Here is a 54,064-nt window from a genome sequence, read left to right as displayed (position 1 = left end):
AATCAGACGCCGCCGATGCAGAGATATTTCATTTCCAGATAGTCGTCGGCGCCGTGCCGCGAGCCTTCGCGGCCGAGGCCGGATTGCTTGATACCGCCGAAGGGCGCCGTCTCGGATGACATCAAGCCGGTATTGATGCCGATCATGCCGTATTCCAGCGCTTCCGCCACCCGCCAGACCTTCTTCAGATCGCCGGCGTAGAAATAGGCGGCGAGGCCGAACTCCGTGTCGTTGGCTTGGTTGATGACATCCTCGACCGTGTCGAAGCAAAAGAGCGGCGCCACCGGCCCGAAGGTCTCCTCGCGCGCCACCTTCATGCCGCGCGCAACGCCTGTCAGCACCGTCGGTGTGAAGAAGGTGCCGGCGCCGTCGATGCGCTTGCCGCCGGTCAGCACCTTGGCGCCCTTGGCAAGCGCATCGCTGACATGGTCTTCCACCTTGGCAAGGCCCTGTTCATCGATCAGCGGCCCGATCACGACACCCGGCTTGAAGCCGTCGCCGACCGACATCTCGGCGACCTTGGCAGCAAGCTTGGCGGCAAAGGCGTCATAGACGTTCGACTGGACGTAGAGGCGGTTGGCGCAGACGCAGGTCTGGCCGGCATTGCGGTATTTGGAGGCGATCGCGCCTTCGACGGCAGCGTCGAGATCGGCATCGTCGAAGACGATGAAGGGCGCGTTGCCGCCGAGCTCCAGGCTCACCTTCTTGATCTGGTCGGCGCACTGCCGCATCAGGATGCGGCCGACCTCCGTCGAGCCGGTGAAGCTGATCTTGCGCACCTTTTCATTGCCGCAGAGCTCGCGGCCGATTGCCGGACCATCCACCCCGACGATGACGTTGAAGACGCCGGCCGGAATGCCGGCCTGCTCGGCGAGCACGGCAAGCGCGATCGCCGTCAGTGGCGTCTGTTCGGCGGGCTTCGAGACCACGGTGCAGCCAACGGCAAGCGCCGGGGCGATCTTGCGGGTGATCATCGCCGCCGGGAAATTCCACGGCGTGATCGTGCCGACGACGCCGACCGGCTGCCGGATGACGATCATCCGCTTGTCGTCGGAAGGCGCGGGGATTGTCTCGCCGTAGATGCGCTTGGCTTCTTCCGCATACCATTCGATATAGGCCGCTGCATAAAGGATTTCGCCGCGCGCTTCCGGGAACGGCTTGCCCATTTCGGCAGTCAGGACCGCGGCGAGTTCGTCGGCATTGGCGACCATCAGATCGAACCATTTGCGCAGGATCGCGCTGCGTTCCTTGGCTGGGCGGGCCGCCCAGCCCGGCTGGGCGGCATGGGCCGCATCGATCGCCTTCCGTGTCTCGGCCGCACCCATATCGGGCAGCGAGGCGAGCAGCTCGCCGGTTGCCGGGTTGAGCACGTCGAAAGTCTTTGTGGCATCGCCTGATGTCCAGACGCCGTCGATATAGCCGGCATCGCGCAGCAAGGGCGAGGAGAAGGGAACGTGCTTGGTCAGTGCGCTGGTGAAAGCCATGTCATATCCTCCTTGGGAGTGCGGCTGCCGGTTGCCGGCAGCCATTGAAATCCGGCTAGAGCAATTCCAGGAAAAGTGCGCAGCGGTTTTCCGTCCGGAATTGCGTAAAACAAAAAGTTAGAGCGGTTCTGCGCTTCCTTGAAAAGCTGAACCGCTCTAGGGTGCGCCTAACGGCCCGCGCTTGCTTCGAGCATCGAAGCTTCGAGAATATCGAGGGCTTCGCCGAGGATCTCGTCCTGGATGGTGATCGGTGCAAGAAAGCGGATGACGTTTCCATGGACGCCGCAGGTGAGCAGGATCAGGCCCTTGTCGAGCGCGATCAGCCGCACCCGGTTGGCGAATTCCGCGCTCGGCAGTCCCGTCGTCCGGTCATTGAATTCGACGGCGTTCATGAAGCCCGGCCCGCGGATATCGACGATCTCGGGCACCGTCTCACGCAGCGATTCCAGCCGCTGCTTCAGCCGTCCGCCAAGCTGGTTGGCGCGGTTGCAGAGATCTTCGTCGGCAATGACGTCGAGCACGGCGTGGGCGGCCGCGATCCCGAGCGGATTGCCGCCATAGGTGCCGCCGAGCCCGCCCGGTCCCGGCGCATCCATGATCGCGGCGCGGCCGGTGACGGCGGCGAGCGGAAAGCCGCCGGCTAGGCTCTTTGCCATCGTCGTCAGGTCGGGCGCCACCTCGTGATGATCCATCGCGAACATCCTGCCGGTGCGGGCAAAACCGGTCTGCACCTCGTCGGCGATCAGCAGGATGCCGTGCTGGTCGCAGAGCTCGCGCAGCGCCTTCATGAAGGCGGCGGGTGCGGAGTAGAAGCCGCCTTCGCCCTGTACCGGCTCGATGATGATGGCCGCGACGCGCTGCGGATCGACATCGGCGGCGAAGAGCTTCTTCAGCGCCGCCAGCGACTGGTCGGCGGTAACGCCGTGCAGCTCGACCGGGAAGGGAATATGAAACACGTCGCCCGGCATGGCGCCGAAGCCGACCTTGTAGGGCACGACCTTGCCGGTCAGCGCCATGCCCATGAAGGTGCGGCCATGGAAGCCGCCGCCAAAGGCGATGACGGCCGAGCGGCCGGTTGCCGCACGCGCGATCTTGACGGCGTTCTCGACCGCTTCGGCGCCTGTCGTGACGAAGATCGTCTTCTTCTCGAAATCACCAGGCAGCAGCGCGTTCAGCCGTTCGGCAAGGTGCACGTAGCTTTCATAGGGCACCACCTGATGGCAGGTATGGGTGAAGCGGTCGAGCTGATCCTTGACCGCTGCGATGACCCGGGGATGGCGGTGGCCGGTGTTGAGAACGGCGATGCCGGCGGCGAAGTCGATGTAACGCTGGCCTTCCTTGTCCCAGATCTCCGCATTCTCTGCGCGATCGGCATAGATCTGGGTGGTCATTCCGACGCCGCGTGAAATAGCGGCGTTCTTCCGGTCGGTAAGGCTTGTCGCGGTCATCGATGGCTCCTGCGCTGAGAGGGGTGGAAAGCTATCTTGTATAATTTCTGCAAGATGTTTATAAAACTCCTACATTTTTCCTGCAAGAAAACAAGCGGCATTTTTCGCTTCAAACATCAGGCTTTTTGATGGAGGTTCTGGGGCGATTGGAATCGGGGATATTGACGGATGAACGATAATGGGCCTGTACGCTACAAGGTGGCGGAAGCCGCGCGGCTGGCGGGCGTTTCGGCCTCGACGCTACGCCTCTGGGAAAGCCAGGGTCTGGTGGTTCCCGGTCGTTCCGAAACCGGCCATCGGCAATACAGCGCCGACGATGTGGCGCGGCTGAAGCGCATCTCCTGGTATCGTGTCGAGCGCGGCCTCAATCCCGCAGCGATCCGCGAGGCGTTGGAAAGCGAGGAACCTTCCGCCGATGGCGCCGAGGCAAGCCAGGATACCGGCCTCGGCCGCAAGCTGCGCAGCCTGCGCCATGCGAGCGGCAAGACGCTCGATCAGGTGGCCGGCGACATCGGCGTCACCTCGTCGACGCTCTCGACACTGGAGCGCACCTCGCAGGGCGTCAGCTTCAAGACGCTGCACGATCTGGCAGAGTATTACGGCACCACCGTCTCGCGCCTCTCCGGTGAGGAAAGCGGGGAGGTGCCGGCGCTGGTGCGCGCCGGTGAATGTCGCGCCTGGCCGGAAACGACGCCGGGTGTCACCGTACAGCTCCTCGCCGAAGGCCGCCGGATGATGGATTGCCATCGTTTCGTGTTGGCGCCCGGTGCTGCCAGCGAGGGCGCCTATCGCCACGAGGGCGAGGAATTCATGCATGTTCTGTCCGGCCGGCTCGAACTGGTGCTCGACGGCGATCAGTTCTTCAATCTCGGCCCCGGCGATTCACTTTATTTCGAAAGCCGCCGCGATCATTCCTGGCGCAACCGCCACGATGGCGAAACCGTGCTTCTTTGGATCAACACGCCGCCGACATTCTGAACTGCAGCGCATCGGCCCGAAAATCGGAATAGATTTCCTGAAAGCGCGATGCGGAGATTAAAAAAGGTAGAGCGTCCTTGTGCATCCAGAGGACACATGGCGCTCTACCGCAGCAAAGCGGTTTCGCACTCTGCGCCTTTGCGCTATAGCCCAAAGAGATGCATTCGTACGAAAGACAGTCTCATGGCGGCCACCATACGTTACCACGAAGGCGATATTTCCGCGGCCGATGCCGCTCGCTACACCGGCGCGATTGCGATCGACACCGAAACGCTCGGCCTGGTGCCGCGCCGCGATCGGCTCTGCGTCGTCCAGCTTTCCCCGGGTAACGGCACCGCCGATATCATCCGTATCGCCGCCGGTCAGAAAGAGGCGCCCAATCTCGTCGCCCTGCTTGAAGACCCCACCCATCAGAAGATCTTTCACTACGGCCGCTTCGATATTGCCGTGCTCTTCCACACCTTCGGCGTCACGACGACCCCGGTCTTCTGCACCAAGATCGCCTCGCGCCTGATCCGGACCTATACGGATCGCCACGGCCTCAAGGACAATCTCAAGGAGATGCTCGACGTCGATGTCTCCAAGGCGCAGCAATCCTCCGATTGGGCAGCCGAGACGCTGTCTCCGGCCCAGCTCGAATATGCCGCCTCCGACGTGCTTTATCTGCATGCGTTGCGCGACAAGCTGACGGAGCGGCTGATCCGCGACGGCCGTTACGATCATGCGACGGCCTGCTTCGAATTCCTGCCGACCCGCGCCAAGCTCGATCTGCTCGGCTGGGAAGAGGCGGATATCTTCGCCCATAGCTGAGCGAATTGCCTTCATTCTGCGTTTGCCAATAGCCGTACGGCAGGCTTGCCGGCGGCCGTTAGCGATTCATTAACGCCTGTTCATTAATATTCCTGTTAATTTTTATGCATTTCGATGACGCCGGAACTGCGTCATGCGGACAGGAGGATCTGCTGGGATGCAAGGGGACCGGATGAGCGCGGTCCTTTTCTAGAGCCTGCTTTCATCGTCACTTTACGAAAGGAGCATGCCATGTTGACTCCCGTTCGTGCAGCGTCCAATGCAAGCTTTTCGTCCCAGGGTCAGACAGCGGCGATCGTCGCCAGCGGTCTCGGCCAATCGGTGATTGCCCCCGCGCCTGTCAACGCCGTCGAAGCCGCAGACCTCAATTCCGCCATTGCCGGCAAGCTCAATATTCTGCTCCTTGCGGCGCGCGAGCGCATGGTCGAAGCCCTTCTCGATGTCATCGATGCGGCAGGCCGCTCGATTTCGCTCGATCGTGGAGATGATGAGAGCAATCTTGCCTTCGCCTCCCGGCTTGCCGATGCGATCCGGCGGCTGCCGGCCGCGAGAATCGACGAGGTCGAGCGCCAGCTGACCGCGCAAGGCCACGGTCTGCCGCTGCGGACCATTGCCGAAGCTCTGAAAAACCCGACAGGCACGGAAGCCGCCCGCATCGTCGCCTATCTGGAAATCGTCCGCTACAAGGATCGCGATCTCGCAGCCCGCGCCGTTATGCGCTCCTATCGCCAGAACGACGCTTCGCCGATGCGCGCCGAAGCCCGCCCCGAAATCCAGCTGCATGAGGACAACAGGCCGACTGCCGCGACGCGCCAGCTGGCGGAAAAGGTGCCGATACTGGTCGCTCCGCTGACCGAGGCTGCAGCGCTCGTGACTGCCGAAGAGCCGCTTATCGCCGAAACTGTCGAGGCCGCCGATCCGGAAACGCCACAGCCTGAAGAAGCCCCGGCCCAGCTTGCCCCGGTGGCGGCAGCGGAAGTCGCCGCGGAAGAATCCCTGCCGCAGGAGATCGAAGCCCAGCAATTATTGTCAACGGATCTGGACAAAATCGAGGATACGCAGGAAGCGGTGGAGCAATCGGCCGTTCAGCCCCGCATAGTGTCCGACAAGGCCGATCCCGTCATTCCCAGGAACTGGGCAGGGATCGTCGCCTCCATGACCGAAGAAGCCTCGGAGATGATCGCCACCCTCATCCGCGAGCAGGACATCGAAACCGTGCTGGAGGATGTTCCCGTCGAGGCGGCGGTGGAAATCGATACGATCCTCGATGAGGCCGTCATCAGCGAGGCGACCGGGAGCTTGACCAAGCAGCCGGTGGAACTTGCCGCGCCGGACGTCCGCCAGATCACAGCGCTCCGCCCGTCGCAGCCGGATATCCCGCCCTTGGTTGTCGAGACCCGCCAGCCGAGGGAAGTCTCCGCCCAAGCGGAAATGATACCGGTCCCGGAGACGATCGAATCCCCCTATGTGCCGCTGGCGGCAAGAATGCCGGAGGGACTTGCCTACACCCAGCTGCCCTATCAGTTCGCCAAGGATATCCTGTCGAACGAAAAGGCAGGCGAAACCCACCACCAGCACCAGCACCATCGCGACGGCGCCCCACAGGATCAGAATCAGGACGAGCAGCAGGCGCAGTCCGGCGGCGAGGATGCCGAGCCCGACGGCGAAGAGACCGACGCAGCACCCGCGCGGAGGACCCCGAGGATGATCGATACCGAACCGGTGGCTCATCAGCCGGCAGGCGCGGCCGCCGATCCGGTCTATGCTCTCTATCAGCGCATGGTCGGCTGGGAATAAAGCAATTCCAGGAAAAGTGTGAAGCGGTTTTCCGTCCGGAATTGCGGAGAAACAAAAGGATAGAGCGGTTCTGCGCTCCATGAAAAGCAGAACTGCTCTTTTTTAAGCCTGAAAATGAAGAACCCGCCGGATCGCTCCGGCGGGTTCTTCAATTCAAAGGCGGATGCGAGGCTTATTCGCCGCCGCGGTTTTTCAGAGCTGCGCCGAGAATGTCGCCGAGCGAAGCGCCGCTGTCGGACGAACCGAACTGGGCGACGGCTTCCTTCTCTTCCGCAATCTCCAGAGCCTTGATGGACAGCATGATCTTGCGGTCCTTCTTGGAGAAGTTGGTGACGCGGGCGTCGAACACCTGACCGACCGAGAAGCGCTCAGGGCGCTGCTCGTCGCGATCGCGGGCGAGGTCGGCGCGACGGATGAAGGAAGTGATGTCCTCGTGGTTGACGAGCTTCACTTCGACACCGCCGTCGTTGACCGCGATGACTTCGCAGGAGACGACTGCATTCTTGCGCAGGTCGCCAGAAGCAGCGGCATCGCCGACTGCATCCTTGCCGAGCTGCTTGATGCCGAGCGAGATGCGTTCCTTCTCGACATCGACGTCGAGAACGACGGCCTTGACGACGTCACCCTTGTTGAACTCCTCGATGACCTGTTCGCCTGGACGGTTCCAGTCGAGGTCGGAGAGGTGCACCATGCCGTCGACATCGCCGTCGAGGCCGATGAACAGGCCGAATTCGGTCTTGTTCTTGACTTCGCCTTCGACTTCAGTGCCGGCCGGATGGCTGCGGGCGAATGCTGCCCACGGATTTTCCAGCGTCTGCTTGAGGCCGAGCGAGATACGACGCTTGGACGGATCGACTTCGAGAACGACGACTTCGACTTCCTGGCTTGTGGACAGGATCTTGCCGGGGTGAACGTTCTTCTTGGTCCAGGACATTTCCGAGATGTGGATCAGGCCTTCGATGCCCGGCTCCAGCTCGACGAATGCACCGTAATCGGTGATATTCGTGACAGTACCGGAAATCTTCTTGCCTTCCGGATACTTGGCCTGGATGCCATCCCACGGATCGGACTCGAGCTGCTTCATGCCGAGCGAGATACGGTGGGTTTCCTGGTTGATGCGGATGATCTGAACCTTGACCTGCTGGCCGATGTTCAGGATTTCCGACGGATGGTTCACACGGCGCCATGCCATGTCGGTGACGTGCAGCAGGCCGTCGATGCCGCCGAGGTCAACGAACGCACCGTAATCGGTGATGTTCTTGACGACGCCGTCAACAACCTGGCCTTCTTCGAGGTTCTGAACGATTTCAGAACGCTGCTCGGCACGGGATTCTTCCAGAACCGTACGGCGCGAAACCACGATGTTGCCGCGGCGCTTGTCCATCTTGAGGATTTCGAAGGGCTGCGGGTTGTGCATCAGCGGGGTCACGTCGCGGATCGGACGAATATCGACCTGAGAACGCGGCAGGAAGGCGATCGCACCGTCGAGGTCGACCGTGAAGCCGCCCTTGACCTGGTTGAAGATCACGCCTTCGACGCGCTCGCCAGCTTCGAACTTGGCTTCGAGCTTGACCCAGCTTTCTTCGCGGCGAGCCTTCTCGCGCGACAGAACGGCTTCGCCAAGCGCGTTTTCGATGCGCTCGACGTAAACTTCGACTTCGTCGCCGACCTTCAACAGGCCGTCCTTGGCGCGCGCGCCGAATTCCTTGAGCGCGATGCGGCCTTCAACCTTCAGACCGACGTCGACAACGGCGACGTCCTTCTCGATGCCCGTGACGATGCCCTTGGTGACATAGCCTTCGGCCAGGTCGTTCTTGGCAAAGGACTCTTCGAGAAGAGCCGCGAAATCCTCGCGGGAGGGGGTAGCTACTGACATAAAATCTCCTGCGTGTCCTGAAACGGAGCGGACACGTACGCGCCGGTTGGTTTGCGTTGAACGGGCCTGAACCCAGTCCGCCTTCTCTTACGAAGGCAATCCGGCGCTTGGACGGAATTTCAGGCTTGCTGTATTAGAAGCGATCCATGCTCAGAGCACGCAAAATCGCTTGAATTTAGGCATTTCGGCTCAAGACCGCATCGATGATCGATTGAGCAGCTTGAAACGCGGCCTCTATACTCATTTCCGACGTATCAAGCAAGTGCGCATCATCAGCTGGTTTCAAAGGGCTGTCGGCCCGTCCCATGTCGCGTTCGTCGCGCCGCTTGACGTCCTCGAGGATCGCATCGAAATCCGCGGTCAGGCCTTTGCCGAGGATCTCGTCATAACGGCGTCTTGCGCGGACTTCCGGCGACGCCGTTACATAGAATTTCACCGCCGCATTCGGACAGACAACCGTGCCGATATCGCGTCCATCGAGCACCGTTCCCGGCGCTTTCGTCGAAAACCGCCGCTGCGCCTCGACCAGCGCCCGGCGCACTGCCGGCATGACGGCAATCTTCGATGCGGCTTCGCCGATCTCATGTTTGGAAAGTATATCGCGATCCAATCCGGCGAGTTCAACCTCTCTTGCGATCTTTTCCGCTACCGCCTCGTCGTCGAGCGGCAGGCCGGCATCGAGCAGCGCCTTGGCCGTGGCGCGATAGGTCAGGCCGGTATCCAGATGATAGAAGCCGTAGTGCTCTGCGATGAGGCGCGAGAGCGTGCCCTTGCCCGCTGCTGCCGGGCCATCGATGGCGATGGTGAAGGTCTCGTTCGTCATGCGATCAATCCTGCGGCAGCGAGCCGAAACGGTAAATGAGTTTGGCTTCGCGGAATGGTGGCTGGCACATCATTCCGGCACCGCCTCGATCTTTGCTCCAAGGCCGGTCATCAGCTGCATGAATTCCGGAAAGCTGGTCGCGATCATCGCCGCGTCGTCGATCGTCACAGCATGCTCAGAGGCAAGCCCCATGACAAGGAAGCTCATGGCGATGCGATGGTCGAGATGTGTGCTGACCCTGCCGCCGGCAGCATTGCCGAGCCCCTTGCCGTCTGGCCGGCCGCGCACGACGAGAAAATCCTCGCCCTCGTCGCAGTCGATGCCATTGAGTTTCAGGCCATCGGCGACGGCGGAAAGGCGGTCGGACTCCTTGACGCGCAGTTCCTCCAGCCCCTTCATGATAGTCGCGCCCTCGGCGAAACAGGCGGCGACGGCGAGGATAGGATATTCGTCGATCATTGACGGCGCACGCTCTTCGGGAACGGTGACGCCCTTGAGCTCGGAATGGCGCACACGCAGATCCGCCACGTCCTCGCCGCCGGCAAGACGCGTGTTCAGCACCTCGATATTGGCCCCCATCTCCTGCAGCGTCAGGATCAGCCCGGTGCGGGTCGGGTTCATCAGCACGTTGACGATGGTGATGTCGGAGCCGGGGACAAGCAGCGCCGCAACCAGCGGGAAAGCGGTGGAGGAGGGATCGCCTGGAATGTCGATCACCTGGCCTTTGAGCTTACCGCGGCCTTCGAGCCGGATCGTGCGGACGCCATCCCCGTCCGTCTCGACGGAAAGGGCGGCGCCAAAACCCTGCAGCATCTTTTCGGTATGGTCGCGCGTCATCACGGGCTCGATGACCGTGGTGACACCCGGCGTATTGAGGCCGGCAAGCAGCACGGCCGATTTCACCTGGGCGGATGCCATCGGCACGCGATAACGGATCGGGCTCGGCGTTCCCGGGCCTCTGAGCGTCACCGGCAGCCTGTCGCCCTCGGAGGCGCTGACCTGCACGCCCATTTCGCGCAGCGGATTGAGCACCCGGCCCATCGGCCGTTTCGAAAGCGAGGCGTCGCCTGTGAAGGTGGAGCGAAAATCGTAGGTGCCGACAAGGCCCATGGTCAGCCGCACGCCGGTGCCGGCATTGCCGAAGTCGAGCGGCGCGTCGGGCGCAAGCAGCGCGCCGTTGCCGGTGCCGTCGATCACCCATTGCGCGCCATCCTTGCGAATTCGGGCGCCCATCGCCTGCATCGCCCGGCCGGTATTGATCACGTCCTCGCCTTCGAGCAGGCCGGTGATCCGCGTTTCGCCAGAGGCGAGCCCGCCGAACATGAAGGAACGATGCGAGATCGACTTGTCGCCCGGAATACGGACGCTGCCCGCAAGACCGGCGGATTTGCGGGCGGTGGCGGGTCTGGGCGCAGAGCCGTGCAGCATGTGTAATCCTTTGCAAACGCAGTCTATTTTTGCCGCAAGACAGGCTTGGCCGGTCGCAATTCCCGTCCGCTTCCGCAGCTGTTGCGGCTCGTTAACATAAACGCGCCGGGCGGTCATCCGTCGGCTTGCCAAAAACCCGGCGCCCGGATCGCAAAGTTTGGCTTTGACATGGGAAGCCACAGCGATTAAGGGGACCGGCTTATAAATTCCGATGGAACGCCGGCTTGAACGGCATCTGCCGAATCTCATATTCGGCTATTCACACGAGGCTTATAGTGGCGAAAGCGGAACTTGGAACCAAGCGTACCGATCCGGAAACCGGCAAGAAGTTTTATGATCTGAACCGGGATCCGATCGTCTCTCCTTATACCGGCAAGTCCTACCCTCTGTCCTTCTTCGAAGAAACCTCGGCGATCGCCGAAGTTGCCGAGGAAGAGGAGGTCGCGGAAGTCGATACTGAAAACACCGAAGTCGAATTGGTTTCGCTGGAAGATGCCGATGACGCCGCCAGCGGTGACGACATCCCCGATATCGGCGATGACGATGTCGAAATCGAAGGCGACGACGACGACGATACCTTCCTTACACCCGACGAAGATGACGATGATGACGACATGAGCGATATCATCGGCGTGACCGGCGACGACGACGAAGTCTGAGACCGCATTTCGGCCCGGCGAGGAAAAAATTCTCCGGGCCAGATTTTTTAGGCTTGCTATCTCCGGAATCCGGAAGTAATAAGCCGCCACTCCGAAGGCGCCAGCCTTAAGGAGCATCCCAGGACCGGCCTTAAGCCGGACCACCTTGATGGGGCTATAGCTCAGCTGGGAGAGCGCTTGCATGGCATGCAAGAGGTCAGCGGTTCGATCCCGCTTAGCTCCACCAGCCTACGCTCTTCGAGCTTCGGCTCGGCAGGCCGGCAGGCTTGACGGGACGAGGGCGAGAAGGAAGCGGAGGCTGCCGCGCCGAAGTTGCGAAGCAACGTAGGCGGGCTATGATCCTTCATGAAGTACGTCTACATTCTCCATAGCACTGAATTTCCGGATCGCTATTATGTTGGCGTGACGAGTGACCTGAAGTCGCGCTTGGCAAAACACAACGCCGGCGAGGTTTCTCACACCTCGAAATATCTTCCTTGGTCTCTCAAGACCTATCTCGCTTTCTCCGATGAAGCGCAGGCCTTCGCTTTCGAGAAATATCTGAAGTCGGCTTCAGGCAGAGCATTCGCAAAGAAAAGACTGTAGCCGTCTCGCGTCAAATCGAGCAGGCCGCTTGCGCCCCCCCACATGGCGACGATGGCCGCAGTTCAATCGCGCTTCATCATCGACGGTGCCCTCGCTAGGCTTTTTGCCGTGTCCGTTCCGGGCCGATTTGTCCACAGGCGCCTCAGCCTCTCCGGTCGAACGGAACAAACCGCCGGTCTTCGTAGACGCGCAGATAATCCGAGTGAACGGGCTTAGCGAGCTGCCGCGATTTCATGTATGCCAGCGCTGTGCGTATTGGCCCGCCGGCGACCGGTTCCACGTCTATCGCCACGCGCAGATTGCCGGGGATGCCGAGGGATTCCAGCTGGTCCAGCCTTGCTATCGTATCGTCGCCGGACTCATAAAGTTCACCGACGACGTGATAGCCGTTGCCCGGTTCGTTGAACATCATCGGGGCGAACCAGGGACCGGCAATAAGCATCGGATAACATTCCAGAGTCCTGAAAATTCCGAGAAACCTTGCGCGGGACAGTCCCCGCTCATGCAGAGCGAAACCTCTCTTCAGCGTTCCAAAAACGAATACGTCCTGTGTCATCGCGCTCAGCCTTACGCGTTATCGGCTACCATTACGCGGTGTTCGATTCGACGGACGACGACGGTCGTGGTCAATCGCGCTTCATCGCCGGTGGTGCCGTCGCCAGGCTTTTTGCCGCGTCTGTTTCGGGCAATCCTTCTACCCTTTGATTGTCCGCTTGGCCGCGGCGCGTCGCCGGTGATCCCTTCGGGCGACCGCCGGCTTGCGCTTTGCCGCGCTTGCCGGCAGCGTCACCCGGGTCTTCACCTTCTGGCGGGATGGGCTCGAGCTCCATCTCCGGTGGGCGCAGCTTATGTCGGTCTTCGATAGGATCGTTGGATTCCTTCTGCATGATCGGACCTTTCCTCAATGCCGGCGATAATCCCAAGGCGCCAGTGGTTAGCTTTATGGCGCCAATCCTGCTTGCCTTGACCGCAGTCGACTTCTCTACGGCTTGAGAACAACCTTGATGCAGCCGTCCTTCTTGTCGCGGAAAGTCTTGTAGAGATCGGGGCCTTCTTCGAGGGGCGCGCGATGGGTGATGACGAAGGACGGATCAATCTCGTCCTTCTGGATGCGTTCCATCAGCAGCGGCAGGTAATGCTGCACCGGCGTCTGCGCCATTCGGAAGGTCAGGCCGCGGTTGATCGCCGAACCCATCGGGATCTTGTCGAGGAAACCGCCATAGACGCCGACGATCGAAACCGTGCCGAAGTTGCGGCAACAATGGATTGCCTGGCGAAGGACGTGCGGTCGGTCGGTTCCCATGAAGGTGGCGACCTTGATGCGGTCAAGCCGTGAGTCCCAGCTCGCCGAAGGATCGGCTTCGGTGCCGACCGCATCGATGCAAGCGTCGGCGCCGCGCCCATTGGTCAGCTCCATCAGCTTGTCGTAGATATCGTCGTCCATGAAATCGAGCGTGATTGCTCCCGACGCCTCGGCAAGAGCAAGCCGCTCGGGCACGGTATCGATTGCAATGACACGCTCGGCGCCGAGGATGAAGGCCGACTTGATCGCCATTTGTCCGACCGGACCGCAGCCCCAGATCGCGATCGTGTCGCCGGGCTGGATATTGCAGAAATCTGCGGCCATGTACCCCGTCGGAAAGATGTCGGAGAGAAAGAGCACCTGCTCATCCGTCAGTCCGTCCGGCACCTTTATCGGTCCGACATCCGCAAAGGGCACGCGCAGGTACTCCGCCTGGCCTCCACTGTAACCGCCGAGAAGATGCGTGTAGCCGAATAGGCCTGCAGGCGAATTTCCCCACATCTTCTTGACCTTCGACGGATCGGGATTGCTGCGTTCGCATCCGGAATAAAAGCCGCGCTGGCAGAAGAAGCATTCGCCGCAGGAGATGGTAAAGGGCACGACGACGCGGTCGCCGACCTTGAGCTTTTTATTGTCCTTGCCGACTTCGACGACCTCTCCCATGGTCTCATGGCCCATGATGTCGCCGCTATGCATGTCCGGCATCACACCGTTGAAGAGATGAAGATCCGACCCGCAGATCGCGCACGCCGTCACCTTGATGATGGCATCGCGGCCTTCCTGGATTTGAGGATCGGGAACGCTCTCGCATCGGATGTCGTGTTTGCCGTACCAGGTGAGTGCCTTCATGTCTTCGCCTGCCTTTTTGAACTAACCCGCAATGCCGACGCGTTGCCCCTGCAGCTCTTCGGGTTTGGAACATGCGGTGCACGAAAACGATCTTCATCGTTTCGGCCTCCCGAGAAGACGACCAAACCATGATCCGCGAAAGTTGTTCCATCGGAAACGAGCAGATCCATAGTCGCCGGAACAAACCTTCCTCAGCGCTCGCGCCATCACCCGGTGATTTGCCAGGGTCCCAGACGGCGGCGCGGCGCCGTAGGGGCAACGCCGATAGCAGTAAGCCCCGGCGCCGATCGTGGCCTTTCGCATATCCGCTTGACACACAGATCTTTTGGTATTCGCACCACGGGCTAGACGAAAATTTATCCGCGCGCGGGAACAGTTTCGCGCTTTCAAAGTTCTGACGCCTCCAACCAGGAGATCAGAAACCATGAAGAAGATCATCATCGCCTCTCTTGCCGTTTCGCTTGCCGGACCTGTGATGGCTCAGTCCGCCGCCGAAAAGACCGGTGTCAATTCGCTGATGGGAACCGCACCGAAGACCGAGGATTTCGTGCTGGAGGCTGCCACCAGCGACATGTTCGAGATCGAATCCAGCAAGTTGGCACTCCAGCGCGGTGATGCTGCAACCAAGACCTTTGCGCAGCAGATGGTGACGGACCATCAAAAGACCAGCAGCGAACTCAAGGCGTTGATCTCCGCCGGCAAGGTGCAGGCGCAGCTGCCGAGCGCCATGACCAGCGCGCAGCAGGACATGCTCGACAAGCTGAAGGGCCTTCAAGGCGATGATTTCCTCAAGCAATATCATTCCGATCAGGAGGCCGCGCACGAGGATGCGGTCGATCTCTTCAAACGCTATGGCGAAGGCGGCGACAATGCTGAGCTGAAAGCTTGGGCGGCAAGCACGAGGCCTGCGCTTGAACACCATCTGCAGATGGCAGAGGAGCTTAACAAATAGCCGTCTGCGGTTGCGCCGAAGTTGTAACAAAGAGATGGAGCATTTCCGTGATCTGGAGAGAACGGAAATGCTCCAGGAACATTCCGCCCTCCTCAGGGTTAGGCGGCCGGACATTGGGAGCCTCTGCGGATGAATTACCTCTGGCTGTTTGCAGTGGCAGGAGGAGCGGCCCTTCTCGGCATTGCTCTTGCTTTCGGAATGATCAAGCAGGACGGACAGCGGTCCGTCCTCGCCATATCGGGTGCATTTGTCGTTGCCATCGGCGCGCTGGTGCTGGGCCTCTATGTCGCCAGTGCGCCGACGGCTCCGATGCGGGCGTCGGACAGGGAAGGGTCGCAGCAAAAGCTTCCGGCGGCTGCGACGACCGAGAAGGACCTGCCAGGGCAATGACGCCTAAGAAATCGCTGATCGGTAGGCCAAAACGCAGCCATCGGCAGGAGGTGCATCGTGACGGATTTTGCGGATGTCTCGGAGCGTGAGTTCGCCTCGGCTCTGGAGTCGATGACGGATGAAGAGCTTTTCGAACTGATGGCTGATCTGGAGATGCGCAGCGAAGCGTTGAATCGATCCTCGACAGACGAGGTCTTCGCAAAAATCCTTCTCACCGAGAGCGCGATCGAAAGACGGTTTCCCGGCCAGCTGCTGCAGCCGTACAAGGAATGGAAGAACAGGCCCGACCGGTTGACGCCGCAATAGCGCCCGCGTCTTGCAGAAGGCTACTGGACCGCAACCAGTGAGAGCTGACCGAGGTCGGGCCAGCTGCGGCCCGATACTCCCGGAGCATCGTAGGCATCAGCCGCAAACGCTTCCAGGGATGTGCGATTGCGAACGATGACAAGTCCCCGGTGAGAATAGATGAAGTGCTCGCCTTCGAGGATGTGCAGCGCTTCGGTAACGCTGGAGCGGCGCACGCCGAGCATGGTCGCCATATATTCATGCGTCAGCGCGATCTCCTCGCCATCTATACGATCGTGACACATCAATATCCACTTTGCCAATCGAACGTCGATCTTGTGAACGGCATTGGAAAGCGCGGTGTTGGCGACCTGCGCGAAAAAGCCATGCAGAAAGCGCGCAAGCAGTTGGCGGACGGCGGGCTGGTCGGACAGAAACCCTGCCAAAGCCCGTGCTTCCACACGACGTCCCGCGCCGCCGACCTGCATCATTACGTCAAAGGAAAATTTCTCCGCCTCCATCGTTAGAACCGGCGGCGATATGCCATCTCTGCCGACCAAGCCGATTTCGGCTTTCTTGCCTTCAGGCGAAGTCGCCACCATGGAGGCGATGCCGCTTTCCAGGAAGTAATAGTGGCTGACGGGGAGGCCGATGGAGGCGAGTTCGAAATCGCGCGGCAGAGCAAGCGGCTCGAGAATTCTCTCGAAGACCAAAATCTGCGGCGTCGTCAGATGGAGCAGGAAGAGATTTTTGCTTTCGAAAGGACGCATCACCTTGCCCTCTTGTGTGGCAAGAGCGGATCGTCTCCCAGCCGTCGGCGCCAAAAATTCAGCCAACGATGGTCGAATTATGGGCCGCAACAGACCCCATTGCAAGCCGTTTGTCGGTGGTCGTGCACCCCGAACGGGGTATCGGTCGCTCTGTCGCGCTTGCATCGGTTCCTTCACGTCGCGGCGATGTTCGATCGTGACTTTGTACGCAAACGCACTCGCGGAGAAATCGCCGTCGGAGGTGCTAATGTAAGACGATGCTAATCTTGAGGAGCCCATTGGCGTGGATCAATATGCCTTTCCGGGTGAAAATGCTGACGTCTATCGGCATATCGTCGAGAGCGCCTTGGACTATGCTATTTTCACCATGGACATCGACGGCACGGTCGCCACTTGGAGCACGGGTGCGAAAAATCTCTTCGGCTATTCCCCATATGAGATGATCGGCCAGAACAGCGAGTTGATCTTCTCCTTCGAGGATCAACTCGCTGGCGTGCCGCTTAAGGAGAGGCGGGTGGCGCTCGCCGAAGGCCATGCCGACGACAATCGGTGGCACGTTAGAAAAGACGGCAGCATGTTTTGGGCTTCCGGGCTGATGATGCCGCTTCGCAACGACGCCGGCGGGGTCTATGGCCTCATGAAGGTCGTTCGCGACCGTACACGAACGCTTCAGCAGGACGAAACGTTGCGTTCGAGCCAGGAGCGCCTGCAGCTCATTCTCCAAAGCGCCACCGACTATGCGATCTTCACCTTTGATCGCGACGGACTGATCATCAGCTGGAACACCGGGGCCTGCCGCATTTTCGGTTATGAGGAACGGGATATCCTCGATCGCGACGCACGTATCCTGTTCCTGCCGGGGGACCGCAAAGAGGGTGCTTTGGAACGCGAAATGAGAACGGCTTTCGAATGCGGTCGTGCCGAGAACGAACGGTTTCACCTGCGCAAGGACGGCACGACGTTCTGGGGCAGCGGCTTGACCATGCCGCTCCGCGCCCATCACGATAGAGCGGGCTACCTGAAGGTGCTGCGCGACGACACAGAACGTCATTTTGCCGATGAGCATCAGCAAGTCATGATGCGCGAGATCAGCCATCGCGTCAAAAACAGCCTAATGTTGGTAGCAGGCATGCTGGCAATGCAGGCTCGCCTGGCGCAGCAGCCGGAAGTCGGCCGGGCGCTCAGCGATGCCGAGGCGCGCGTCGGCACCATTGCCCAGGCGCATGATCAATTGTGGCGCCAGCCGCATATCGAAACGGTGGATCTCGCGGATTTCCTGTCGAGCCTGTGCCAACGCCTGCAGCAATCGGCCGCGCAGCACAACGTCTCAGTCGACGTAGAGCCATGCACCGTCGATGCCGACCGGGCGATCCAGATCGCCCTCCTCGTCAACGAGCTGGTGACGAATGCCTTCAAACACGCTTATCCTGATGTCTCCGGCACAGTCACTGTCAGGGCGCAAAATACCGAAGACGCGATCCTCCTTGAAATCGCCGATGGCGGAAAAGGTCTTCCGCCGGAATTTTCATCCTTTGAAAACGACGGTAAAAGCCTGGGAATGAGGGTCGTCCGTGGTCTCGTGCAGCAGCTGAAGGCCGAGCTTCAGATCGAGGATCAACGGCCAGGCGCGCGATTTTTAATCCGTCTGCCTCAAAACCCGTAACCATTTATTCCCAGTGATAAATCGGCTCCTGTACCTGTCGCCGGAATTGTCAAAAACGCACAAAGTCCTTTGCGAATATGGCTATGACTGCCTTTTTGACGCACAAGCTGATCATTGCCACCATCGCAACGGCTGCTGGTATGAGCGCGGGCTCCCTCCCGAAGGAGACGTGCATGCCCGCACCCGATCAGCGTAATGTTCGCAACCTGCTGCTGAAGGCTTTGCCCACCGATGTCTTCGACTTGCTCATGGCCGATGCCGAAATGGTCCAGCTGCCGGCTAAACATGTCTTGGTCGAATCCGATCAGCCGAACGAACACGTCTGTTTCATGGAGGAGGGTCTGGCGTCGATGGTGGCGACCAGCGCCGAAGACGAAGCTGTCGAGGTCGGACATGTCGGATATGAGGGCCTGGTGGGAGCCCATGTCGTCCTGAAGACGGATACGACGCCGAATCGGACTTTCCTTCAGGTTAGCGGCTCCGGTCTGCTGGTCTCCGTCACCACCTTCAGGCGGATATTGGCGGAGTTTCCGGCGGTCAACGACATGTTCCTCAACTACGTGCATTGTTGTGACATACAGCTTGCCCAATCGGCGCTCGCCAACGGGCGCTACAATATGCACGAGCGGCTCGCGCGCTGGCTGCTGATGTGCCATGACCGTCTGATTGGCAACGATCTGCCGCTCACCCATGAATTCCTGTCGCTTATGCTTGGCGTGCGCCGCTCCGGCGTCACCAACGAGCTGCATGTCATCGAGGGAATGAGGATCATCAAGGCCACCCGCGGCAATGTCAGGGTCATCGATAGAGCGAAGCTGGAAGAGATCGCCGGCGGAAGTTACGGCATACCCGAGCGGGAATATGAACGACTGATCGGCCTGCCGGTTCGGCGATCGGTCAGTCGAAAGGCCTGATCGTTTCGGTGAAAGGCACGATCAGGAGAATGCCGCCCTGTTCGTCGCAAATATGAACTCTTCTGGCGGAAATATCTTTTCCCGAAAGGACCGCCTGGCTCATCAGCGCTCTCGCGTCGCGTATGGCCTCGCGCCTGGCGTCCTCGAGCGTCGCCAGCTCGGTCCCTTCGAAGTCGGCGATCGTCCCTGCAGCGGAAACGATGTTGAAGTAAAATCTTGGCATCGCCCGCCCCATCGTTGCGGAATCAATGCCTTAAATTGCGGGTTAGTTCCTCAGAAAAATGTCGACGGTCGGCTAAGCTCGAAATAACCGGCGGCGATGAAGGAGGTCCTGCATCACGATTTTCTCGGGCATCAGTGGGAGATCCTGGTGCCCTGACTCGCCCTGAGATCAACCATCGTCGTGCGAAGCTGGAGAAGCTCGTCTATGATACCTTCCCAGCAACTGTCGTCGGCTTTGGCGATAGATATGATGGAGGCGCGGATCGTTTGGAGCAGACGATTGAGCGCCGGGTACCGGTCGATGCCGCCGCTTCCAGCCTCCCTATCGCAGATCTCTTGAAGCTCATCGACGATCTGCCTGACCACAATCTGCCGATCGACGGCATTGAGAGCGGTCGGGTCCGCGGTGACCCATTTGAAATAACCGAGCCTGTCCATCATAGCACATTGGTTTCGCTGATATTGGCGGCCGATCGCACGGACTCCCGACGCGGCGCTTCCGTGGAAACCGGCAAACTTTTGAAATCGAAGTGCATATATCGCATCAGATCGCTGAGTTTACGCTGATCTCGAATGCCGCACTCAAACCAGGAGACAAGTTCCCTGGCAACATGTTGCGCCGCCGGACTGGCAATCCCGCATGATTTTTCCTGGCACCATCCCCGCAAGACAGCCTGCAACATAGCGACGTCAGCAGGCTGCAAAGCCGGCTTCGTAATTCCCGAATGCTGTGTCATCGTGTTCCTCCCCAGGAATGTAAGACGATCCTAAAATTCCGGATTTTTGATTTCAACCGCTCGTGCGGAACCGTACGAATTCGGTTTCCCGCTGGCCTCGCCGCCGGCCGGGGAACCAACACAAGGCGATGCGGTTTGGTGAACCAAATGAAGGTCGCATGGCAGGCATGAATATGCTACGCACGGCGCAGACAGTGACGGCCTGAGGTGCCATCCAAGGGCACAATCGCAGTCAGAACAACCATTGCAGGCGTCCGCTATGAAATCGCTCAGTCCGGTCGCCGGCAAGACGATCGTCATCATCGGGGAGCCAGGCTTCCTGTCGGACGGCGCCAGGGAGGCATTGGTCGCGCATCAAGCCGTGGTCGTCGATCGGCGCGTCGATGCGATTGCGATGCATTGCTTGGATGAAAGCCTGGTATGCGATGCGGCGATAATCGATGTCACCATTTCCGACGAGGCGATGCTTGCAATAAACGATTGGCTGGAGACGCGACGGATACCCTTCGTCTTCGCTCAGGACCATCGGTCCGAAGCGCGCTCAGCCGGCTTTGTCCTCAGCCATCGTCCCGCCGACATCAACGCGATCGTCGCGGCGTTGTTCGGGCCTGATGCCGGTTACTATCATTAGATCAGTGCGCTTGCGTACGGTTTTCAAAGGGGCGTTGCGCTGACCGTGTCTGCGCTCCATTATGGGTATCTGCATAATCCGAAGCCTTCGTATCGGGAAAGGCGCTATGCTCGATTCCCAGTCTGCTCATTTGAAAGCGCTCGATTCAGCTGACCTCAGTCAGCTGCAGGCGATTTTGAATGCCATCTGTTGCGAGACGGGCAGACCGTTGCGAGCGCCGGAGACTGAGGAGATCGCAGCGTTGCTGATCAGCCTTTATCGTCATGGAGTGGCAGACCAGGACAAATTGCTGTCGGTGGGTCGCTTGGCATCGACACGGAAGCGCCGCCTGTCACCGCAGGTCACTGCCAACTCTGATTGAAAAGATTGTTCAACGCGCAAGATGGCTGCCGATCAGCCGTCGATATTCCTCCTCCGCCGCCCCGTAGGAGCCGTGCGCCTCTTCGATCAATCCGCGCCGGTTGAGGATGACGATCTGCCTTCGGGTGGACCGGATCAGACCTTTGCCTTCGAGCAGATGCAGCGCAACCGTCACGCCGGCGCGGCGGACACCGAGCATCACCGCGAGAAATTCATGGGTCAGCGATATCGTCATGCCGTCCGTCCGGTCATGGACCATCAGCAGCCACCGCGCGAGCCGCTCCTCGAGTTTGGCATGACCATTAGCAAGCACGGTCGATGTCGTCTGCGCCAGCAGCGCCTGGACATAGGCCAGAAGCAGACTGCGCAAGGCGCGGCTCTCCTCCATGGCGGCAGAAAGAATGGCTGCTGGCAATTTGAACCCATGGCCTGAGATCTGCATGAATGTCCGGTTGGCGGATTGATCACCGCCAAGGATCACGGCGGCGCCGGTCATGCCCTCCCTGCCGACGATGCCCACTTCGATGTCGCGCCCGCCTGGAAACCGCGCGACGATCGATGCTAGTCCCGATTCGAGAATATACACATCGCCGACCGGCGTATCTTCCATCTCGAGGATCAAAGGCACGTCAAGATCGACAGGCACCAGATGAGGCACAAGAAGTTCACGCTCCTGCGGCGCCATGGCGCGCAGAAGTTCATTTCGAAAATTCAATTGTTCATCGTCCATGGCTTGATCCGTGCATCGATCGTCGATCGCTGCTGCAGCGAACCTAACCATATAGAATCGTTGAGCAATAGTTTGTGCACTAACGTACAGACCGCAGTGCTTCGCCTTTCTGGTTTTGAAAATCGCCCGGACTGAAAAAGACAATGGCCTGGCCGGCGACAAAGCGCCTGCAGGCGCGGCCGCACGGCAGGAATGGTGCTGTTATAGCAAGCGTGAGCTTTTTCGCGCGTCACGGCCGCGAACCAGGCTCAGAGCTTGCCGCCGGCCTCGCCGCCGCCAGTATCCTCCGCGAGCATGGCGATGACAGCACGACCATCTCGCGCGGCGAATATCATCCGGTCATTTACGGCTGACGAATTTGTTGAATCGGCTTGTCCCATCCTCGGTCTTGTCCTGATAAAGAAAGGCAAGTTCGTTTTCATCGAAAATGGCGAAGAATTCGTCCCAGGAGATCTTTTCCAGGTTCTCTTCCGGCTCTCCGAAGTCTATCCGCAATATGCCTCCTTGCTTGGCACCCTTGACGCGGGAGGGTTGCCCTTTACGGGCTTCCACCCATTTGCGAATGGCAGAATGATCGGTCGTCGTATTTGCGGTCGTCATGGAAACCTCCGTTCGATGTCGGCCCCACACACTCTCTCGGGCCACCGCCGAACCGATCGCGCGGGGGAAAGTTCCAGCCGATAGCGCGCTCGATCAATGACACGGAGGGTAGCGGCGTGGCCGTCGTGACAGACATGCCGGAGCAAAGAAACGCGCTCGTAACAGGACCGTGCGATAGCGCACGATCCCTGCATTTTGGCCGGAAAGGTCTATGATATCAGTTCTGCGTTTTAGGGGTTGGGCCATGAACGTTGCAAAGACGACATCCATTCTTCTGATGGAGGATGAGATTATCATCGCAATGGACGTGGAGGACACGCTTCATCGCGCCGGCTTCCACCAGATAGAGACAGTCTCGTCTTGCCGGGCAGCTGAAGAGTGGCTGACGGCCAACGATCCCGATCTGGTGGTGATGGATGTCGAACTGAAAGACGGGATCGCCGGAGCGATCGCCAGATCTTTGCGCGACCGCCATATCCCATTTATCGTTTACACCGGCGCCCAGCAGAAGGTGCACCCGGATGCTGCAGCATTTTCCGAGGGTGTGTGGTTGGAAAAACCATGCGAGCCGGCGGCATTGTTGACGGAAATCAGGCGCTGCATACGTCAGGGGCCGACATCGATCGTGGTCGATGGCTGCACGCAAGGCAGAAATACGCGGTAAGATCATCTGCCGGGAACATTGGACTTGCCCCGCGGTTTGAGGAGCAGGGAAGGGGCGGATGAACCAGAAGACGGACCGTCGAGCTTCGTAATCTACATCGTAGCCGTGATGTTGGTCGGGCTTTTGATCGTTTTCGGTGCAATCATCTCATTTGAGGCAGGCAGCGAGGTGATGAGCCGGCGCCGGTCTCGACGGAAGCGAGGTCCTGATGGACAAGCCAGAAAAAGATCCGATTCAGGCAACCCGCCCCACTGCCAAACAGCAGCGAAACAGCCTGAAAGGCGGGCGGATCGCCGTCATCCTGATCGTGACCGTGGCCGCCATCGCCTTCCTGCTTTACGTCACCATCCTCGTCTACGGCCTGGCGCATAGGATTTGAACGCAGCCGAGCCTGCGATATAGGCTTGCTGCCGTGTCAGCTCCAAGGATTGAGCTCGGAACCTTTGATAGCGACGCAGGTTTGCGGTCTTTGACAAGCAAAGGACGAGTTCGATGCTCAATGCCGCCGACATATTGATTGACACGCTGATTGAATGGGACGTCAAGTTCGTCTTCGGCCTTCCCGGAGATGGAATCAACGGTGTCATGGAAGCGCTGCGCATGCGCCAGGACCGGATCCGGTTCATCCAGGTTCGGCATGAGGAATCGGCCGCCTTCATGGCGTGTGCCTATGCCAAGTTCACCGGAAAGCTCGGCGTCTGTCTCGCAACGTCCGGACCCGGCGGCACGCATCTGCTGACGGGCCTCTACGATGCCAAGCTCGACCAGATGCCGGTGCTTGCCATCACCGGAACGCAGTATCACGACCTGATCGAGACCTTTACCCAGCAGGACGTCGACCTGACCCGCGTGTTCGACAATGTCGCGATCTATAATGCGCATGTCAGTGACGCATCGCACATGGAAAACGTCGCCAGCCTTGCCTGCCGCTCGGCGCTCTCACGCCGCGGCGTGGCACATCTCTCCATCGCCAATGACGTTCAGGAGATGGACGCGAAATCGCGCTCGAAACGAAACCGTCCCAAACACGTGCCGAACCGCTATTTCCGGGGCCGCCAGATCCCCGAGGAAATCGAGCTCGATCGTGCGGCCCAGATACTCAATGATGCCCGCAAGGTGGCGATCCTCGCCGGCCGGGGCGCCGTCGGCGCCCAGGTGGAATTACGCGAGATTGCCGACCTCCTCGCGGCGCCGGTGGCCAAAGCCCTGCTCGGCAAGACCGCTCTCGCCGACGACGATCCCTTGACGACCGGCGGCATCGGAATTCTCGGCACCAGCCCGTCGCAGCAGATCATGGAGCAATGCGACGCGGTGCTGATCGTCGGTTCCTCCTTTCCCTATATCGAATATTACCCGCGGCCCGAAGGCGCCCGCGGCGTGCAGATCGACAGCGATCCTCAGCGAATTGGCCTGCGCTTCCCCGTCGATGCCGGTCTGGTGGGCGACGCACGGGAAACGTTACGGCTCCTTGGGCCCAGGCTGATCAAGAAAACGGATCGGTCATTTCTGGAGCAGGCGCAAACGGCGATGTCCGACTGGCGCCGAATGATGGAGATGATGGAGACGGACCTGAGCGCTCCCTTGAAGCCACAGGCCGTGGTGCGAGCCTTCGGCAGGCGTATCGCGGCCGACGGCGTGTTGGTGGCCGATTCCGGCCAAAACACCGAACTCGCAGCGCGCCACATCGACCTCGGCCCGGCAAACCAGTTCGCCGTCTCCGGCGCGCTCGCTTCGATGGCCTCCGGCCTGCCTTATGCGATAGCGGCGGGCGCTGCCGATCCGAAACGGCCAATCTATGCGGTCATCGGCGATGGCGGATTCGGCATGCAGCTCGGTGAGTTCTCGACCGCCGTTCGGATGGCTCTGCCGTTGAAAATTCTGGTGATCTGCAACGGCATGCTCAACCAGATTGCCTGGGAGCAGATGATGTTCCTCGGCAACCCGCAATTTGCCTGCGAGCTGGCGCCGATCGATTTTGCCAAGGCGGCAGAGGCAATGGGAGGCCACGGCTTCACGATCAGCGGCTTCGATCAGATCGAGCCGACTTTGGAGGAAGCTTTTTCCATGGCCGGTCCTGTGGTCATTCAAGCCCTGGTGGATCAATACGAGCCGATGATGCCGCCGAAGATGCCGAAAAACTACGCCAAAAATTTCCGCGAGGCGCTTGCCGATACGCCGGGTCATGAGGCGATCGAGGCAAATGTGTCGCGTTCGCCGCTGCGCGAAATGATGGCCGCCGGAGAGCAGGAAAAGGAGCTATCCGAAAACTCGACCGATTTGCCGGGCACTCCTTGAACGATCGAAGGAGGTGCGACGAACAGCTTGTCTTCAGCCGGTGGCGACTTTCGCGCCGCAGCTCATTGCCTGCGCCGGTTCTTATCGTCCGCTCCAGTAGGTCCGGTCTCGCTCTCGCCTCGGCATCGGGCATGTTCAGGCCGCCGAATATCTCGCGGGATCCCGTCGACGGCATCCGGAACATGGTCGGTCGCCGAGCTCGCTAATGCTTCGAAAAAAGCGCGGTTTGCCCGTTGTTCGTCATCTTCCATATAGTTGCCTTGGCGAGGTTTTCGCACGATTCCACTAAATGCGTTTTTGCCGATTGAGTCCAGGTTCCGCGACTGGGCCGCTTTACGCCAGCGGCGTGTTGGTTCCCCGACGTCGCATTTTCTGTTCGATTTCGTCCAGTACCTCTTCCGGAGTCACCTGCTCTTTCAGTTCCTCGAGCTCCTCCCTCGTCTCGATTTCGACGCCGAGTTTCTCGGCGATGGCCGAAACCAGTGTCAACACCTCCGTCGCCTCATGCTCTGCCAGAAGACAGATCTGCAAGTTGAGATCGGCGCGCTTGTCGTCGGCCTCCGCCATACGGTTTTGGCTGATCAGCACGAATGTCGAGATGAAAATCGCTTCGACGGACGCGACCATCGCCAGAATGACGAATGACGGGTCGAAGGCGGGTATCAGCGGAAGCAGGCCGGTATTGACGACGATCCAGAGCGTGACGACCAGCAGGTGCAGGTAGACGAACATCATCGATCCCGCAAAACGGGTAATGGCATCGGCCGCCCGCTCCTGCCGGCTCGATTGCCGCGCCTCTTGCTCCCGCCGCTTCAGCAGAGCCTCGATGTTGCGGTCGAGACGTCTGGATATCGTGCTCTGCTGCTGCTCGGATCTCGGTGCCGACATTGAATGCTTCCATGTTTAAGCAAATCCAACCTCTGTGAAGGCGGAGAGTTTCGCGTTTGACCAGCGCCGCTCATTTCATCGACGAACAGGCAATCCCCGAGCCTGGCTCCCGCCGCTTTCGCGGGCGCTCTGAAATGATCGGATCAGTTCGATCGCCCGCTTGCCGATGCCGGGAAGCGCCAGCAGTTCGTCGTCGGTCATCGAAGACAATTTACTGACACGCTTTATGCCGCTGGACAGAAGCGCCTTGACGATCCAGACAGGGATTTTGCTGCGGGCGAGCATATCGCTCGAGGCTGCCCGCGGCTTCGACGTCTTCCCTGCTGGTCGAGAGGCCATGTCCATCCCGCAGATGATTTGCGACCGCCAAAACCGGCGAGAGGCTCGGCGGTTCCAGCCGATTCACCGATGACTGCAAAGATTTTGTCCGGCCGGGCCGACGCCGCCGCTTCATGCGTGCCGATAGATGTCGTCGATAATTGCAGCGACCTCGACAAGCCGTTCGCAGGACGGATCATAAGCCTGACCACTGGCGAGCCGGGCCGCCCAGTCCGCCGCCGCCCGGCCGCCCCAGTCGTCGGGAGGCCGAACAAGTTCTTCGGTCGATGTCCCGCGGAAGCGATAGGCCGCAAAGTCATAGAACGACCCGCCGACATTCCTGAAAGATGCACCCCCGGATGTTCCGAAAAAGTCGGCGCCGATGACCGCATCGCATCCTGCCTGCAGCCGCCAGGAGCAGGCGAGACGGATAACCGCGCCATTTGCCAACGTCAGAGTGGCGATGGCGAAATCTTCGACATCCCCCGCTGCGCTGATCGGCTCGCCGCCTTTCATTAGTGTACTCGTGACGTCGGTGACCTGCGGAAAGTCGAGGCACCAGAGCGCCATGTCGATGAGGTGGACGCCGAGGTCGATGACGCATCCTCCACCCGACAGCGACTTGTCGTAAAACCAGGATTTGTCGGGGCCAAACGCATTGTGGAAGACCAGATCGGCGGCGAAGACAGTGCCGAGCTCGCCATTTCTGATCAGATCGCGAATGCGCTGCATGCCTTGCGTATAACGATAGGAGAGATCGACGCCCAACAGCCTGTCGGCTAATCTGGCGGCGGCCACGACCGCTTCCGCCTCCGCCGCGGATCGGCCGAGCGGTTTCTGGCAAAATACGGCAACACCGGCCTGCAGCGCCCGGATCGACTGCTCGGCGTGCAGAGCACTCGGCGTGGCGATGACGACGCCGTCGAGGTCGAGCGACAGGAGCGCATCGAGACCGCCGACGATTTCCGCATCGGGCGCAAGGCGCAGGGCTTCTGTTATCATTTCCTCGCAGGGATCGGCGATGGCAACGGCTTCGGCCATCCGCGTGCGAAGAATTGCCTCCATTCGGTTCCTGCCGATCCAGCCGATACCGAGGAAGCCGAGTCTCACGGGCTTGACCCGCGTCTGCAGGGAGCGATCTACCATCCTGTTCATCAGCACGTCACCATCGCCTTGAGGAAACCATCTGGCCTGTCCCGGGTGGCGTCGAGCGCTTCGCCCAGGCCTTCCAGCGGATAGACATGGGTATAGAGCGATGACGGATCGAGCCTGCCGGAAACGACCGCTTCGATCGCCTCGCGCATGCCACTGATATAAATCAGGGGATCGCGTTCGTGAGCATTGATGACGTCGAGGCCACGCCAGTTCCAGAGCTGCATATTGACTTGCCTCGGACCGTCCTGATGGTATCCGGCCACCACCAGCCGGCCGCGCTCGGCAGTCAGTTCGCCGGCCAGGTCGAGCGGCCACTGCTTGCCGACCGCCTCTATGACGCGGTGGCAGAAAGCACCGTCGGTCGACTCTCTTACAGCTTCGATGATCCGCCAGTGGTCGTCCATCGCCAGCGTCTCGGCGGCGCCCATGCGCTTGGCGATTTCGAGGGAAAACGGACGGCGCGAGACGGCGATGACGCGCGCGCCGGCGCCGCTAACAAGCTGCGTCAGCAAGGCGCCGAGAAATCCGATCCCGATGATGGCGACGGTCTGGCCCGCCTCGATGCGGCTGCGCCGGAATATGTTCATCGCGCAGCCGAGCGGCTCGCCAGGGAAAGGCTGGCCGTCGAGCGCCGGCGGCAGCGGCACGACCATGTCGGCATCCGCGATGTCGTGGGTGGAGTAGGCATGATATGAGAGCGCAGCGACCCGGTCTCCCGGATTGAGGCCAGACACCCCGTCGCCCAGCGCATCGATCCTGCCCCAGCCCTCGTGACCGAGACCGCCCGGCTCAGTCGGAAAGGTCATCCATTCCGGGCCGGCCCAAGGGCCAAGATTGGAAGCGCACACGCCCGAGCCTTCGAGCCTGATCCTGACCTGGCCCGGTCCCGGCTGGGGAAGAGGTCTCTCTTCGACGGACACTTCTCCGGGGCCGGTGATGATCGCCGCCCGGATTGCTCCCTCGGCCGCTCTTGCCAACATGTTCATGAATTGCTCCTTCGTTTGGCATGGCCGGTCTGCTTGCCGGCAGACGCCGGTGGCCGCTTCTCAATCTTCGAGGAATATTTCGCTCATGGATTGGCCGCCGAACCAGCGACGCCGCCAGATGTTCCGGATGATGTCAAAGAACATGTCAAAGAAGATGACATTGAAGCCGGAACAATCTTCGCCGCGCTTGGTTCGGCAGGTCATCTTCAACTTGAGCGGACGGAAATCAGATGGCGATGATCCTTGTAACCGGCGGCTGCGGCTTCATCGGAAGGCATGTCGTCGAGGAACTTCTCGACAACGGCTATGAGGTGCGGGTCCTCGATGCGTTGATCGATCAGGTTCACGGCGATGCTGAAACGGCGCTGCCCGAGGCTGCCGAAATAATGCGCGGCGACGTCAGGGATAAGACTGCGGTCGAACGGGCTTTGTTGGGTGCCGATGGCGTCATCCATCTCGCTGCGGAGGTCGGCGTCGGACAGTCGATGTACGAGATCGCCCGATATGTCGGCGGCAATGATCTCGGCACGGCGGTCCTTCTGGAGGCGATGATCGGTCGCCGGCCCAAACGCGTTGTCGTCGCCTCGTCCATGAGTGTCTATGGCGAGGGCCGCTATGAAACCGCCGACGGTGCGCAGCTCGATCTGGTCAGGCGACGCGGCGACCAGATCAAGGCCGGCCAATGGAACCTGCGCGGCGCTGACGGCAAAGTCCTGAGGCCGGTTGCAACGGATGAAGAAAAGCCCGTCGATCTCGCCTCGATCTATGCGCTTACCAAATATGCGCAGGAAAAACAGGTCCTGATTTTTGGCGAAGCCTATGGCGTCGAGGCGGTGGCGCTCCGTCTCTTCAACGTATTCGGCGCCGGCCAGGCCTTGTCCAACCCCTATACCGGCGTCTTGGCAAACTTCGCCTCCAGGCTCGCCAATGGCCAGCCGCCGATGATCTTCGAAGATGGCGAGCAGCGGCGGGATTTCGTGCATGTGCGCGACGTGGCGCGCGCCTTCCGCCTGGCGCTCGAAAAACCCAATGCGCCGGGACATGTCATCAATATCGGCAGCGGCCAGGCCTATACGATCGCTGAGGTCGCAACGCTTCTCGCCGACGCTATGGGCGTGCCGGAAATACGGCCCGAGATCATGAACAAGGCGCGCTCCGGCGATATCCGCAACTGCTTTGCCGACATCGCAAAGGCGCGCGAACTGCTCGGCTTCGAGCCGCGCTTCAAGCTGGAAAACGCGCTCGGGCCTTTCGCCGATTGGGTGAGACATACCGGAGCGATCGATCGCGGCGCAGAGATGAAACGGCAGTTGGAGGAAAGAGGGCTGGTATCATGACCATATCCGCATTGTCCGCCGGAACCGGCGCGTCCTCGAGATCCTATGGCTTCGTCGAGTGGTTTCGCCCGGGCGAATACGAGCGGACGTCGCAGACGATCGCAGATGTCGGTATAAGCGGCGCCAGCTATTTGCGCACGCATCTGTCATGGGCCGAATACCTCGCTCCGGGTGGCGAAGCGTGGTTTGATTGGCTGATCCCGAAGCTTGGGCGCGAGATCGATCTTCTGCCGTGCATTCACTACACGCCGCCGTCCTTATCCCGGACAGGACGGTCTTCCGGCGCACCGGCCGATCTCAAATCCTATGCCGACTTCGTCGACCACGTGCTCACCCGATACGGTCGGTATTTCAGTCACATCGAATTGTGGAACGAGCCCAACAATCTGCTCGACTGGGACTGGCGCGAAGACAAGGACTTTCTGCTGTTTTGCGAGATGGTCGGCGCCGCCGCCTATTGGGCCAAACATCGCGGCTGGCAGCCGGTGCTCGGCGGGCCATGCCCCTTTGATCCCTATTGGCTCAACCTGATGGGCGAGCGCGGCGTGCTCGGCGTCGTCGATGCCGTCGGCTTCCACGGCTTCCCCGGCACGTGGGACAGTGAGGAAGGCACCTGGGGCGGCTGGGACATGCATCTCGGCGAGATGCGAAAAATTATCGGCCGCTTCAACGACAGGGCCGAGATCTGGATCACCGAAACCGGTTATTCGACCTGGCGCAACGACGAGATGGAACAGGCACGGCGTTTCGTGAAGGCTCTGACCGTGCCGGCCGACCGGATGTATTGGTATTCCTGGCGGGATGTGCCGCCGGATGTGCCGGTGCAGGAAGGCCTCTGGTTCGACCCCCGGCACTACCATCTCGGTGCCGTCACCCATGAGAACCAGCCGAAGCTGCTCGCGCGCCTGCTGATGGAAGGCGGCGTCGAACGGCTCGAGCAGGTCGCCCGGCTCGCCACCCCCAACGTCGCCAAGGGAGCCGCCCCGATCGTCATCACCGGAGGCTGCGGCTTCATCGGCTCCAACCTTGCCGACAGCTACCTTCAGGACGGTGAAGACGTTGTCGTGCTCGACAATCTCGGCCGGCCGGGCGTCGATCAGAATCTCGGCTGGCTGACCGAAAGACATGGCTCAAACGTACATCCGGTGCTTGCCGACGTGCGCGACGCGAGAAGCATCGAAGCAGCCTTTGCCGACGCTAAGGCGGTCTTTCATTTCGCCGCCCAGACAGCGGTCACGACGAGCCTCATCCATCCGATCGACGACTTCGAGGCCAATGCGCGCGGCACGATCAACGTGCTGGAATCGGTGCGCAAGGCCGGCCGCCAGGCTCCGGTGATCTTTGCCAGCACCAACAAAGTCTATGGCGGGCTCGATGACATTGCCATGCGTGAGGCCGAGGATCGCTACCTGCCGGTCGACGCGACCATCCGGTCATACGGAATCGGCGAAGACAGGCCGCTCGATTTCTGCACCCCCTATGGCTGCTCGAAAGGCGTGGCCGACCAATATGTGCTGGATTATGCGAAATCCTTCGGCATCCCGACGGCCGTGCTGCGCATGAGCTGCATCTATGGCCCACGCCAGTTCGGCACCGAGGACCAGGGCTGGGTGGCGCATTTCCTGATCCGGGCGCTCGCCGGAGAGCCCGTGTCGATCTACGGCGACGGCAAGCAGGTCCGGGATGTTCTGCACGTCGCGGATGCGATTGCCGCCTATCGCAGCGTCCTCGATGGCATTGACGGGATCAAGGGCCGCGTCTTCAACCTCGGAGGCGGTCCGGCGAATGCCGTCAGCGTGCTCGCAGTCCTGCGCGAGATCGGCAAGCTGATTGGGCGCCCGGTCGAGACCTCCTTCGACGACTGGCGAGCCGGCGACCAGTATTTCTTCGTCGCAGACACCCGCGCGCTCCAGCACACGCTTGGCTGGAGCGCGCGTGTCGGCTGGGAAAGCGGACTGCAGCATCTGGCCGAGTGGCTCATCGAAAACCGTTTCGGCGGCCGGCCGATCCCGCGCCGCGATCGAAAGGTCTCGGCATGATTCGTCGACGAAACCGGATATTGATGACCCTCGATGCGGTTGGCGGCGTCTGGCGTTATGCGATGGATCTCGCCGCCGGGTTTCGGTACCAGGGGATGGAAATCGTCTTTGCAGGCCTCGGACCCGCACCGTCGGCAACGCAGACCGCAGAGGCGAAAGCGCTGGGACAGCTGGTGTGGCTCGATGCCCCTCTCGACTGGATGGCGGCGAGCAGCGCCGAAATATCAGCCGCGCCCGCCGAAATCTCCCGGATCGCCAGAGACTATCGCGTCGATCTGCTGCATCTCAACCTGCCGTCCCACGCCGCCGGCATCGATACGCCGCTGCCCGTTGTCGCGGTTTCCCATTCCTGCGTCGTCACGTGGTTTGCCGCGGTGCGCGGGACGCCGGTGCCGCCGGACTGGGTCTGGCAGCGCGAGGCAAACCGTGAGGGCTTCGACCGCGCCGATGCGGTACTATCGCCGAGCCTGAGCCATGCGGATGCACTGCAAGCCGCCTACGGTCCACTCTCCGGACTGAAGGTGGTCCACAACGCCAGCCGCGTCGGATCCGATCCGCGTCCGAAGAAGATTTTCGTCTTCGCGGCCGGGCGCTGGTGGGACGAGGGCAAAAACGGCGCGGTGCTCGACAGGGCGGCAGCGGCGATGCCTCTGCCCGTCGTCATGGCAGGTTCTTGCGCAGGTCCCAACGGACAGCGACTGCAGCTCAATGACGCCGACGATCGCGGACCGCTGTCCTATCCGAAGACCATCGCCCTGATGCAGCGCGCGCAAATCGTCGTATCGCCATCCGTTTACGAGCCTTTCGGCCTGACCGCCCTGGAGGCGGCGCGATGCGGCGCGGCTCTGGTGCTGTCCGATATCCCGACCTATCGCGAGTTATGGGACGGATGCGCGCTGTTCTTCGATCCGCATGATCCCCAGTCCCTGGCAGCAGTGTGCATGCGCCTCAGCGAAGACGAGCAATTGCGCGGCGAACTCGTGGTGCGATCGCTGGAGCGCTCGCGAGCCTTCAGTTTGGAACGGCAGGCGGCAGCGGTGCTCGAAACCTATGCGCAGCTGCTGAACGACAAATTTACCCCGGTAGCGGCGGAGCAATCATGAAATTCCTATTTTACACCCATTCGCTGGTTTCCGACTGGAACCATGGCAACGCCCACTTCCTGCGCGGCATCATGCGCGAGCTGACCCGCCGCCATCACGAGGCGCTGGCGCTCGAACCCGAGGAATCCTGGAGCCGCAGCAACCTGCTCAGCGATCAAGGGCCGAGGGCGGTCGAGAAATTTCACGACCTGTTCCCGCAGCTCCGTTCGCAAATTTACGGACCGCATTTCGATCACGAAGCGGCGATCGCCGAGGCCGACGTCGTTGTCGTCCACGAATGGACGGAACCGGCGCTGGTGGAACGGATCGGCCGAGCCCGGCGCAGCGGCGCCGATTTCACCCTGTTGTTCCACGACACACATCACCGGGCCGTGTCGGCAAAAGGCGATATCGCCGGACTGACGCTTGAAGATTATGACGGCGTGCTCGCCTTCGGCGAGACGCTACGGCAGCGCTATCTGCAGGCCGGTTGGGGCAGATCGGTCTTTACCTGGCATGAGGCGGCCGACGACGCGCTGTTTTATCCGAGGCCGGAGATCGAAAAGACCGGCGATCTCATCTGGATCGGCAATTGGGGTGACGACGAGCGCTCCACCGAGCTGATGGAATTCCTCGTCCGCCCCGCGCGTGAGCTCCGGTTGAAGACGACCGTTCGCGGTGTGCGTTACCCTCAACAGGCGCTCGATGCTCTCGAAGATGCAGACATCGTCTATGGCGGCTGGATCGCCAATGCAGAGGCGCCGCTCGCTTTCGCAGGCCACAAAGCGACCGTGCATATCCCGCGGCGCCCCTATGTCGAAAACCTACCCGGCATTCCGACGATCCGTGTCTTCGAAGCGTTGGCCTGCGGCATCCCGCTGATCTCAGCACCCTGGCACGATGCCGAGGCGCTTTTCAGGCCGGGCAAGGATTATCTCGTCGCCGAGAATGGCCGGGAGATGACGCGCCTGCTGCGCGAGGTGATGACGGACGATGCTCTCGCGGCTGCGCTGATCAAATCGGGTCTCGAGACGATCCGCGCGCGGCATACCTGCCGGCATCGCGTCGATGAACTCTTCTCGATTCTGGAGCAATGCGGCACGGCGGGCGTCGTCGGGCAGCTGCCAGCCAAGGAGGCTGCCGAATGAAAATCGCCTTTTACGGATCAAGCCTGGTTTCCGCCTATTGGAACGGTGCCGCTACTTATTATCGCGGCCTGCTGCGCGCTCTGGCGCAGAAGGGCTATGACATCACCTTCTACGAGCCCGACGTCTACGACCGGCAGAAGAACCGCGATATCGATCCGCCGGAATGGTGCAAGGTCGTCGTCTACCAAGGCACAATCGAGGCGCTGAAGGAGGTGACGGCGGCTGCGGCCGAGGCCGATATCGTCGTCAAAGCCAGCGGCGTCGGTTTCGAGGACGATCTCCTGCTGCAGGAAGTTCTTCGCCACGCCAGACAACGGGCTCTGAAAATCTTTTGGGATGTGGATGCGCCGGCAACGCTCTCAGAGCTGCGGCAGAGCCCTGAGCACCCGCTTCGCAAATCCTTGAGCCGGATAGACCTCATCCTCACCTATGGCGGCGGCAATCCCGTGGTCGACGCCTATCGCAGCCTCGGTGCAGCCGACTGTGTGCCGATCTATAACGCGCTCGATCCTGAAACCCATCATCCGGTGCAGGAAGAGGCGCGGTTCACCGCAGATCTTGCCTTTCTCGGCAACCGTCTGCCCGATCGTGAAGCGCGGGTCGAGCAATTTTTCCTCGAACCGGCTGCACGCCTGCCGCAGCAAAAGTTTCTGCTCGGCGGGTCCGGCTGGAGTGACAAAGCGTTGTCGTCGAACATCGTTCACATCGGGCATGTCCCGACCCGCGACCACAACGCTTTCAACGCGACGCCGAAAGCGGTGCTCAATATCTCGCGTGCAAGCATGGCGGAAAATGGCTTTTCGCCGGCAACCCGCGTTTTCGAAGCGGCCGGCGCAGGCGCCTGCCTGATCACCGACTATTGGCAGGGCATCGACCTGTTTCTCAAGCCCGGCGACGAAATCCTGGTGGCGCGCGACGGCCAGGATGTCGCCGATCTTTTGGCCGGTCTGACATGGCAGCAGGCCAGGGCGATCGGACAGCGGGCGCTGAGACGCGTGCTTGCCGAACATACCTATAGCAATCGCGCCGAGACCGCCAATGCCATCTTCCGCGCCCGGGCCACGCGAGCGGAGGCTGCCGAATGACCAGTCCGCTCGATATCGTCATCCTCGGCCTCTCCTTGTCGTCGTCCTGGGGCAATGGTCACGCAACGACCTATCGCGCCCTCATCGGCGGCTTGCAAGCTGAGGGGCACCGGGTGCTGTTCCTGGAGCGCGACGTGCCCTGGTATGCAGCGCATCGAGATCTTCCGGATCCCGAATTCTGCCAGCTCGTCCACTACAGCGACATCGATGAGATGATCGAAAACCATGCCGATCGGATCAAGGCGGCGGACGCCGTGATCATAGGGTCATATGTCCCATCCGGCGTCACCGTTATCGACAGGATCGCCGCCCTTAAGCCACGACGGCTGTGCTTTTACGACATCGACACCCCGGTCACACTGGCGAAACTCGACCGTGGCGACGAGGAATATCTGGCGCGCCGACAGCTTGCGACCTTCGACGCCTGCTTCTCGTTTTCGGGCGGAGAGGTGTTGGCGCGGCTCGAACGTCGATACGGCGCGCGCAAGGCGATCGCTCTCTACTGCTCCGTCGATGCGAGCCGATATCAGGCAACGGGCGAGCCGTTCCGCTGGGATTTCGGCTATCTCGGCACCTACAGTTCCGACCGGCAGCCAACGCTGGAGCGGCTGCTGGTCGAGCCTGCCAGGCAGCTGCCGCATCTGAGCTTCGTAGTTGCCGGTCCTCAATATCCCGGGGATATCGACTGGCCGGCAAATGTCGAGCGGATCGAGCACCTGCCACCTGCCGATCATCCGAGCTTCTACAGCCGGCAGCGTTTTACGCTCAACGTCACGCGAAGCGACATGATTGCCGCGGGCTGGTCACCGAGCGTGCGGCTGTTCGAGGCCGCTGCCTGCGGCACGCCGATCATCAGCGACGACTGGCGCGGGCTGGAAGAACTCTTTGCCGACGGTCAGGCGATCATCATCGCCAAAGGATCGGATCATGTGATCGACGCCCTGACGAAAATCTCTCCCGAGGGGCGTCGCGCGCTGGCATCGGCCGCCAGGGCGACGGTGCTTGAGCGCCATACCGGCGAGGTGCGGGCTCGTGAACTCGCCGCCGCCTTGCGAGAACTGCCAGAAGATGGGGTGAACGACAGTCGCCCCCAGCCTCAATCCATTTCAGCCTAGGAGACGCATGATGCTGCAGAGGACGCGAAACGGAAGAGTGAAGACTGTGCTTGTCGCCGGAGGAGCCGGTTTCGTCGGTTCGCATTTATGCGATGCGCTGCTGGCCCGCGGCGACCGGGTGATCTGTGTCGACAGCTATATCACCGGATCGGAGGACAATGTCCGGCCGTTGATCAACCATCCGAAGTTCCGTTTGATCGAAAAGGACATCTGCCATCTCTTCAGCCTCGAAGAGCCTTTGGACCAGATCTACAACCTCGCCTGTGCGGCATCTCCCCCACAATATCAGGCAGACCCGGTGCATACGATGATGACCTGCGTTGCCGGCACCGGCAATCTGCTTTCGTTGGCCGAACAGCATCGCGCCTCGCTCCTGCAGGCGTCGACGAGCGAGGTCTATGGCGATCCGGTCGAGCATCCGCAGACGGAGGACTACCGTGGCAATGTCAGCTGCACAGGTCCGCGCGCCTGTTACGACGAAGGCAAGCGGGCGGCGGAAGCGCTTTGCTTCGATATGCTGCGGGCCGGCAAGGTGGACGCACGTGTTGCCCGCATCTTCAACACCTATGGGCCGCGTATGCAGCCGAGCGACGGGCGGATCATCTCCAATCTGCTGGTGCAAGCCATATCAGGCGCGCCGCTGACGATTTTTGGAAGCGGCGACCAGACGCGTTCCTTCTGCTTCGTCAGCGACCTCGTCGCAGGATTGATAGCGCTGATGGATGTCGATCCCAATCCGGGCGTCCCGGTCAATCTCGGCAATCCCGGCGAATTCACGATCAACCAGCTGGTCGACATGGTGCTGGCCATGATGCCGTCGACATCGGTCGTCGTCCACAGGCCGCTGCCGCAAGACGACCCGCAGCGCAGACGGCCCGACATTTCGCGGGCAAAAGACCTTCTCGGCTGGCAGCCGACGATCCCGCTTGCCGAAGGTCTGCGCCTGACCGCCGATTGGTTCATCGCCGCGGCCCGTCCTGACGGCGGCTTCGACGGCGCGAAGGTCACGCGGCGCTCGAACTGGAGGCAAGGTGCAAAAGCCGGACGCACTGCGATCGGCGTCTGACATGTGAGCGATGAACGACGAAGGAGAGCCAGATGGATGCAGCACAGCCGACAAGGGATCAGGACCTGCAAAAGCGGATTCAGGAACTCGGGCCGTGGTTTCAGAATTTGAACATCGGCGGCCACATGACAGCGGCCGATCATTTCCTCGGAGACTATCCCACCTTCAAGTGGAAAGGGTTTCAGCATGTGCTGCCGGCCGATCTCAGCGGCCTCAGCGTGCTCGACGTCGGCTGCAACGCCGGCTTCTATGCCCTTGAGATGAAACGCCGCAACGCCGCCCGTGTCGTCGGCATCGATTCCGACCCGCGCTACCTGGCGCAGGCCCGCTTCGCGGCGGAACAATTGCAAGCCGAAATCGAGTTCCGGCAGATGTCGGTCTATGACGTCGCTCGACTAGGCGAGAAATTCGATCTGGTGATCTTCATGGGCGTGCTCTATCACCTGCGCCACCCCCTGCTGGCGCTGGATCTTCTTTATGAACACGCTGTCGGCGACATGATGCTGTTCCAGTGCCTCCAGCGCGGCGACGAGCGCATTCCCGACCTCAGGGAAGATTACGACTTTTCCGAATGGAGCATCTTCGACCAGCCGGAATATCCGAAGCTTTTCTTTGTCGAGGAACGCTACGCGTCCGATCCGACAAACTGGTTCATTCCCAACCAGGCGGCGGTCGAGGCGATGCTGCGCAGCGCCGGCTTTCGAATCGACGATCATCCGGAACGCGAGGTCTATCTGTGCCGACGAGGCCAACGCCATTATGCAGTTGAGCCGCCGCCGGCAGCTAAGACCTAAAGACTATCGCTTCTGCGGATCGCCACTGCGACAAAGAATGGATTTCAATGAGGCGGAAAGCCTGCCGCAGCATGCGGCGCACCGGCTCCAACCCGCTGCCTGCTTAGCCGTAGCCGAATATCGAAGTGGTTGAGGGTGCCGGGCAGGTCGCCGACTGTCAGAGACGGTTGAAGCAGCGTGATATCTGCCTGCGACAACAGCGCGCCGATGGCGAAGCTTGCAATCGCCGGTACGAGATTGTGGGCTGGACAAATGGCAGCACCAGCGCTGAAAGGTACGAATCCGACTGTCGGCAAGGTGTCGTTGGGCCCCCAGATACTTGGTTCCATCCGGTTTGCATAAGCCAGCTCGGGATCACGGTGAAAGAAGGGCGCGAAGATGATGACGCCCGTGCCGCGCGCCACGGTCCTGTCGCCGGATCTGATATCCTCGGTCAGCTCTCTGAGAATGACGGGTGTCGTCGGCCAGAGACGCAGAGCCTCGAGCAGGCAATTGCGTGTGAAGGGACGCTCAAGTTCGGGATCTTTAACCTCGTCAACGGCTTTGGCCCAGTAGCTCGGATGGCAAGCAAGCAGCGCAAGCGTCCGGAAAACAGCAATCCCGCCGGCGTCGAAGGCAAACAGCCATTGGGCCACCTGGCTTTCCAAATCGAAATCGCTGCCTTTCGGCAGCCGACCAATCAGGCTGCCCTCCTCCGGCTGGCGCAGATATTGACCCAGCTGCTGCTGAAACTGCCGAAGCTTGTGCCGATCGATGGAAGCTGCAAAAGCCCAATTCGCCCGGCTTCGAAGGTCGTTCAAGGTCTTCGTCAAAGTGACGTCGTTGCGCGCGCGATCGCCGAGTACGGTGCGGCGGACAATCCGGAACCAGGCTAGCGAGAACGCAGACCAATCGAGTTCGTTCGGCCCGCCGGAACCGATGCCGTCCAAAATCTCCAGGAGTTCGGAATCGACGATCGTCTTGAAGCGGGCCGAAGAGGGATGCAGCCGGTCCGCGCTTGCCAAAGTGTGTTCATGGATCGGCCGAAGCTCGGTCCGCCGCGAGGCAGGTGAGATCAGCACGTTTTTCGGTTCGAAATGCGCAAGAGCGGCGCGTTTCTCCCAGGTTGCCGTGGCAAATGGCTGGGGTGAACACTCGAGCACCGTCGAGACGTCGGCAGGGTCGAGCACCAGCAACTGCGGCCGGAACGGGATAGGCAACAGCAGAGGCGCCCTGCCATATTTCTTCACCAGCCGCTGCATCTGCCTGACAGCACCGGTGTCCAGATCCTGCCGCTGTGCCAGGCGTTCCATGATCGGGCGGCGAATGATGACACCTTTGGCAGCCGTCGGAACCATGACAGCCGCAACCACACGCAATGTGTCGATCCAGCTGGCACGATTTATCCGGACGAAGCCAGTGGCTCTTGCGTTCGAAAAGACGGCTTGGTTGCGAGAATTCATGATCCCAAAGCCCCTTGCTGCATGGGATATCCGATCAGCTTTATTTCCGAACCGGGACAACGGCCGATTGTTCCGGCCTGAACACAGATCCTCGATAGACGATGCAACTTGGAGGCAGCGGAACAGAAGCCGGCTCACCGCGTTGTGTCGAGCGCATAGATGCGTGGAGGTCCCATGCCTGACGAACCAGCCGCAACCGCACCTGACCTTGAACCGCGAAAAGGCAGCCCGAGCCCTCGCCTCGACGAGCGCGAATTCAAGGAGCGTTTCCTGAGCCAGTTCAAGGATCAAGTGTACGAAACCCTGGAAGACGAACTCGGCAAAGTCGCCGCGGCTGCTTGGGATGCTTACGCCCATTCGCGAAAGAGCCCGATAACCAGAAAGGCCGGACCAGAATTTGCCGACCCGGACTATGATCTTGGCGTCGACTGGCTCGCGGCGAGAGATCAAATCCGCGCTGCGCAAGCGCGCTTCGAGGAAAAGAACGCGCCGTCGCGCGTCCTCCTCATCAACGGTTCGTCGCGAAGTGAACATAGCTGTCCGGGCGAGCTTTCGAAAAGTTTTCGGATGGTCGAAATCGCCAGGGAGGTGTTTGCCGCCGCCGGCGTCATCGTCACCGTCCTCGACCTCAGTCGCATCGCGTCCGAGTATGGCCGACAGATTCACCCATGCAAGGCGTGCTTCTCGACATCGGCCGCACTCTGTCACTGGCCGTGCTCCTGCTATCCGAACTATTCGCTCGGACAGATCCACGATTGGATGAACGACATCTATCCGATGTGGGTCGAGGCCCATGGCATCATGATCGTCAGCCCGGTGAACTGGTACCAGACGCCCTCGCCGCTGAAACTGATGATCGACCGGCTTGTCTGCGCCGACGGCGGCAATCCGGATCCGACGAGCACGCATGGCAAACATGCCAAGGAGGCCAAGGAGCTCGAGATGCGGGGATGGGGCTATCCGCGCCATCTTTCCGGCCGCCTGTTTTCAGTCGTCGTCCACGGCGATACCGAAGGGGTCGAGAATGTCCGGCGCAGCGTCTCGAATTGGCTGACGTCGATGGACCTCATCCCGGCCGGAGCCTCGGCCGAGGTTGAACGTTACATCGGTTATTGGGAGCCCTACGCCACCAGCCACAATGCTTTTGAAAGAGACAAAGCCTTTCAGGAGGAGGTGCGCAATGCCGCTCGAACGCTTTTGGAGGGCATCACGTTACGCCGCGACGGCAAGATGGTGGCGGCCGGAAGACGATTGAAGCAGCCGCGTGAGAAGTAGACGGGATTGCCGATCTCGTCTGGATCGACGCGTCAGGGTAATCTACTCCTTGCCTGAACCTGGTTCAGCCATTTTGGCATGCTGATGAGCAAGAATGCTTGCCGGCGTCACATTGGCGACGGCCGCCTGCAGTTTATTCTTCCAGCCGCTGACGATATCCCCTTCACCGTCCATCATGGCATCGAAGCCGATCTTGGCGACGTCAGCCGGATCATCCTTCTTGGCCTGCCCGACGGAGGTATCCATGAGATCGGCGCGCTCGAAAAATTTGGTATCGGTCGCGCCGGGCATCAGGCAGCTGACGGTCACGCCAGTCTCTTTCAATTCCTCGCGCAGGGCGAAGGAGAAGCTGTTGATGAAGGCCTTCGTTCCATTGTAGACGGCCTGGTAGGAGCCGGGCATGAAGCCGGCGATGGAACCGGTCAGCAGAATCCGACCCTCGCCGCGGCTGCGCATCAGGTTGCCGACCTGCTGGACGAGATAGATGGTGCCGACGATGTTCGTATCGACGACTTTTCGCGCTTCCGCAAAATCCTGGTCGAGGAAACCCTTGCCAAGGCCGCGCCCGGCATTGGCCATCAGCAAATCGACCGAACGCCCGGAAGCTTCGATGGCTTCCATCAGCCGGTCGACGCCGTCTTCGGTGGAGAGGTCGGTTTCGATCGCCTGGACCGACGTGCCAAACTCCTTCAGGCTCGCCGCTGCCTGCTGGATGCGTGTCTCGTCGGCGGCGATAATCAGATCATAGCCTTCCTGCGCCGCGCATTTGGCAAGTTCATAGCCAATGCCCGTCGAGGCGCCGGTGATCACCGCGAGACCTTTTCCAAGTTCATTCCTATCCATGTTTTGTCTCCTAGAGTTCGGAAAAAGCTGAAGCCACCGAACCTGAAAAGAGAGGATATGTTCCGGCGGGCGGCGTCTCGGCGTGCGGTGCGGGAGCCTCGGCGGATGCGCCATGTGGCTCCCGACGTTCAGCCTCACAAAGGACGGCTGTGTGATGATTGCTGATTGGCGGCGACGGAAACAGAAGCGCGATTAGTCGATGAGTTGGTTACCCAGCAGCGACTGCAGGGTCTCGCGGGCGCGGCTGACGCGGCTTTTCAAGGTGCCAACCCGGCAGCCGCAGATCTTGGCGGCATCTTCATAGCTCGTTCCGGCCGCCACCAGCGTTAGCGCACGGCGTCTGTCGTCGGAGAGGCGGGTCAGCGCCTGTTGCAGCTCGCGCTCGCGAAGCGCCCATTCCTGGCTCGGGGCAATTGCGACTTGCTCCATTGTCACGTCCATTCCGACCGGCTCACGCTGCCGCCGGCGATAGTTGCTGCAGAACGTATTTCGAAGGATTGTGAAGAGCCAGGATTTGAGAGAGGTGCCGGGATGGTAGAGATGAATTGAATTGAACGCCTTCAGCAGCGTTTCCTGCACGAGATCATCGATGTCGTCCTCACTTCGCAGGAATCTTCGGGCGAAGGCGCGCAACGCCGGAGTGAGTGCGACAATCTCCAACTCGACGGAGGATGTTTTTTCACAATGTGACGCAGGACGTGGTGAAGATAGAGACGTCATTTTTCTCTCCTGGGATTGAAAGGAAAGTCCCGAACATCCTAATCGTTGCCGTGCGGTATCGGACAAACATGTCGTTTCGCTCATCGGCGGACCTCTCCCCAAGCGACGGAAACACAACGATGCCGGGAGGCTGCGGCGGACCGCGCGCACTAGCGTTGCCGGAAGGGATTTCGCGGCTCGATTCGACTTTGGAACGGCAATCCGAGCAGATCGTTCCAGTGCGATGTCGCACAGTATTGATAACCTTCGCATTATCCGCCGTGCATCAGAGAGCTGCGCGCGAATCCGGTAAAAAATGGCGGCAGGCCGGGAACAACAGGTGTTGGCAACTGTTGGAACTGTCGGCGGCGACAGGCCAGCGATAGACGATTGTCTTCCTGCCTCAGTGTTAAATGAGTTCAAATATGAGCGTAATCAGTTTCAACAAACTTCGCGACACCCGCGAAAGGCCCGACGCTCAGTTCGTCCGAATGGACGAACACGGTCGGGCAATCTATCTGTTCGCCCTTGAATACAAGATGGGCCTCTCGACTTGGTCTGCCAAAATCTGGGCCTATTCATTCGAAGATGCCGAGATGCGCGTGAAGGCAATGCGCGAAAGCCTTACGGTCTGCGGCCAGCTTCATGCGTCAATACGCGCTTAGCCGGCCTAAGAGGCTTGACTTGCGAGTGATCTGAAGTCGCGCCTGGCAAAACACAAGGCTGGGGCTCTCAGACATCGAAAATGTCTTGCCGTTCAAGTCCGCCTCCAATCCCCTTCCGATCGCCTTTGCCATTTCCTCAATAGGACGATGTATGCTTGTTGCCGCAATCTCAGCGATTCGGCTCCAGGACCTTCAGCCAATGACCAGAGCAAGACGCCGCCGCATCATCCGGACCCGACGAACCCTGACCGGGCTTGCCCTCGTCGGCTCGATTTCGTTTCTGGCCGGCATGACCGATGCGACCGGTCTTCTGCTGACCGGCGATTTCGTCTCCTTCATGACGGGGAACACGACTCGGGCGGCACTGGCCTTGAGCGACGGCAATCTTTATCACGCCGCGGTGCTGATCTCCGCCATCGTCGTTTTCGTGCTCGGCAATGCGGCAGGCATCGTCATCTCTCATGTCTCGCAACGCCGCATTTTCGTGGTGCTTGGCTGCGTCGGGCTGGTTCTGGCGCTCGCCTCGATGATGACGGTGCAGAACATGCTCTTCGCACGGTTCTACATGATCGTTTTTTCCATGGGCATGGTGAATGCTGCCGTCGAACACATCGAAGGCCTGCCGATCGGGCTGACCTACGTGACCGGCGCCCTGTCGCGTTTCGGCCGCGGCATCGGCCGCTGGATCATCGGCGATCGTCGTGTCGAATGGACGATCCAGATCGTGCCCTGGGGCGGTATGGTGCTCGGCGCGATCGCCGGCGCCGTCCTGACACGGCTGACGGGCGCACATGCGCTGTGGCTGGTCTCCCTCTTCGCCATGGTGCTTGCGCTTGCCGCCATGCTCATCCCGCGGCCGCTTCAGCGCCGCTTCAACCAGAAGATCGCACCGAGCGGATCGGCCATCACGCGCGCGAAATAAAACCGTCGCATTCCTGTTGCCGTCGAATCGGATAGGAAGGATCGCCGCCAATCCTCAAGGAGTGGGTCTTGTTCCTGATTTCGAAGCTTGTCTGGATTTTCGCTCAGCCGCTGTCGCTGGCATTCTTCCTCGTCTTCCTTGCCCTGCTTGCCGGCCTTCTGCGCTGGCGTATCTTAAGTATCCTCGGCGCAGCCGGTTCGGCCCTCATCCTCTTCGTTACGCTCTACACCACGGCCGGCAACCTGCTGATGCAGGGTCTCGAGCAGCGCTTCGCAAAGCCCGCCGCCGATCCCGATAGCCTGCAATGCATGATCGTGCTCGGCGGCGCCTTCGAAAATGAGGTGAACACGGCGCGCCACGGCATAGAATTCAATGGTGGAGCCGATCGCTTCATCGAAGCCCTGCGGCTGGCGCAGAAATTTCCCCAGTCGCGCATTCTGGTGTCGGGCGGCGACGGCTCCATCTCCGGCATCTATGAAGGCGATGCGGCCGCGTCCGAGCGTTTCTTCCCGCTCTTCGGCGTCGGCAGGGATCGCCTGATCGAGGAGAGGCAATCGCGCACGACCTTCGAAAACGCCGTCAACACCAAGGAATTCCTGGCAAGCCAGGGGCTTTCCAATTGCCTGCTGATCACGTCGGGTTTTCACATGCCGCGCTCCGTCGGCATCTTCCGCAAGCTCGGCATCGATATCGTGCCCTGGCCGACCGATTATCGCACCGACGGCCAGGTGAGACTTGGGTTTGATTTCACCCAGCCGAACCTCAATGCGCAGAACATGGCGACGGCGATCCGCGAATGGTACGGCCTGGTCGGCTATTATCTCGCCGGCCGCACGTCGGAACTTTATCCGCAATAGAGCAATTCCAGGAAAAGTGCGAAGCGGTTTTCCCAGGCAAAGCGCGAAGCTCTTTTGCCGGGAATTGCGTCAAAACAAAAGGCTAGAGCGGTTCCGCGCTTCCAGGAAACCCGGAACGGCTCTAGGATTTACTTCTTCGAGATGGTGACGAATTTCGTGCCGCGGACGCGTGCCGTCACGGTGCAGGGATCACCTTCGGTGCGGTCGCAGAAGCGCGGATGCATCTTCATCGCCAGCACCATGTTGCCGAAGCGCTGGACGAAATCGTAGCCATAGATCTGTGCCGTCGCGATCATGAAATAACCGCCTTCGGCAACCTGCAGGTAGAAATTATAGGTGCAGCCGTCGTCATTGCATTGCGGCCCCTTCTGCCCGTCGCAGGTCAGCTGGCCCTCGTTGACCACCGCGTCGATCAGGCCGTCATTGTTGATGTCCTGCCGGATGATGAAGCCGTCGGCAAACTCGGCCGTCTTGCACTGCTCCTGGAAATGTTTCTTCTCGTAGATCTCAGGGTCGGAGATCAGCGATTGCTGACTGAAGGCGACAGCCGGCATGGCAAGCAGCAGGACGATATTCAGAACGGCGAGCACCAGCGTTTTCACGGCTTTCCTCTTTGGATAAAGGCTCCTAATGCATGTCGCCCAAAACTGTGTAGCGGTTTTGGGACAACGACATGCATTAAATCAAAGACTTCAGCTTTATGGCCGCGCCGCCTTGCGCCGCCCTTGCCGCCGTGATTGATTCCCGAGAACAGGATGATTTTAGGCCTAGTTGGCCTAAAATCTGAATCCTGTTCTCAATTCAAGAGTAAGAGCATGATGTCGTCCGAAAACCGCTCACACTTTTCGGCGTCATGCTCTGAACTTCCGCCGGTTCCGGGGCTCGCATGTCTCTGCTCGTCTATCTCGATTATGCCGGCATTGCGCTGTTTGCCGCGACAGGCGCGCTCGCCGCCTCGCGCAAGCAACTGGACCTGATCGGTTTTTTGTTTTTTGCCATGGTGACGGGAACCGGCGGCGGCACCGTGCGCGATATCGTGCTCGGCCGCGTACCGGTCTTCTGGGTGCTGAACCCTGCCTATATCCTCGTCTGCTGCATCGTGGGCGTCATCGTTTTCTTCACCGCCCACCTGCTGGAATCGCGCTATCGCCTGCTGATCTGGCTGGATGCGATCGGCCTTGCCGCCTATTGCGTGATCGGTGCTGCCAAGGGCCTCGCCGCCACCGGTTCGCCGACAATTGCGATCGTCACCGGCACGCTGACGGCGACCTTCGGCGGCATCCTGCGCGATCTGATGGCAAACGAGCCTTCGGTGCTGTTGAGGCCGGAAATCTACGTAACCGCAGCCCTTATCGGCGCCAGTGTGTTCACGCTCGCCAATGCGCTTGGAATGCAGCTCTATCTGGCGTCTGCCTGCGGCGTCGTGGCGGCCTTTGGTGTGCGCGGTGGAGCCTTGTGGTTCGGCTGGACCTTTCCGACCTACAGGCACAAGCCCGGCCGGCATCCCGACGATGTCATGTGAAGCCTAATTTAGAGACGTCGTCAGCCCTGCTTCGCTCGCAGGCGGATCACCACGTCGACATGGGCGATCTCCATGCCCTCAGGCGGTTCCGGCAGATTGGCGATCGTCAGGTTGCTGACGGGAATGTCGAGCACCTCGTTCTCGCCTTCGACGAAGAAATGGTGATGGTCTGAAACATTGGTGTCGAAATAGGTCTTGGCGCTCTCGACGGCGAGAACGCGGATGAGACCGGCTTCGGTGAACTGGTGCAGCGTGTTGTAGACGGTTGCCAAAGACACCGGCACGCCGGCGGCAACCGCCTCCTCGTGCAGTTCCTCGACAGTCAAATGCCGGTCGCCCTTGGCAAACAGGAGGTCGCCGAGCGCGACGCGCTGGCGGGTGGGGCGCAGGCCTGCACCGCGCAGCCTTACCTCTATTGCGATCGGGAGTGCACCCGTCATCAGAACCAACTCCGGTTATTCTGGCATAAAGCAATCATGTTTCTTTAAGCGGTATAACTTTTGCATCGGAGCCTTTCAATAGTTCAATGGGGACGGGAGCCTGATAAACGCGGCAAAAACGGGCTTTTGACGCAAATAGGTCTGGTCCCAGCCCTAGCCTTCCTGTATGCGACCACCAAATAATGGCGCAAGCCTGGTCCGGGGCGATGAATGAAGCTGCCTTGCTTGTGCTTCATTTTCTGAAGAACTTGGACTACACGTTCACATCCATCGGCTTGACGCGGGGGGAAGAAGAAACTTTATGACGACCAGACAGTCCAGCTTCTCGTATGAAGAACTCATCGCTTGCGCGCACGGCGAGCTGTTCGGCCCCGGCAATGCGCAGCTGCCCCTGCCGCCCATGCTGATGGTTCACCGCATCACGGAGATTTCCGAAACGGGCGGCACCTTCGATAAGGGCTACCTCAGGGCGGAATACGACGTACGCCCGGACGACTGGTATTTTCCATGCCATTTCGAAGGCAATCCGATCATGCCGGGCTGCCTCGGTCTCGACGGCATGTGGCAACTGACCGGTTTCTTTCTGGGTTGGCTCGGCGAAGAAGGCCGCGGCATGGCGCTTTCGACCGGCGAAGTGAAATTCAAGGGCATGGTCCGGCCACAGACGAAGCTGATCGAATATGGCATCGACTTCAAGCGTGTCATGCGCGGCCGTCTGGTCCTCGGCACCGCCGACGGCTGGCTAAAGGCGGACGGCGAGACCATATATCAGGCGGCCGATCTTCGCGTCGGTCTATCGAAAGACAAGACGGCCTGAAACCGCATTTCGAGCGGCTGACGAAAACAACAAAGGTTTGATCAGATGAGACGGGTAGTTGTCACAGGTCTGGGTGTCGTGTCCTCGATCGGAAACGACGCGGCCGAAGTCACCGAAGCCTTGCGGCAGGCAAAGTCGGGTATCTCCTTTTCGAGCGATTTCGCCGAACATGGATTCAAGTGCCAGGTCTGGGGCAGTCCCAAGCTCGGTTCGGCGGAACTTGCCGAACTGGTCGACCGCCGCGCCATGCGTTTCCTGTCGCAGGGCGGCGCCTGGAACCATGTCGCCATGAAACAGGCGATTGCCGATTCCGGCCTGGAAGAGAAAGACTACGCTCAGAATGAGCGCACCGGTATCATCATGGGCTCCGGCGGCCCGTCCACCCGCACCTTGATCGAGGCTGCCGAGATCACCGTGAAGAACAACAGCCCGAAGCGCATCGGCCCCTTCGCCGTGCCGAAGGCGATGTCCTCGACTGCATCGGCCACGCTCGCCACCTGGTTCAAGATCCACGGCGTCAATTATTCGATCTCGTCGGCCTGCTCGACGTCGGCGCATTGCATCGGCAACGCCGCCGAGATGATCCAGTGGGGCAAGCAGGACGTGATGTTCGCCGGCGGTCACGAGGATCTCGACTGGACGATGTCCAACCTCTTCGACGCCATGGGCGCCATGTCCTCCAAATATAACGACACGCCGGACAGCGCCTCGCGCGCTTATGACGTCAACCGCGATGGTTTCGTCATTGCCGGCGGCGCCGGCGTGCTGGTGCTCGAGGAGCTGGAACGCGCCAAGGCCCGCGGCGCCAAGATCTACGCCGAAATCGTCGGCTACGGCGCAACCTCTGATGGATACGACATGGTCGCGCCCTCGGGCGAAGGCGCTATTCGCTGCATGCGCCAGGCGCTCGCCACCGTCAAAGGCGACGTCGACTACGTCAACACCCACGGCACGTCGACGCCGGTCGGCGACAGCAAGGAAATCGGCGCCATCCGCGAAGTATTCGGCTCGAAGATCCCGCATATCCAGTCGACCAAGTCGCTGACCGGCCATTCGCTCGGCGCTGCCGGTGTGCAGGAATCGATCTATTCCCTGCTGATGATGCAGCAAGGCTTCATCGGCGAAAGCGCCCATATCACCGAGCTCGATCCTGAATTCGAAGGCGTCCCGATCGTGCGCAAGCGTATCGACGACGCGAAAATCGACATTGCCCTCTCCAATTCCTTCGGCTTCGGCGGCACCAACGCTACGCTCGTCTTCCAGCGCTATAACGGATAATAATGATATGACGGGAATCATGCAGGGTAAGCGCGGGCTCGTCATGGGCGTCGCCAACAACCACTCGATCGCCTGGGGAATTTCAAAAGCTCTCGCCGCACAGGGTTCGGAACTCGCCTTCACCTATCAGGGCGATGCGCTCGGCAAGCGCGTCAGGCCGCTGGCCGCCGAAGTGGGCTCGGATTTCGTCCTGCCCTGCGACGTCGAGGACATCGCCTCGGTCGATGCCGTCGTCGACGCGATAAGCGAGCGCTGGGGCAAGCTCGATTTCATCGTCCATGCCATCGGCTTTTCCGACAAGAACGAGCTGAAGGGTCTCTACGCCGACACGACGCGTGAGAATTTCAGCCGCACCATGGTCATTTCCTGTTTCTCCTTCACCGAGATCGCCAAGCGCTGCGCTCCGCTGATGGAAGATGGTGGTGCGATGCTGACGCTGACCTATAATGGCTCGACGCGCGTCATCCCGAATTACAACGTCATGGGCGTCGCCAAGGCAGCGCTCGAGGCTTCGGTGCGCTATCTCGCCGCCGACTACGGCCCGCGCGGCATCCGCGTCAATGCCATTTCCGCCGGCCCGATCCGCACGCTTGCCGGCGCCGGCATCTCCGATGCGCGCGCGATCCTCTCCTGGAACCAGCGCAATGCGCCGCTGCGCAAGACCGTGACCATCGATCAGGTCGGCAGTTCGGCTCTCTACCTGCTTTCCGACCTTTCCTCCGGCGTCACCGGCGAAATCCACTTCGTCGACGCCGGCTTCAACGTCACCTCCATGCCGACGCTGGAAACGCTACGCAAAGCGGACGTCGAATAAACACTTATTCGATTGAAACTCAAAGGCCGTGCGCAGATGATGCGCACGGCCTTTTTGTTGTTCGATGATGGGATCAGCGTCGAAGCCGCGTAGGCTTATTTCTTCGCCCACAGCACCTTGAACCGGGCGTTACGGCAGGTTTCGCCGCTTTCTCTAAAATTCGCCGCCAGCACCGGCTCGTAAGGCAGGCCGCGATTGGCGACGAGCATCAGGCGGCCGCCGCCGCGAAGGGCGGATGCGGCAGTCTTGATCATTGCCTGGCCGAGCGCCGGCTCGGCCGCGTGCCCCTCATGGAAGGGCGGGTTCATGATGACGAGATCGTATTTATCTTTGACCTGCTCACCCGCCAGATCGTGCCAGAAGAAGCGCACAGGCGCGTTCGGGCAGTTCTTAGCCAGATTATCCCTGGCAGCCTCCAGAGCCGCGTGATCGGCCTCGTAGAGGTCGAGACGCGTCAGTCCACGCGACTTCCGCGCCATCTCGACGGAGAGATAGCCCCATCCGGCACCGAAATCCGCAACGTCGCCGGTGAAATCCTCAGGCAGGCGCGAGGCCAGCAGCTCCGATCCGGCATCGATGCGGTCATGCGAGAACATGCCGGCGGTTGCATTGAAACGGCCGTCGACGCGCACCGGCGCCTTTGCCAGCTTGGAGACAATCTCGTCTGCCTCCGCCGGCCGGCCGAACCAGAAGGCGACGCCGTGATATTTCGGCATATGATCGACGGCAAGATTGAAACCTTCCATCCGCTTGCGCAGCGGCTGGATACCGTCTTCCTTGGCGCCGGCAACGACGATCAGGCCGCCGAGCCGCGTACGGGCGATCGCAGCGGCGAGATTGGCCTCGTTCTCGCCCTTGTGCTTAGTGCAGAGCACCAGAGCTGCATCGTAGTCCTCGCCGTCGATCTCCGGCTTCGCTTCGATCCGCTGCGCCAGCAGCTGCCGGTAGAGCGGCCGGAAGCCCTGAACGGCGCTGAGCGAGGCGGCAAAGCCTTCAGGCAGCGCAAAGCCTGCCTCGGCGCCGAGGAAGAGCACGCGCTCGCCCTCGCCGGGCGCCGCGACTGTGCCGCTGGCAAAGGGATGGAACAGGGTCTTCAGCGTCTCGCTGCTCATGGTCTCGTCTCGTCTTCTCATACAAAAAAGGGCGCGGAAGCATTCCCGCGCCCGGTAGCAAATCTGGAAGGCGGCTTATTCGGCCGCTTCTTCCTTCTTTTTCTCGTTCGGGATTTCCTGGCCGGTGGCCTGGTCGACGACCTTCATCGACAGGCGAACCTTGCCGCGTTCGTCGAAGCCGAGCAGCTTGACCCAGACCTTGTCGCCTTCCTTGACGACGTCCTGGGTCTTGGCAACACGCTCGGAAGCAAGCTGCGAGATGTGGACGAGGCCGTCGCGGGCGCCGAAGAAGTTCACGAAGGCGCCGAAGTCGGCGGTCTTGACGACCGTGCCTTCGTAGACCTGGCCGATCTCAGGTTCGGCAACGATCGAGTGGATCCACTTGCGGGCCGCTTCGATCTCCTTGCCGGAGGAGGAGGCGATCTTGACGGTGCCGTCATCCTCGATGTTGATCTTCGCGCCGGTCTTTTCGACGATTTCGCGAATGACCTTGCCGCCGGAGCCGATGACTTCGCGGATCTTGTCGACCGGGATGTTCATGACTTCGATGCGCGGAGCGAATTCGCCGAGCTGGCCGCGGCTTTCGGTGATGGCCTTGGACATTTCACCGAGGATATGGACGCGACCGCCTTGGGCCTGGCCAAGGGCGACCTTCATAATCTCTTCGGTGATACCGGTGATCTTGATGTCCATCTGCAGCGAGGTGATGCCGTCGGCGGTACCGGCGACCTTGAAGTCCATATCGCCGAGGTGGTCTTCGTCACCGAGAATGTCGGACAGGACAGCGAAACGATCGCCTTCCAGGATCAGACCCATGGCGATACCGGCCACCGGCTTTGCCAGCGGAACGCCGGCATCCATCAGAGCGAGCGAGGTACCGCAGACGGTCGCCATCGAGGACGAGCCATTCGACTCGGTGATCTCGGAGACGACGCGTAGCGTGTAGGGGAACTGCTCAGGCGTCGGCAGCATCGGACGGATCGCACGCCATGCGAGCTTGCCGTGGCCGATTTCACGGCGGCCCGGGGAGCCCATGCGGCCGGTCTCGCCAACCGAGTAGGGAGGGAAGTTGTAATGGAGCAGGAAGCGCTCCTTGTACATGCCCGTCAGGCTGTCGACATACTGCTCGTCTTCGCCGGTGCCGAGGGTGGCAACCACGATCGCCTGGGTTTCGCCGCGGGTGAAGAGCGCCGAACCGTGGGTGCGCGGCAGAAGACCGACTTCCGAAACGATCGGACGGACGGTTTCGAGGTTGCGGCCGTCGATGCGGCTCTTGGTGTCGAGGATATTCCAGCGGACGATCTTCGCCTGCAGATGCTTGAAGATCGCGCCGACTTCTTCGGCCGTGTACCGGGCTTCGCCTTCCTCGGGGAGGAAGTGCGCCTTCACCTTCGCCTTGACGGCGTCGACGGCGGCGTAGCGGTCGGCCTTCTGGGTGATCTTGTAGGCTTCGCGAAGTTCAACTTCGGCAAGGCCGAGCATTTCGGTTTCGAGAGCGGAGTAGTCTGCCGGCTGGAAGTCGCGCGGCTCCTTGGCGGCCACTTCGGCGAGCTTGATGATCGCGTCGAGGACCGGCTGGAAGCCCCTGTGGCCGAACATGACGGCGCCGAGCATGACGTCTTCGTTAAGTTCCTTGGCTTCGGATTCCACCATCAGCACGGCGTCGTAGGTGCCGGCGACGACGAGGTCGAGGCTCGATTCGTCCATCTCGTCGAGATGCGGGTTGAGAACGTATTCGCCGTTGATGTAGCCGACGCGTGCACCGCCGACCGGGCCCATGAAGGGAACGCCGGACAGCGTCAGCGCTGCCGAGGTAGCGACCATCGACAAGATGTCCGGGTCGTTTTCGAGGTCATGCTGGATAACGGTGACGACAACCTGCGTGTCGTTCTTGTAGCCCTCAGGGAAAAGCGGGCGGATCGGGCGGTCGATCAGGCGGGAAACGAGGGTTTCCTTTTCGCTCGGACGGCCTTCGCGCTTGAAATAGCCGCCGGGAATCTTGCCGGCCGCATAGGTCTTTTCCTGGTAGTTGACGGTGAGCGGAAAGAAGTCCTGGCCGGCCTTCGGCGCCTTGGCCGAGACGACGGTGGCGAGAACGACGGTTTCGCCGTAGGTGGCGAGAACCGCGCCGTCGGCCTGACGGGCGATCTTGCCGGTTTCGAGCTTCAGCGGGCGGCCCGCCCACTCGATTTCGACTGTGTGTGTATCAAACATGTCTTGTCCTTCAATGCGGGAGCACGCGCCATCGCCGATATCAAGGCGCAGCGCACAGTCGACCGCAATCAATGTGACGTATCACGGGCAAGACAACGGGAGGCTTTTCATCCTCGGTTTCCTCAGGCGTTCCTGAGAAACCGGGCCAAAGCTCATTGACAAGCCTTGGCCGAAAGCATCCGGCAATCCTGCCCCATGACAGGTCAACGGTTGGTTTGGCAGAACCGGCCCATCCGGGTCTGCCGGTCTTTCCACCGCTAAAAGATAGGGCGCGGCTGGAACATTTCATCGGGAGCCGTGTCCCGAAACACATCCGGCGGGCGCTCGAAAAGCGCCCGCCGGACAATCTTAGCGGCGGATACCCAGGCTGGTGATCAGCTTGGAATAGCGGCCCTCATCCTTCTTCTTGAGATAATCAAGAAGCGAGCGGCGGCTCGAAACCATCGTCAACAGGCCACGGCGGGAATGGTTATCCTTCTTGTGGTCCTTGAAGTGTTCGGTCAGGTTGTTGATGCGTTCGGTCAGGATCGCGACCTGGACTTCCGGAGAACCGGTATCGCCTTCAACGGTCGCATATTCCTTGATCAGCGCAGACTTGCGCTCAGCAGTGATCGACATCGGGTGATCCTTTCTAAGAGGAGGAGATAAAGTCGCCAAAAGCCGGGATGTCGTCCAGCTTTGGCCGTGAATGCGAGCAGGCAAACCTGACGCTGGCGCTGCCTATAAACCAAATAAGCAGCAATGGAAAGAGGGGAGCTCCAGCAGCGGTTTTCAGCGGCCCGCCATGGCGTCCCGGATCATCGCATCGTAACCCGTCGGATCCTGCAGCATGGCGAAATGGCTGGCGTCTTTCAGGATCACGAGCTTGGCGCCCGGAATGTCTTTTGCCATCATCTCC

General features: G+C 60.6%; 60 protein-coding genes and 1 tRNA gene (1 of these 61 running past the window's edge). 34 read left to right on the top strand and 27 right to left on the bottom strand.

The features are described from left to right. Nucleotides 1–2: 2 nt before the first annotated feature. Together HFO71_RS20745 and HFO71_RS20740 are read right to left on the bottom strand one after the other, a co-directional pair. Entirely contained in the window at nt 3–1,484 is a 1,482-nt protein-coding gene (locus HFO71_RS20745) for an NAD-dependent succinate-semialdehyde dehydrogenase (RefSeq protein WP_077977100.1), read from the bottom strand. A 167-nt stretch (nt 1,485–1,651) separates the two neighbouring features. Then, the gene (locus tag HFO71_RS20740) at nt 1,652–2,932 is read right to left on the bottom strand and encodes a 4-aminobutyrate--2-oxoglutarate transaminase (protein WP_077977101.1); all 1,281 of its coding nucleotides are present in this window, start codon (nt 2,930–2,932) and stop codon (nt 1,652–1,654) included. Nucleotides 2,933–3,100: 168 nt separating this feature from the next. Here HFO71_RS20740 and HFO71_RS20735 point away from each other — a divergent pair, with 168 nt between their 5' ends. The 3 genes from HFO71_RS20735 to HFO71_RS20725 all read left to right on the top strand — a co-directional run bounded on the left by HFO71_RS20735 (nt 3,101) and on the right by HFO71_RS20725 (nt 6,517). Then, nucleotides 3,101–3,910, top strand: coding sequence for a MerR family transcriptional regulator (locus HFO71_RS20735; RefSeq protein ID WP_077977102.1), 810 nt, complete (start codon nt 3,101–3,103; stop codon nt 3,908–3,910). Nucleotides 3,911–4,093: 183 nt separating this feature from the next. Then, nucleotides 4,094–4,720, top strand: a complete 627-nt coding sequence (locus HFO71_RS20730; RefSeq protein WP_020052310.1) for a ribonuclease D — start codon at nt 4,094–4,096, stop codon at nt 4,718–4,720. Nucleotides 4,721–4,951: 231 nt separating this feature from the next. Next, the gene (locus HFO71_RS20725; RefSeq protein WP_077977103.1) at nt 4,952–6,517 is read left to right on the top strand and encodes a hypothetical protein; all 1,566 of its coding nucleotides are present in this window, start codon (nt 4,952–4,954) and stop codon (nt 6,515–6,517) included. Between the two features lie 172 nt (nt 6,518–6,689). Here HFO71_RS20725 and rpsA read toward each other — a convergent pair whose 3' ends face one another. From rpsA to aroA, 3 genes are all read right to left on the bottom strand, one after another. Further along, entirely contained in the window at nt 6,690–8,393 is a 1,704-nt protein-coding gene (gene rpsA, locus HFO71_RS20720; RefSeq protein WP_003544285.1) for a 30S ribosomal protein S1, read from the bottom strand. A 175-nt stretch (nt 8,394–8,568) separates the two neighbouring features. Further along, complete coding sequence (gene cmk, locus HFO71_RS20715) at nt 8,569–9,216, bottom strand: (d)CMP kinase (protein ID WP_077977104.1); 648 nt, start codon at nt 9,214–9,216, stop codon at nt 8,569–8,571. A gap of 69 nt (nt 9,217–9,285) precedes the next feature. Further along, the gene (gene aroA / locus HFO71_RS20710; RefSeq protein WP_131640109.1) at nt 9,286–10,644 is read right to left on the bottom strand and encodes a 3-phosphoshikimate 1-carboxyvinyltransferase; all 1,359 of its coding nucleotides are present in this window, start codon (nt 10,642–10,644) and stop codon (nt 9,286–9,288) included. Nucleotides 10,645–10,919: 275 nt separating this feature from the next. On the opposite strand from aroA, the gene HFO71_RS20705 reads away from it, so the two are divergent. From HFO71_RS20705 to HFO71_RS20695, 3 genes are all read left to right on the top strand, one after another. After that, on the top strand, nt 10,920–11,303 hold the full coding sequence (locus HFO71_RS20705) for a TIGR02300 family protein (RefSeq protein WP_012759632.1): 384 nt from the start codon (nt 10,920–10,922) through the stop codon (nt 11,301–11,303). A 150-nt stretch (nt 11,304–11,453) separates the two neighbouring features. Then, nucleotides 11,454–11,529: transfer RNA gene (locus tag HFO71_RS20700), tRNA-Ala, on the top strand. Nucleotides 11,530–11,648: 119 nt separating this feature from the next. Next, entirely contained in the window at nt 11,649–11,888 is a 240-nt protein-coding gene (locus tag HFO71_RS20695) for a GIY-YIG nuclease family protein (protein WP_077977106.1), read from the top strand. A gap of 142 nt (nt 11,889–12,030) precedes the next feature. Here HFO71_RS20695 and HFO71_RS20690 read toward each other — a convergent pair whose 3' ends face one another. The 3 genes from HFO71_RS20690 to HFO71_RS20680 form a co-directional block, all read right to left on the bottom strand. Beyond that, entirely contained in the window at nt 12,031–12,444 is a 414-nt protein-coding gene (locus HFO71_RS20690; protein ID WP_077977107.1) for a gamma-glutamylcyclotransferase family protein, read from the bottom strand. Nucleotides 12,445–12,514: 70 nt separating this feature from the next. Beyond that, nucleotides 12,515–12,775, bottom strand: coding sequence for a hypothetical protein (locus tag HFO71_RS20685; protein WP_131640108.1), 261 nt, complete (start codon nt 12,773–12,775; stop codon nt 12,515–12,517). Nucleotides 12,776–12,870: 95 nt separating this feature from the next. Next, complete coding sequence (locus HFO71_RS20680) at nt 12,871–14,040, bottom strand: zinc-dependent alcohol dehydrogenase (RefSeq protein ID WP_131640107.1); 1,170 nt, start codon at nt 14,038–14,040, stop codon at nt 12,871–12,873. Between the two features lie 424 nt (nt 14,041–14,464). Here HFO71_RS20680 and HFO71_RS20675 point away from each other — a divergent pair, with 424 nt between their 5' ends. The 3 genes from HFO71_RS20675 (at nt 14,465) to HFO71_RS20665 (ending at nt 15,688) form a co-directional block, all read left to right on the top strand. Further along, on the top strand, nt 14,465–14,992 hold the full coding sequence (locus HFO71_RS20675; RefSeq protein ID WP_131640106.1) for a DUF4142 domain-containing protein: 528 nt from the start codon (nt 14,465–14,467) through the stop codon (nt 14,990–14,992). Nucleotides 14,993–15,121: 129 nt separating this feature from the next. After that, nucleotides 15,122–15,382: a hypothetical protein gene (locus tag HFO71_RS20670; protein ID WP_025396593.1), complete on the top strand. Its 261-nt coding sequence runs from the start codon at nt 15,122–15,124 to the stop codon at nt 15,380–15,382. 57 nt (nt 15,383–15,439) lie between these two features. Beyond that, nucleotides 15,440–15,688: a hypothetical protein gene (locus tag HFO71_RS20665; protein ID WP_025396594.1), complete on the top strand. Its 249-nt coding sequence runs from the start codon at nt 15,440–15,442 to the stop codon at nt 15,686–15,688. Nucleotides 15,689–15,708: 20 nt separating this feature from the next. Here the strand turns inward: HFO71_RS20665 and HFO71_RS20660 are convergent, their stop codons facing one another. Beyond that, on the bottom strand, nt 15,709–16,437 hold the full coding sequence (locus tag HFO71_RS20660) for a Crp/Fnr family transcriptional regulator (protein WP_131640105.1): 729 nt from the start codon (nt 16,435–16,437) through the stop codon (nt 15,709–15,711). A gap of 283 nt (nt 16,438–16,720) precedes the next feature. Between HFO71_RS20660 and HFO71_RS20655 the strand changes: the two genes are divergently transcribed. Continuing rightward, nucleotides 16,721–18,100 (top strand): sensor histidine kinase, encoded by a 1,380-nt coding sequence (locus tag HFO71_RS20655; protein ID WP_131640104.1) that lies wholly within the window; start codon nt 16,721–16,723, stop codon nt 18,098–18,100. 173 nt (nt 18,101–18,273) lie between these two features. Next, entirely contained in the window at nt 18,274–19,014 is a 741-nt protein-coding gene (locus HFO71_RS20650) for a Crp/Fnr family transcriptional regulator (RefSeq protein ID WP_131640103.1), read from the top strand. On the opposite strand, the gene HFO71_RS20645 is transcribed toward HFO71_RS20650, so the two are convergent. From HFO71_RS20645 to HFO71_RS20635, 3 genes are all read right to left on the bottom strand, one after another. Next, complete coding sequence (locus HFO71_RS20645) at nt 18,998–19,237, bottom strand: DUF6894 family protein (protein WP_025396598.1); 240 nt, start codon at nt 19,235–19,237, stop codon at nt 18,998–19,000. The two genes, HFO71_RS20650 and HFO71_RS20645, sit on opposite strands and share 17 nt — an antisense overlap. Nucleotides 19,238–19,368: 131 nt before the next feature. After that, complete coding sequence (locus HFO71_RS20640) at nt 19,369–19,677, bottom strand: hypothetical protein (RefSeq protein WP_245006948.1); 309 nt, start codon at nt 19,675–19,677, stop codon at nt 19,369–19,371. Beyond that, entirely contained in the window at nt 19,674–19,973 is a 300-nt protein-coding gene (locus tag HFO71_RS20635) for a hypothetical protein (protein ID WP_131640102.1), read from the bottom strand. Before HFO71_RS20635 ends, HFO71_RS20640 begins: the two co-directional genes overlap by 4 nt. 259 nt (nt 19,974–20,232) lie before the next feature. Between HFO71_RS20635 and HFO71_RS20630 the strand changes: the two genes are divergently transcribed. Beyond that, complete coding sequence (locus tag HFO71_RS20630; RefSeq protein WP_131640101.1) at nt 20,233–20,604, top strand: response regulator; 372 nt, start codon at nt 20,233–20,235, stop codon at nt 20,602–20,604. A gap of 106 nt (nt 20,605–20,710) precedes the next feature. After that, nucleotides 20,711–20,965, top strand: coding sequence for a hypothetical protein (locus tag HFO71_RS20625; protein WP_025396602.1), 255 nt, complete (start codon nt 20,711–20,713; stop codon nt 20,963–20,965). A gap of 9 nt (nt 20,966–20,974) precedes the next feature. Here HFO71_RS20625 and HFO71_RS20620 read toward each other — a convergent pair whose 3' ends face one another. After that, nucleotides 20,975–21,694: a Crp/Fnr family transcriptional regulator gene (locus tag HFO71_RS20620; protein WP_131640152.1), complete on the bottom strand. Its 720-nt coding sequence runs from the start codon at nt 21,692–21,694 to the stop codon at nt 20,975–20,977. A 143-nt stretch (nt 21,695–21,837) separates the two neighbouring features. Here HFO71_RS20620 and HFO71_RS20615 point away from each other — a divergent pair, with 143 nt between their 5' ends. Continuing rightward, the gene (locus HFO71_RS20615; protein WP_131640100.1) at nt 21,838–22,047 is read left to right on the top strand and encodes a hypothetical protein; all 210 of its coding nucleotides are present in this window, start codon (nt 21,838–21,840) and stop codon (nt 22,045–22,047) included. Here HFO71_RS20615 and HFO71_RS20610 read toward each other — a convergent pair. Beyond that, complete coding sequence (locus tag HFO71_RS20610) at nt 22,034–22,294, bottom strand: hypothetical protein (protein WP_025396604.1); 261 nt, start codon at nt 22,292–22,294, stop codon at nt 22,034–22,036. The two genes, HFO71_RS20615 and HFO71_RS20610, sit on opposite strands and share 14 nt — an antisense overlap. A gap of 244 nt (nt 22,295–22,538) precedes the next feature. Between HFO71_RS20610 and HFO71_RS20605 the strand changes: the two genes are divergently transcribed. From HFO71_RS20605 to HFO71_RS20595, 3 genes are all read left to right on the top strand, one after another. Continuing rightward, on the top strand, nt 22,539–22,958 hold the full coding sequence (locus tag HFO71_RS20605; RefSeq protein ID WP_131661765.1) for a response regulator: 420 nt from the start codon (nt 22,539–22,541) through the stop codon (nt 22,956–22,958). 208 nt (nt 22,959–23,166) lie between these two features. Beyond that, on the top strand, nt 23,167–23,337 hold the full coding sequence (locus HFO71_RS20600) for a hypothetical protein (protein ID WP_165503831.1): 171 nt from the start codon (nt 23,167–23,169) through the stop codon (nt 23,335–23,337). Between the two features lie 113 nt (nt 23,338–23,450). After that, complete coding sequence (locus HFO71_RS20595) at nt 23,451–25,253, top strand: thiamine pyrophosphate-dependent enzyme (protein WP_221988382.1); 1,803 nt, start codon at nt 23,451–23,453, stop codon at nt 25,251–25,253. A gap of 333 nt (nt 25,254–25,586) precedes the next feature. Here the strand turns inward: HFO71_RS20595 and HFO71_RS20590 are convergent, their stop codons facing one another. The 4 genes from HFO71_RS20590 to HFO71_RS20575 all read right to left on the bottom strand — a co-directional run bounded on the left by HFO71_RS20590 (nt 25,587) and on the right by HFO71_RS20575 (nt 28,600). Next, entirely contained in the window at nt 25,587–26,141 is a 555-nt protein-coding gene (locus HFO71_RS20590; protein WP_077977122.1) for a DUF1003 domain-containing protein, read from the bottom strand. A gap of 75 nt (nt 26,142–26,216) precedes the next feature. Then, nucleotides 26,217–26,426 carry a helix-hairpin-helix domain-containing protein gene (locus HFO71_RS20585; RefSeq protein ID WP_025396608.1) on the bottom strand — a complete coding sequence of 70 codons (210 nt, stop codon included), beginning with the start codon at nt 26,424–26,426 and terminating at the stop codon, nt 26,217–26,219. A 165-nt stretch (nt 26,427–26,591) separates the two neighbouring features. Beyond that, the gene (locus HFO71_RS20580; RefSeq protein WP_170269381.1) at nt 26,592–27,614 is read right to left on the bottom strand and encodes a Gfo/Idh/MocA family protein; all 1,023 of its coding nucleotides are present in this window, start codon (nt 27,612–27,614) and stop codon (nt 26,592–26,594) included. Beyond that, a complete protein-coding gene (locus tag HFO71_RS20575) occupies nt 27,614–28,600 on the bottom strand; it encodes an MDR/zinc-dependent alcohol dehydrogenase-like family protein (protein ID WP_131661767.1) in 987 nt (328 codons plus the stop codon). Before HFO71_RS20575 ends, HFO71_RS20580 begins: the two co-directional genes overlap by 1 nt. Before the next feature lie 33 nt (nt 28,601–28,633). On the opposite strand from HFO71_RS20575, the gene HFO71_RS20570 reads away from it, so the two are divergent. From HFO71_RS20570 to HFO71_RS20530, 9 genes are read left to right on the top strand one after another with little or no spacing between them, the layout of a single operon-like run. Then, the gene (locus HFO71_RS20570) at nt 28,634–28,840 is read left to right on the top strand and encodes a hypothetical protein (protein ID WP_131640095.1); all 207 of its coding nucleotides are present in this window, start codon (nt 28,634–28,636) and stop codon (nt 28,838–28,840) included. After that, complete coding sequence (locus HFO71_RS20565; RefSeq protein ID WP_131640094.1) at nt 28,831–29,937, top strand: NAD-dependent epimerase/dehydratase family protein; 1,107 nt, start codon at nt 28,831–28,833, stop codon at nt 29,935–29,937. The genes HFO71_RS20570 and HFO71_RS20565 overlap by 10 nt, the downstream gene beginning before the upstream one ends. Further along, complete coding sequence (locus HFO71_RS20560; protein WP_131640093.1) at nt 29,934–31,976, top strand: NAD-dependent epimerase/dehydratase family protein; 2,043 nt, start codon at nt 29,934–29,936, stop codon at nt 31,974–31,976. Before HFO71_RS20565 ends, HFO71_RS20560 begins: the two co-directional genes overlap by 4 nt. A gap of 23 nt (nt 31,977–31,999) precedes the next feature. Continuing rightward, complete coding sequence (locus HFO71_RS20555) at nt 32,000–33,079, top strand: glycosyltransferase family 4 protein (RefSeq protein WP_131661768.1); 1,080 nt, start codon at nt 32,000–32,002, stop codon at nt 33,077–33,079. Next, nucleotides 33,076–34,206 (top strand): CgeB family protein, encoded by a 1,131-nt coding sequence (locus HFO71_RS20550; RefSeq protein WP_131640091.1) that lies wholly within the window; start codon nt 33,076–33,078, stop codon nt 34,204–34,206. Before HFO71_RS20555 ends, HFO71_RS20550 begins: the two co-directional genes overlap by 4 nt. Next, nucleotides 34,203–35,291, top strand: coding sequence for a CgeB family protein (locus HFO71_RS20545; RefSeq protein WP_131640090.1), 1,089 nt, complete (start codon nt 34,203–34,205; stop codon nt 35,289–35,291). The genes HFO71_RS20550 and HFO71_RS20545 overlap by 4 nt, the downstream gene beginning before the upstream one ends. Continuing rightward, nucleotides 35,288–36,406 carry a CgeB family protein gene (locus tag HFO71_RS20540; RefSeq protein WP_131640089.1) on the top strand — a complete coding sequence of 373 codons (1,119 nt, stop codon included), beginning with the start codon at nt 35,288–35,290 and terminating at the stop codon, nt 36,404–36,406. Before HFO71_RS20545 ends, HFO71_RS20540 begins: the two co-directional genes overlap by 4 nt. Before the next feature lie 10 nt (nt 36,407–36,416). After that, a complete protein-coding gene (locus HFO71_RS20535) occupies nt 36,417–37,472 on the top strand; it encodes a UDP-glucuronic acid decarboxylase family protein (protein ID WP_077977696.1) in 1,056 nt (351 codons plus the stop codon). A gap of 32 nt (nt 37,473–37,504) precedes the next feature. Beyond that, complete coding sequence (locus HFO71_RS20530) at nt 37,505–38,266, top strand: TIGR04290 family methyltransferase (protein WP_025396618.1); 762 nt, start codon at nt 37,505–37,507, stop codon at nt 38,264–38,266. Nucleotides 38,267–38,310: 44 nt separating this feature from the next. Here the strand turns inward: HFO71_RS20530 and HFO71_RS20525 are convergent, their stop codons facing one another. After that, nucleotides 38,311–39,708 carry a cytochrome P450 gene (locus tag HFO71_RS20525; RefSeq protein WP_221988380.1) on the bottom strand — a complete coding sequence of 466 codons (1,398 nt, stop codon included), beginning with the start codon at nt 39,706–39,708 and terminating at the stop codon, nt 38,311–38,313. A gap of 174 nt (nt 39,709–39,882) precedes the next feature. On the opposite strand from HFO71_RS20525, the gene HFO71_RS20520 reads away from it, so the two are divergent. Continuing rightward, a complete protein-coding gene (locus HFO71_RS20520) occupies nt 39,883–40,983 on the top strand; it encodes a flavodoxin family protein (protein ID WP_131640087.1) in 1,101 nt (366 codons plus the stop codon). A 42-nt stretch (nt 40,984–41,025) separates the two neighbouring features. Here HFO71_RS20520 and HFO71_RS20515 read toward each other — a convergent pair whose 3' ends face one another. Next, entirely contained in the window at nt 41,026–41,826 is an 801-nt protein-coding gene (locus HFO71_RS20515) for an SDR family NAD(P)-dependent oxidoreductase (RefSeq protein WP_025396621.1), read from the bottom strand. A 192-nt stretch (nt 41,827–42,018) separates the two neighbouring features. Beyond that, entirely contained in the window at nt 42,019–42,546 is a 528-nt protein-coding gene (locus tag HFO71_RS20510; protein ID WP_025396622.1) for a sigma-70 family RNA polymerase sigma factor, read from the bottom strand. A 404-nt stretch (nt 42,547–42,950) separates the two neighbouring features. On the opposite strand from HFO71_RS20510, the gene HFO71_RS20505 reads away from it, so the two are divergent. The 3 genes from HFO71_RS20505 to HFO71_RS20495 all read left to right on the top strand — a co-directional run bounded on the left by HFO71_RS20505 (nt 42,951) and on the right by HFO71_RS20495 (nt 44,969). Next, nucleotides 42,951–43,190 carry a hypothetical protein gene (locus HFO71_RS20505; protein WP_131640086.1) on the top strand — a complete coding sequence of 80 codons (240 nt, stop codon included), beginning with the start codon at nt 42,951–42,953 and terminating at the stop codon, nt 43,188–43,190. A 199-nt stretch (nt 43,191–43,389) separates the two neighbouring features. Beyond that, nucleotides 43,390–44,112 (top strand): YoaK family protein, encoded by a 723-nt coding sequence (locus HFO71_RS20500; protein WP_025396624.1) that lies wholly within the window; start codon nt 43,390–43,392, stop codon nt 44,110–44,112. A 68-nt stretch (nt 44,113–44,180) separates the two neighbouring features. Then, a complete protein-coding gene (locus HFO71_RS20495) occupies nt 44,181–44,969 on the top strand; it encodes a YdcF family protein (protein ID WP_131640085.1) in 789 nt (262 codons plus the stop codon). 128 nt (nt 44,970–45,097) lie between these two features. Here the strand turns inward: HFO71_RS20495 and HFO71_RS20490 are convergent, their stop codons facing one another. Then, nucleotides 45,098–45,571 carry a hypothetical protein gene (locus HFO71_RS20490; RefSeq protein WP_131640084.1) on the bottom strand — a complete coding sequence of 158 codons (474 nt, stop codon included), beginning with the start codon at nt 45,569–45,571 and terminating at the stop codon, nt 45,098–45,100. Nucleotides 45,572–45,855: 284 nt separating this feature from the next. Between HFO71_RS20490 and HFO71_RS20485 the strand changes: the two genes are divergently transcribed. Next, complete coding sequence (locus HFO71_RS20485; RefSeq protein WP_131640083.1) at nt 45,856–46,491, top strand: trimeric intracellular cation channel family protein; 636 nt, start codon at nt 45,856–45,858, stop codon at nt 46,489–46,491. A 20-nt stretch (nt 46,492–46,511) separates the two neighbouring features. Here HFO71_RS20485 and irrA read toward each other — a convergent pair whose 3' ends face one another. After that, nucleotides 46,512–46,931: an iron response transcriptional regulator IrrA gene (gene irrA / locus HFO71_RS20480; protein WP_003555773.1), complete on the bottom strand. Its 420-nt coding sequence runs from the start codon at nt 46,929–46,931 to the stop codon at nt 46,512–46,514. Between the two features lie 301 nt (nt 46,932–47,232). On the opposite strand from irrA, the gene fabA reads away from it, so the two are divergent. Genes fabA through fabI form a run of 3 tightly spaced genes read left to right on the top strand, consistent with a single transcriptional unit; the run spans nt 47,233 to nt 49,840 of the window. Beyond that, entirely contained in the window at nt 47,233–47,748 is a 516-nt protein-coding gene (fabA, locus tag HFO71_RS20475) for a 3-hydroxyacyl-[acyl-carrier-protein] dehydratase FabA (protein ID WP_011649939.1), read from the top strand. Between the two features lie 45 nt (nt 47,749–47,793). Next, nucleotides 47,794–49,026 (top strand): beta-ketoacyl-ACP synthase I, encoded by a 1,233-nt coding sequence (gene fabB, locus HFO71_RS20470; RefSeq protein ID WP_131640082.1) that lies wholly within the window; start codon nt 47,794–47,796, stop codon nt 49,024–49,026. Nucleotides 49,027–49,033: 7 nt separating this feature from the next. Further along, nucleotides 49,034–49,840, top strand: a complete 807-nt coding sequence (fabI, locus tag HFO71_RS20465) for an enoyl-ACP reductase FabI (protein WP_131640081.1) — start codon at nt 49,034–49,036, stop codon at nt 49,838–49,840. A 95-nt stretch (nt 49,841–49,935) separates the two neighbouring features. Here the strand turns inward: fabI and HFO71_RS20460 are convergent, their stop codons facing one another. The 4 genes from HFO71_RS20460 to HFO71_RS20445 form a co-directional block, all read right to left on the bottom strand. Beyond that, entirely contained in the window at nt 49,936–50,952 is a 1,017-nt protein-coding gene (locus HFO71_RS20460; protein WP_131640080.1) for a class I SAM-dependent methyltransferase, read from the bottom strand. Between the two features lie 75 nt (nt 50,953–51,027). Beyond that, nucleotides 51,028–53,166: a polyribonucleotide nucleotidyltransferase gene (gene pnp, locus HFO71_RS20455; protein WP_077977697.1), complete on the bottom strand. Its 2,139-nt coding sequence runs from the start codon at nt 53,164–53,166 to the stop codon at nt 51,028–51,030. Nucleotides 53,167–53,514: 348 nt separating this feature from the next. After that, entirely contained in the window at nt 53,515–53,784 is a 270-nt protein-coding gene (rpsO, locus tag HFO71_RS20450; RefSeq protein WP_003544317.1) for a 30S ribosomal protein S15, read from the bottom strand. Between the two features lie 153 nt (nt 53,785–53,937). Further along, nucleotides 53,938–54,064, bottom strand: the 3' end of a protein-coding gene (locus HFO71_RS20445) for an alpha/beta fold hydrolase (protein ID WP_077977143.1). 725 nt of this gene lie beyond the right edge of the window; only the last 127 of its 852 coding nucleotides appear in the window; its start codon lies beyond the right edge, outside the window — the gene reads right to left on this strand; its stop codon occupies nt 53,938–53,940.

This window comes from Rhizobium laguerreae, from assembly GCF_019778565.1.
In the GTDB taxonomy this organism is placed as follows: Bacteria; Pseudomonadota; Alphaproteobacteria; order Rhizobiales; family Rhizobiaceae; genus Rhizobium; species Rhizobium laguerreae.
The sequence above is the reverse complement of the archived record's forward strand: the minus strand, read 5'-3'. Positions and strand labels throughout refer to the sequence as shown.

What these genes read in the sequence shown, in the direction of transcription:
- rpsA (WP_003544285.1), bottom strand. Translation starts at nt 8,393, where the DNA reads ATGTCAGTAGCTACCCCCTCCCGCGAGGATTTCGCGGCTCTTCTCGAA.
- HFO71_RS20610 (WP_025396604.1), bottom strand. Translation starts at nt 22,294, where the DNA reads ATGACGACCGCAAATACGACGACCGATCATTCTGCCATTCGCAAATGG.
- HFO71_RS20650 (WP_131640103.1), top strand. Translation starts at nt 18,274, where the DNA reads ATGCCCGCACCCGATCAGCGTAATGTTCGCAACCTGCTGCTGAAGGCT.
- HFO71_RS20585 (WP_025396608.1), bottom strand. Translation starts at nt 26,426, where the DNA reads ATGCTCGCCCGCAGCAAAATCCCTGTCTGGATCGTCAAGGCGCTTCTG.
- HFO71_RS20680 (WP_131640107.1), bottom strand. Translation starts at nt 14,040, where the DNA reads ATGAAGGCACTCACCTGGTACGGCAAACACGACATCCGATGCGAGAGC.
- HFO71_RS20735 (WP_077977102.1), top strand. Translation starts at nt 3,101, where the DNA reads ATGAACGATAATGGGCCTGTACGCTACAAGGTGGCGGAAGCCGCGCGG.
- HFO71_RS20545 (WP_131640090.1), top strand. Translation starts at nt 34,203, where the DNA reads ATGAAAATCGCCTTTTACGGATCAAGCCTGGTTTCCGCCTATTGGAAC.
- HFO71_RS20630 (WP_131640101.1), top strand. Translation starts at nt 20,233, where the DNA reads ATGAAATCGCTCAGTCCGGTCGCCGGCAAGACGATCGTCATCATCGGG.
- HFO71_RS20550 (WP_131640091.1), top strand. Translation starts at nt 33,076, where the DNA reads ATGAAATTCCTATTTTACACCCATTCGCTGGTTTCCGACTGGAACCAT.
- HFO71_RS20605 (WP_131661765.1), top strand. Translation starts at nt 22,539, where the DNA reads ATGAACGTTGCAAAGACGACATCCATTCTTCTGATGGAGGATGAGATT.
- HFO71_RS20635 (WP_131640102.1), bottom strand. Translation starts at nt 19,973, where the DNA reads ATGACACAGCATTCGGGAATTACGAAGCCGGCTTTGCAGCCTGCTGAC.
- HFO71_RS20575 (WP_131661767.1), bottom strand. Translation starts at nt 28,600, where the DNA reads ATGAACATGTTGGCAAGAGCGGCCGAGGGAGCAATCCGGGCGGCGATC.
- HFO71_RS20670 (WP_025396593.1), top strand. Translation starts at nt 15,122, where the DNA reads ATGAATTACCTCTGGCTGTTTGCAGTGGCAGGAGGAGCGGCCCTTCTC.
- HFO71_RS20615 (WP_131640100.1), top strand. Translation starts at nt 21,838, where the DNA reads ATGGCCTGGCCGGCGACAAAGCGCCTGCAGGCGCGGCCGCACGGCAGG.
- HFO71_RS20590 (WP_077977122.1), bottom strand. Translation starts at nt 26,141, where the DNA reads ATGTCGGCACCGAGATCCGAGCAGCAGCAGAGCACGATATCCAGACGT.
- HFO71_RS20485 (WP_131640083.1), top strand. Translation starts at nt 45,856, where the DNA reads ATGTCTCTGCTCGTCTATCTCGATTATGCCGGCATTGCGCTGTTTGCC.
- HFO71_RS20580 (WP_170269381.1), bottom strand. Translation starts at nt 27,614, where the DNA reads ATGAACAGGATGGTAGATCGCTCCCTGCAGACGCGGGTCAAGCCCGTG.
- HFO71_RS20745 (WP_077977100.1), bottom strand. Translation starts at nt 1,484, where the DNA reads ATGGCTTTCACCAGCGCACTGACCAAGCACGTTCCCTTCTCCTCGCCC.
- irrA (WP_003555773.1), bottom strand. Translation starts at nt 46,931, where the DNA reads ATGACGGGTGCACTCCCGATCGCAATAGAGGTAAGGCTGCGCGGTGCA.
- fabI (WP_131640081.1), top strand. Translation starts at nt 49,034, where the DNA reads ATGACGGGAATCATGCAGGGTAAGCGCGGGCTCGTCATGGGCGTCGCC.
- pnp (WP_077977697.1), bottom strand. Translation starts at nt 53,166, where the DNA reads ATGTTTGATACACACACAGTCGAAATCGAGTGGGCGGGCCGCCCGCTG.
- HFO71_RS20460 (WP_131640080.1), bottom strand. Translation starts at nt 50,952, where the DNA reads ATGAGCAGCGAGACGCTGAAGACCCTGTTCCATCCCTTTGCCAGCGGC.
- HFO71_RS20730 (WP_020052310.1), top strand. Translation starts at nt 4,094, where the DNA reads ATGGCGGCCACCATACGTTACCACGAAGGCGATATTTCCGCGGCCGAT.
- HFO71_RS20675 (WP_131640106.1), top strand. Translation starts at nt 14,465, where the DNA reads ATGAAGAAGATCATCATCGCCTCTCTTGCCGTTTCGCTTGCCGGACCT.
- HFO71_RS20565 (WP_131640094.1), top strand. Translation starts at nt 28,831, where the DNA reads ATGGCGATGATCCTTGTAACCGGCGGCTGCGGCTTCATCGGAAGGCAT.
- HFO71_RS20510 (WP_025396622.1), bottom strand. Translation starts at nt 42,546, where the DNA reads ATGACGTCTCTATCTTCACCACGTCCTGCGTCACATTGTGAAAAAACA.
- HFO71_RS20515 (WP_025396621.1), bottom strand. Translation starts at nt 41,826, where the DNA reads ATGGATAGGAATGAACTTGGAAAAGGTCTCGCGGTGATCACCGGCGCC.
- cmk (WP_077977104.1), bottom strand. Translation starts at nt 9,216, where the DNA reads ATGACGAACGAGACCTTCACCATCGCCATCGATGGCCCGGCAGCAGCG.
- fabB (WP_131640082.1), top strand. Translation starts at nt 47,794, where the DNA reads ATGAGACGGGTAGTTGTCACAGGTCTGGGTGTCGTGTCCTCGATCGGA.
- fabA (WP_011649939.1), top strand. Translation starts at nt 47,233, where the DNA reads ATGACGACCAGACAGTCCAGCTTCTCGTATGAAGAACTCATCGCTTGC.
- HFO71_RS20695 (WP_077977106.1), top strand. Translation starts at nt 11,649, where the DNA reads ATGAAGTACGTCTACATTCTCCATAGCACTGAATTTCCGGATCGCTAT.
- HFO71_RS20660 (WP_131640105.1), bottom strand. Translation starts at nt 16,437, where the DNA reads ATGCGTCCTTTCGAAAGCAAAAATCTCTTCCTGCTCCATCTGACGACG.
- HFO71_RS20740 (WP_077977101.1), bottom strand. Translation starts at nt 2,932, where the DNA reads ATGACCGCGACAAGCCTTACCGACCGGAAGAACGCCGCTATTTCACGC.
- HFO71_RS20530 (WP_025396618.1), top strand. Translation starts at nt 37,505, where the DNA reads ATGGATGCAGCACAGCCGACAAGGGATCAGGACCTGCAAAAGCGGATT.
- HFO71_RS20525 (WP_221988380.1), bottom strand. Translation starts at nt 39,708, where the DNA reads ATGAATTCTCGCAACCAAGCCGTCTTTTCGAACGCAAGAGCCACTGGC.
- HFO71_RS20620 (WP_131640152.1), bottom strand. Translation starts at nt 21,694, where the DNA reads ATGGACGATGAACAATTGAATTTTCGAAATGAACTTCTGCGCGCCATG.
- aroA (WP_131640109.1), bottom strand. Translation starts at nt 10,644, where the DNA reads ATGCTGCACGGCTCTGCGCCCAGACCCGCCACCGCCCGCAAATCCGCC.
- HFO71_RS20600 (WP_165503831.1), top strand. Translation starts at nt 23,167, where the DNA reads ATGGACAAGCCAGAAAAAGATCCGATTCAGGCAACCCGCCCCACTGCC.
- HFO71_RS20685 (WP_131640108.1), bottom strand. Translation starts at nt 12,775, where the DNA reads ATGCAGAAGGAATCCAACGATCCTATCGAAGACCGACATAAGCTGCGC.
- HFO71_RS20690 (WP_077977107.1), bottom strand. Translation starts at nt 12,444, where the DNA reads ATGACACAGGACGTATTCGTTTTTGGAACGCTGAAGAGAGGTTTCGCT.
- HFO71_RS20560 (WP_131640093.1), top strand. Translation starts at nt 29,934, where the DNA reads ATGACCATATCCGCATTGTCCGCCGGAACCGGCGCGTCCTCGAGATCC.
- HFO71_RS20540 (WP_131640089.1), top strand. Translation starts at nt 35,288, where the DNA reads ATGACCAGTCCGCTCGATATCGTCATCCTCGGCCTCTCCTTGTCGTCG.
- rpsO (WP_003544317.1), bottom strand. Translation starts at nt 53,784, where the DNA reads ATGTCGATCACTGCTGAGCGCAAGTCTGCGCTGATCAAGGAATATGCG.
- HFO71_RS20625 (WP_025396602.1), top strand. Translation starts at nt 20,711, where the DNA reads ATGCTCGATTCCCAGTCTGCTCATTTGAAAGCGCTCGATTCAGCTGAC.
- HFO71_RS20595 (WP_221988382.1), top strand. Translation starts at nt 23,451, where the DNA reads ATGCTCAATGCCGCCGACATATTGATTGACACGCTGATTGAATGGGAC.
- HFO71_RS20500 (WP_025396624.1), top strand. Translation starts at nt 43,390, where the DNA reads ATGACCAGAGCAAGACGCCGCCGCATCATCCGGACCCGACGAACCCTG.
- HFO71_RS20555 (WP_131661768.1), top strand. Translation starts at nt 32,000, where the DNA reads ATGACCCTCGATGCGGTTGGCGGCGTCTGGCGTTATGCGATGGATCTC.
- HFO71_RS20535 (WP_077977696.1), top strand. Translation starts at nt 36,417, where the DNA reads ATGCTGCAGAGGACGCGAAACGGAAGAGTGAAGACTGTGCTTGTCGCC.
- HFO71_RS20725 (WP_077977103.1), top strand. Translation starts at nt 4,952, where the DNA reads ATGTTGACTCCCGTTCGTGCAGCGTCCAATGCAAGCTTTTCGTCCCAG.
- HFO71_RS20505 (WP_131640086.1), top strand. Translation starts at nt 42,951, where the DNA reads ATGAGCGTAATCAGTTTCAACAAACTTCGCGACACCCGCGAAAGGCCC.
- HFO71_RS20520 (WP_131640087.1), top strand. Translation starts at nt 39,883, where the DNA reads ATGCCTGACGAACCAGCCGCAACCGCACCTGACCTTGAACCGCGAAAA.
- HFO71_RS20645 (WP_025396598.1), bottom strand. Translation starts at nt 19,237, where the DNA reads ATGCCAAGATTTTACTTCAACATCGTTTCCGCTGCAGGGACGATCGCC.
- HFO71_RS20640 (WP_245006948.1), bottom strand. Translation starts at nt 19,677, where the DNA reads ATGATGGACAGGCTCGGTTATTTCAAATGGGTCACCGCGGACCCGACC.